The sequence below is a fragment of the Caballeronia humi genome (genome assembly GCF_001544475.1).
Lineage (GTDB): Bacteria > Pseudomonadota > Gammaproteobacteria > Burkholderiales > Burkholderiaceae > Caballeronia > Caballeronia humi.
Genome location: NZ_FCNW02000050.1, coordinates 1 through 43,712 on the forward strand (window position 1 = coordinate 1; position 43,712 = coordinate 43,712).

Here is a 43,712-nt window from a genome sequence, read left to right on the forward strand (position 1 = left end):
AGCGCAAGCACAAGATGGTTTTGGTGAACCCGACGTCGGAGCGAAGCGAGGACGGAGCCAGACGGAGTGCATACCACTCAGAGGAAGTGCGCGTTGTCACAGTGGGTCCGCGAGCCAAGCCCGGTTCTACCGTGAGGGCGACACTTACTCTCCAGCGCCAATCCCAATCAAATGCTAGTGGTGGATTGTTAGTTTTGGCGGTGGGAAGCTGCTTTCTTTGCTTACTTTCTTTGCAGCAGCAAAGAAAGTGAGTCCCGCCCCGGACAGGGGCAGAGCTAATAGACCGAAAAGAAAACAAGTTTCCTAGGAGCCTAAGCGCATCAAACGGTGTTGAACCACAAACCCGAGCGCCAGCGTAAAACCTTGTGCAAAGAAAGTGAGTCCCGCCCCGGACAGGGGCAGAGCAAATAGACCGATAAGAAAGCAAGTTCCATCGGAGCCTTAGCGCATCAAACGGTTGAAACAAACCCAACCCTAATCCCACCCAAACCCTAAACCTATCCAAGCGCCAGCCAAATCCATGTCCCACTTGACGATAAACCGCATCACCAAGCACTTCGGCACGGCAAAGGCGCTGGACCGAATCAACCTGACGATCCCAGCGGGAAAACTCGTCTCGTTCCTGGGCCCGTCGGGCTGCGGCAAGACTACGCTGCTGCGGATCATCGCCGGCCTCGATACGCCCGACAGCGGCACGCTCACCTTCGACGATACCGACATCACGCATATCCCGGCGAGCCGCCGAAATTTCGGCATGGTGTTCCAGTCGCTGGCACTCTTCCCCCACATGACAGTCGCGGCGAACATCGCCTACCCGCTGCGCCTGCGCAAAGTCGACCGCACGCGCCAGGCGAACCGCGTAAAAGAGCTGCTGGAACTGATCCAGCTCCCCCACATGGCCGAGCGTCCGGTCGCGCAACTCTCCGGCGGGCAGCGCCAACGCGTCGCCATCGCGCGGGCAATCGCTTCCGAACCGCGCCTGCTGCTCCTCGACGAACCGCTCTCCGCCCTCGACGCCAAACTCCGCGAAGCGATGCAGGTCGAAATCCGCCAATTGCAACAGCGGCTCGGTATCTCGATGATCATGGTCACGCACGACCAACGTGAAGCGATGACGATGGCCGACGAGATCGTCGTGATGGAGCGCGGACGCATCGCGCAGGTAGGACGTCCGCTCGACATCTATCGCGATCCGGCCAACGAATTCGTCGCGGATTTCATCGGGCTCGGCAACGTGCTGCCAGTCGAGCACGGCGAGGACGGCGCGGTCATGCTGGCCGGCGGTCAGCGCATTGTGGTCGATGGCGTGCGCGAGCGGGGCAAGCCCGTGCGTCTCCTGATCCGTCCCGAGGATGTGTGCATTCGCGATTTCGCAAGCACGTCCGGACCGAACCGTATCGAAGGGAAAGTGGCCTTCATTCGCGACGTCGGCGCGAGCCTGGAGGCGACGATCGACTGCGCGGGTGTCACGCTCACCGCCACCACGACCTCACGCGAAACGCCGGGGCTCGCGATCGGTCAGACGGTGTTCGCGGAGTTGCCGGTAGCGTCGTGCAAGCTCGTGGCGGCGCGCGAAGAAGCCCACCACGCCTGAATCAGGCGGCGACGCGAAACACCTTCACCGTATCGCGCAGACGCTCCGCCTGCTCATCGAGCGACGCCGCTGCAGCCGCCGCTTCTTCGACGAGCGCCGCGTTCTGCTGGGTGACGTCGTCCATTTCGGAGACCGCGCGATTCACCTGCTCGATGCCTGTACTCTGCTCGATCGATGCCGCCGCGATCTCGCCCATGATGTCGCTTACGCGCTTGATCGACTGCACGATCTCGCGCATCCGGTCGCCCGCTACGGCCACTTGCCCCGTGCCGTTGTCGACCTTCGTCACCGATGATCCGATCAGCTCCTTGATGTCCTTCGCCGCCGTCGCGCTGCGTTGCGCGAGCGTGCGCACTTCACCCGCGACGACCGCAAACCCACGGCCTTCGTCACCTGCGCGCGCGGCTTCGACCGCGGCGTTCAAAGCAAGCCCACCACGCCTGAATCAGGCGGCGACGCGAAACACCTTCACCGTATCGCGCAGACGCTCCGCCTGCTCATCGAGCGACGCCGCTGCAGCCGCCGCTTCTTCGACGAGCGCCGCGTTCTGCTGGGTGACGTCGTCCATTTCGGAGACCGCGCGATTCACCTGCTCGATGCCTGTACTCTGCTCGATCGATGCCGCCGCGATCTCGCCCATGATGTCGCTTACGCGCTTGATCGACTGCACGATCTCGCGCATCCGGTCGCCCGCTACGGCCACTTGCCCCGTGCCGTTGTCGACCTTCGTCACCGATGATCCGATCAGCTCCTTGATGTCCTTCGCCGCCGTCGCGCTGCGTTGCGCGAGCGTGCGCACTTCACCCGCGACGACCGCAAACCCACGGCCTTCGTCACCTGCGCGCGCGGCTTCGACCGCGGCGTTCAAAGCAAGAATATTGGTCTGGAACGCGATGCCTTCGATCACACTGATGATCTCTTCGATGCGGCGCGATTCGTCGGCGATGGTGCGCATCGTTCCGACTACCTGATCGACCGCTTCACCTCCGCGCTCGGTGGCCTGCGACGCGAGTTGCGCGAGCTGGCTCGCCTGCCGCGCGTTGTCGGCGTTCTGCTTGACGGTCGCGGTGAGCTGCTCCATGCTCGCGGCCGTTTCCTGCAACGCGGCCGCTTGTTCCTCGGTGCGCTGCGAGAGATCGGTGTTGCCCTGCGCGATCTGGCTGGATCCCGATGCAATCGATTCGCTCGACTGCTGAATATCGCCGACGAGCACGCGCAGCTTCGTCTTCATCTGGCTCAACGCGAAGAGCAGGCTCGAACGGTCCGACGGGGCAAGCTTCACTTCTGCGGCGAGATTGCCTTCCGCGATCTGCGCGGCGAACGCGGCGGCGTCCGCCGGTTCGCCGCCGAGCGCCTGACGCACGCTGCGCGCCATGAAGAATGCGAGCGCTCCGACCGCGCCGAGGATCGTGCATGAGATCGCGAGCAGTGTCGTCGCGAGCTTCCAGTAGGTGGCGTTGATGTCGTCGTAGAAGAAGCCCGTGCCGATCCACCAGCCCCATTCGGGAATCGCAACCACGCCCTGCAATTTCGCTTCGAGCGGCGCGTCCTGCGCGCGCTTGATGAGCACGTCGACGAGCGCGACGTGGCCGGCCGCGAGGCCGCGTTGATACGCCTCGGTGTCGGTCATGCCGCTCGACGTGCGGTTGCCGCTCGTCTTCGTGCCCACGAGCGCCGGATTCGGATGCACGAGGTTGATGCTGTCGGCGGTGGTCGCCCAGTAGTAGCTCTTCTTGTCGGCGTTGAGCTGGCTGAGCGCCTGCTTCGCCGCGCTTTGCGCTTCGTCGCGCGTCATCTTGCCGCTCGCTTCGAGGCCGCGGTAATACTGCACGAGGTGCTCGGCCTTGGTCAGCAGATTGACGATCTGCCCGCGACGTCCTTCGATGAGCGACGTGTCGAGCGAATAGAGCGCCGTCGCGACGACGCATGCGACGCCGATCAGCGCGGTCGCGACGAGGATGATCAGTTTGGTGGAAATCTTCATGGGGCCTGCAATTCCGATATGTGGTTTAACTGCTTGGTACAGATATCGGCAGATCAGGCGTCAACTTGAGGCGTTACAGAGGTGCAGCACGAACGTTCAGTTGCTGAACGCCAGTTCGCGGATACTGCCCTTTTTCAGGAACGTGCGGACCAGTTCATGCGCCTGATTCTTGTGCGCCGCTTGCCATGAAGGGGCGAGCATGTCGGTATCGAACATGCGCGAGAGCGTGTACGCATTCGACTTGTGAAAATATGCAAGGCTCACGAGCGTCACGTACAGATGCAGCGGATCGATGCCCTTTCTGAGCGTGCCCGCCGTCTCGCCGCGCCGGATGAGCGTGCGCAGCTTGTCGAGTACAGGCGAGGACATCGCCGGAATCACGCGCGACAATTTCAGGTAGCGCGCGCGGTTGAGGTTTTCCCACGAGAGCAGGCACAGCAACTCGGGATGCTTCGAGAAATGCCCTTCGGTGAAGTCGTAGAGTTGCAGGATGCCGGCTGCGGGATCGACTCTCTGCTCGTCGAGCGTCACGGCGAGTTCCGCTTCGCGCAACCGTGCAAGCACGTGTTCCAGCACTTCGACGTAGAGCTTTTCCTTGCCGCCGAAGTAGTGATAGATCATCCGGATGTTGACCTTCGAGCGGCTCGCGATCGTTTCGACGCGCGCGCCGCTGTAGCCCTTGTCCGCGAATTCGCGGATCGCGATCTTCAGCATGCGGTCGCGGGTTTTCGCCGCGAGTTGCTGGCGGCGCGTGGACGGAGCGGGCGTGGGTTCGGCTTTCGCGGTTGACGTCGTCTTGCGTGGCATGAAGGATCGAGAGGTTGGGCCGGCGCGCGAACGCGTCGTGCATCGTGCCTGCGATGGTACTGCAATCATCGGCGGAAGGGCTGCGTGAGCGCGGGCGGCGCCGTTTGCCGGCCGATGAGCCCCGCCACCGCGACCAGCGCGAGCAGATACGGCAGCATGATCAGGAGCGCGGTCGGCACCCGGATGCCGAGCATCGGCAACTGGAACTGCATCGCGGTTGCCGCGCCGAACAGCAGGCACGCAAGCGCGGTGCGCCCGATCTTCCAGTTGCCGAAGATGATCGCGGCAATCGCAAGATAGCCGGTGCCGTTCGTCATGCCTTCGGTGAACGTGTGGATATCGCCGATGGAGATGAAGCAGCCCGCCGCCGCCGACATCACGCCCGAAAACACCACAGCCCCATAACGCAGCCGCGCTACCGAGAGCCCCGACTGATCGACCGCGCGCGGCGCGACTCCCGCTGCATGCAGCGCGATGCCGAGCGACGTGCGACGCATCACGATCCACGTCGCGATCAGCACGGCGAGTCCCGCGTAGAGCAGCCACACCTGATGGAACACGGGCTCGCCGATCACGGGCAAGTCGCCGAGGCCGGGCGGCGACCAGCGCGAAAGGCCCGGAATCGCCGCGTTCGAGCGCGAGCCGAACACTTCGCGATACGCGAGCGTCGTGCCGCCGAGCGCGAGGATGTTGATGCCGATGCCAGTCACGATCTGGTTCGCGCGCAGCGTGATGCTGAGGAACGCCTGCAATAGCGCTAGCGGAATCACGCCGAGCATGCCGCACACAAGCCCGATCGACGGATTGCCCGTCAGCCACGAGAACGTTGCGCCAAGGAACGCGCCCGTCAGCATCATCCCTTCGACGCTCATGTTGAGCACGCCCGCCCGCTCGCTGATCAGCTCGCCGGTGGAGGCGAGCAGCATCGGCGCGGCGAGGCGGATGGACGCGCCCGCGAAAACGGCCAGAAGCTCGACGTTCATTGGCGGCCCCCTTTGCGTTCGAGCCACATCGCGCCGCCCGCGAGCGCGACCGTGACGATGCCCTGCACGATCAGCACCAGCGCCGACGGCACCGATGCCACCATCTCCATGTTGATGCCGCCCGAGCGCAGGAAGCCGAACAGCAGCGCGGCGGCGAACACTCCGGTGATCGAATCGCGCGCGAGCAGGCCGACGACGAGGCCGTCGAACCCGTAGCCCGACGAGAAACCCGCCTTAAGCGAATACTGATCGCCTTGCAGCATCAGTGCACCGGCGAGTCCGCTGAACGCACCGGCGAGTGCCAGCGCGCCGACGAGCGCCGACGTGATCGGCAAGCCCGCACGGCGCGCCGCAACCGGATTGAGGCCGGCGGCGCGCAGGCACAGGCCGAAGCGCGTGCGCCTGAGCATCACCGCCGATGCAACCGCGAGCACGAGCGTGAGCGGCAGTCCGATGTTGAGGTTCATGCCGCTCGCGGCGAGGATCGCGGGGAGCTTCGTCGCATCGGGGATTTCGAGTGATTCGGGCAGCGTCGCGCCGCTCGTCATCGGCTGGCGCAGGAGCGCTTCGCTTTGCACGCACCAATAGAGCAGCCACACCGCAATGAACGACAGCAACAGCGTGCTGATCACTTCGTTGGTGCCTGCCTTTGCCTTCAAAATGCCCGGCACGCCGCCCCAGATCGCGCCCGCGGCAGCCGCGGCCAGCATCGGCACGATGAACGCGAGGCCGAAGGGCAGATGCGCGCAGCCTCCGTAGAGGCTCATCGCAGTCGCTGCAATGCCGCCGATCGCGATTTGTCCCTCGCCGCCGACGTTCGTGAGCCGCGCGCGGTTCGCGATCACGAAGCCGGTGCCGACGAGCGCGAACGCGAGAGAGCGGTTGATCGATGCGCCGATCGCGTAGGGCGAGCCCCATGCGCCATCGGCGAAGGCGGCGATCGCATCGCGGATCGGCACGCCGACTGTCGCGATCAGCGCGAGCGCCGCAAGCATCGCCAGCGCGACCGATGCACCGATCACGAGTGCGACGCGCAGCTGCGGCGAACCGCCTACCGTGCCGTTTCCGTGGCGCAAGCGGGAAAGCGTGTCGCCAAAGTTGAGATCGAGGTTCATGCGTCGTCCTCCGCGCCCGCCATCCACGCACCAATGCGTCCGCGATTCGCCGCATCGGGGGTGCAACTGCCCATGATGCGGCCGCGATACAGCACCACGATGCGGTCGGCGACGCTTAGCAGCTCGTCGAGTTCGGATGAAATCAGCAGTACGCCCACGCCGCGATCGCGGGCCGCGCGGATATGCGCGTACACGGCCGCGACCGCGCCGACGTCGAGACCGCGCGTCGGCTGTGCGGCGAGCAGGAAGACGAGTGGATCGAGCGTGAGTTCGCGCGCGAGCACGGCCTTCTGCTGATTGCCGCCGGAGAGGCCGCTGAAGAGCGCATCGGGGCCGCTCGCGCGCACGTCGAAGCGGGTCATCAGGTCCAGCGCGGCGGCGCACATCGCGCGTCGCTTCAAGAAGCCCGCTTGCGTGTAGCGGTCGAGGTGATTGAGCAGCAGGTTGTCGGCGAGGCTCATGCCCGTCACGCAGCCCACGGCGTGCCGGTCCTCGGGCACGATGCCTACACCCGCTCGCGTAAGCTCGCGCGGGCTCGCCTGCGTCATCTCGCGGCCCGCCACGAAGAAGCGGCCAGCCGATGCCGGCATCATGCCCGCGAGCACCGCGCCGAGTTCGCTTTGCCCATTGCCTTCGACGCCCGCAATGCCGACGATCTCGCCGCGATTCACGACGAGCGTACAGTCGGACAGCCGCTGCGCGCCTTCGGCATCGCGTGCGCTCAGGCCGTCTATCTGCAGGACTTCATCGCCGAGCGGTCGCGAGTAGGGCGACGGTTCAGGCGTTTGCACGAGCGAGAGACGGCTGACGGCATCGTCGCCGGCATCGGGGGCATCGTCGGGGCGCGCGCGATGGATCATCGCGTGCACGAGGTGATCGATCTCGCTCGACGGCGACGCCGATCGCGCGACCACGCGTCCGGATTGCAGCACGGTGGCGCGCGTCGCGATGCGGCAGATCTCGCGCAGCTTGTGCGTGACGAGCACGACCGCGCAGCCACGCGCCGCGACGCGCGCGCACGTATCGAGCAACGCGTCGATCTCGGCGGGCAGCAGCACGGCGGTGGGTTCGTCGAGCAGCAAAAGGCGCGGCTCGCGCATCAGGCATTTGACGATCTCGACGCGCTGCCGCTCGCCCACCGACAGATCGGAGATACGCACGTCGAGCGCGAGATCGAGACCGACGCTCGTCAGCACGTCGCGCACTTGCTTCGCTTGTGCGCCGCGATAGAGCCAGCCGCGCGCCTGACCGAGCAGGAGGTTGTCGAGCACGGTTGCATCGTCGACGAGGCTGAAATGCTGATGCACCATCGCGATGCCGTGCGATAACGCCTCGCGCGGATTGCGCGGCCGATACGGCGCGCCGTCGACCTGCATCGTCCCCGCATCGGGTTGATGCACGCCGAAGATCACATTGCAGAGCGTCGACTTGCCCGCGCCGTTCTCGCCGAGCAGGCAATGCACATCGCCTGGCATCAGATCGAGCGAGACGTCGTCGAGCGCCTGGAACGCCCCGAAGCGTTTGCCGATGCCGGCGAGCGACAGGATGGCCGCCGTCTCCGGACGCGGCGCGAGCGGGAGAGCGGCGGCGTTCATCCTTCCGACACCTTGATCTTGCCGCTCAGAATGTCCTGCTCGATCTCCTTGATCTTCGCTTCCATCGCGGGTGTCGGCTTGCAGACGGCCATGCCCGACGCCTTCGGTCCCATCGCGAGGCCGAACGCTTTATAGCCCGGTTGCCACGTGCCTTTTTCGAGTTGCTCGATGGCGTACTGCGCCTGATAGCCGACGCCCGTGATGCTGTACGCGATGTAGAGCGGATCGCTGCCGCAGCGGTCCGTATAGCTGCCGATGACGTGCGTGTTCTTTTCCTTCGCCGCCTGTTCGAGCCCGCGCAGTCCGAGGTTCAGGATGTGATAGTGGACGTCGGCGCCTTGCGCGATTGCGGCGGCCGTCGCTTCGCGCGCCTTGGCGACGTTGTCGAAGTCGCCGGTATAGCTTTCGAAGTACTTGATCTTTGGATTCACGTAGCGCGCGCCGTTGCCGAATTCCTTGCCCGCGTTGACGATCGACGGAATCTCCATGCCTCCGACATAGCTCACCGCGTTGCTCTTCGAGAGCATCGCGGCGGCCGCGCCCGCGACGAACGCGATCTCGGCCTGCTTCACGTCATAGCCCGCGACGTTCGGCGGCATCGTCTCGCCCTTGCTGCCGCCGACGATCGCGAACTTCACGTTCGGAAAGCGCTTGGCGATCTTCAGCACAGCGGCCTGCGTCTGCCCGCCGACCCCGATCACCAACTGGTTCTTCGTCGCGAGATTGGTGAGCGCCTGCTCCATGTCCGCGTAGTTGATGTTCTCGATGATCTGCGTCTTCAGCTTCGGACCGAATTCCTTCTGCGCAGCCGTGACGCCTTCATAGCCCGATTCCATCCAGCCCTTGTCGGTCTTCGAACCGGGGATTAGCACGCCGACGCGCATCGCTTCATCCGCGGCGTGCGCGTCCGTCATGAAGAACGCGGGAGCGCTGAGCGCGCCGAGTGCGAGGACGGTGAGCGCGCGCTTGATGAGCCGGCGGTTGAGAGAGCGCGGCGAAAGTTGCTGCAATTCGATCATCACTGGCACTCCTTTTGCGTTTGGTTTGGGTAAGTAGGTTATTCATGAACGAATTCGACAATGCAACTTCGATGCCATGCTCGAGCGAATGCGTCTTCCTGGTGGTAGGCGAAGGTGCTTTGTGATGCGAATGACGACCGCTAAAGCTAAAGAAATCGGTGAGCGCGAGACGCTCGATTCCCACTAACGGCATGACATGGAGCACACCTTGGAAAAAGTCCAGAACCCAGACACAGAGGCGCTTTCCGGCGCGCTAGGCGCGTTCCGGCAGACGCGCTGGGGCGCGACGACAACCCTCGTCGACATGGCGCCCGAGACGCCGGCGCCCCGCATCGCGACACTCGATTCAGCGCCGCAGCAAGTGCGCTTCGATATTGAGAAAGCAGCGATCGTAGTGATCGATATGCAGAACGACTTCTGCACCAAAGGCGGATGGGTTGCCCATCTTGGGGGCGACTACGACGCCGACCGCGCGCCGATTGCACCATTGCAGCGCCTGCTGCCGATTGCGCGCCGGCATGGCGTGCCGATCATCTGGGTGAACTGGGGCAATCGTCCGGACCTCGCGAACATGCCACCTAATCAACTGCATCTCTACAAGCCGACGGGCACCGGCATCGGTCTCGGCGAGCCCTTGCCCGGGCATGGCGCGCATGTCCTCGAAAAGGATTCGTGGGCGGCGGCGGTCGTGGATGAACTCGCGCCCGAGCCGCAAGACATTTGCGTCGACAAGTACCGCATCAGCGGCTTCTGGGATACGCCGCTCGACAGCATCCTGCGCAACCTCGGCACGCGCACGGTGTTCTTCGCGGGCGTCAACACAGACCAATGCGTGTTGCATACGCTCACCGACGCGAATTTTCTGGGCTATGGCTGCGTGATGCTGTCGGATTGCTGCGCGACATCCTCGCCCGCGTTCTGCACAGAAGCGACGATGTGGAACGTGAAGAAATGCTTCGGCTTCGTCGCCACGTCGATGCAACTCGCCGATGCGTTGAACGACGGAGCATCACAATGAGCGCCTTCGTGCCGGGGCCCCGGCTTCAGGTTCCAGCCACCGCAAGCGGTCCGCTCGATGGCTTGCGTTTCGCGGTGAAGGACCTGATCGATGTCGAAGGCGTCGTGACGGGCGGCGGCAATCCCGACTGGTTCGCGACGCACGCGAAAGCCACGCGGCACGCGCCGAGCGTGGCTGCCTTGCTCGCTGCGGGCGCATCGGTCGACGGCAAGACGATCACCGACGAACTTGCCTATAGCCTCGAAGGCGTCAACGTTCACTATGGCACGCCGCTCAATCCGCGCTGGCCGCATGCGTTGCCCGGAGGATCGTCTAGCGGATCGGCGAGTGCGGTCGCAAGCGGTGACGTCGATTTCGCGCTGGGCACCGATACCGGCGGCTCGGTGCGCGTGCCCGCCGCGTTCTGCGGACTGTGGGGCATCCGGCCGACGCACGATGCTGTATCGCCAGAAGGCGTGCTGCCGTTCGCGCCGTGCTTCGATACCGTCGGCTGGTTCGCGCGCACGGGTGAGATGCTGGCGCGCGTCGCGGACGTGTTGCTCGTGGATACAGACGCAGCCGATGTTCCTGCACGTCTCACGCGATGCGCGGAAGCGTTCGCTGCGCGCGCGGCGAGCGAGGCGGAAGATTCCGCGCGACTATCAGCGGCCGCTATTGATGAGACGAGCGTCTTCGCAGGCGAGCAGGCGCTCTGGCTGCATTGCTATCAGCAACTTCAGGACGACGCGATCCGAGCATCGCTAGGTGGGTGGATTGCATCGACATCGCCGCGCTTCGGCCCGTCCATCGCGTCGCGGTTCGACAGGCTCCAGAGGCTCGACGACGCCGAAGTCGCGCGATGCCGCGAACTGCGCAAGACGCTCGCAGAACGCATTGACACGCTCGTGAACGCGAGCGTGATCGTGCAGCCGACCACGCCGCTCGCGCTCATCGAAAAGGACGCATCCGATGAACGCATCGGCGCGTTTTATCGCGATGCGCTGACGATGAACTCGATCGCGGCGCTCGCCGGTCTGCCACAAGTGACCGTCCCGCTCGCCGACGATCGCGACCGTCCGCTGGCGTTGTCGTTCATCGGGCCGCGCGGCAGCGACCGCGCGCTGATCGCGCTCGCGCGCAGCCTGTTCCCTTCCGTTCAATAGAGACCGCCATGTCCGTCGATCCAACGCAACAGCCCGAGCGCGCGACTATTTCCGCTTACGTCGATGCTTCGCTCGCGCTGCACTTTCCCTCTTTGTCCGAAGCGGCTTCCGCGCGCGTGCACGAGCAGTTTGCCCGCATCGCGATGCTCGCGGCGCCGGTGCTTGCGTTTCCGCTAAGCGCCGAAGATGAATCCGCAGCGGTGTACCGGCCATGACGAACGCACGTTTTCCTCTCGACGCGCTTGGCATCGCGCGCGGCTTTGCGCGTGGCGAATTCACGGCGCGCGATATGGTTGAAGACACGTTCAGCCGCATCGAAGCGGGCGACCGGCACGTCAACGCGTTCACGGCGCTCACGGTTCAACGCGCTTTTAACGATGCCGATCGTCTCGACGCGATGCGCGCGAAAGGCGAACCGTTGCCGCCGCTCGCCGCTGTGCCGTTCGCGGCGAAAAATCTGTTCGATATCGCGGGCGTCACGACGATCGCGGGCTCGCGCATACTCGCGGACAATGCGCCCGCCACCGCCGATGCAACGCTCGTGCGACGCATGCGCGATGCGGGCGCTATCGTCGTCGGCGCGCTCAACATGGATGAATTCGCCTACGGGTTCACGACGGAAAACCATCACGCCGGTCCGTGCCGCAATCCGCATGATTTGTCGCGCACGGCGGGCGGCTCGTCGGGCGGCAGCGCGGCAGCGGTCGCGGCGGGCTTCGTGCCGCTGACGCTCGGCACCGATACGAACGGCTCGGTGCGCGTGCCTTCTTCGCTGTGCGGCGTGTTCGGCGTCAAGCCGACGTATGGACGCCTCTCGCGGCACGGCACGTTTCCGTTCGTCGCGAGTATCGATCACATGGGCGCGTTTGCACGCAACATCGACGATCTCGCCGCCGCTTACGATGCGCTGCAATGGATCGACGAGCGCGACCCCGCGTGTTCTGCGCGCGCGATCGAACCGGTCAGCGGGATCGAGCGAAAGCGCGCGCTGCGAGTCGCGCGCCTCGGCGGCTACTTCGACGATAACGCCAGCGAGGAGGCACGCGCTGTCTCGATCGAAGCGGCGCGTGCGCTGGCCGCTGACGATACCGTCGATTTCCCCGATGCAGCCGCCGCGCGCGGCGCCGCGTTCCTGATCAGCGCGGCGGAGGGCGGCCAGTTGCATCTTCCGACCTTGCGTTCGCGCTATGACGAGCATGACCCGTTGTCGCGTGACCGGTTGATCGCGGGTGCGCTGGCGCCCGCTGCGTGGGTGCTGCATGCGCACCGCGTGCGGGCCATCGTGCGCAAGCGCGTGCTCGAATTGTTCGAGCGCTACGACATCCTGATCGCGCCCGCGACGCCGGTCGTCGCCCCGCATATCGGCGATGAATTCATGGACGTCAATGGTCAGCGGCTTGCCGTGCGTCCGAACCTCGGCGTGTTGACGCAGCCGGTGTCGTGCATCGGACTACCGGTCGTCGCGGTGCCGATGCGAACTGCCTCTGGCCTGCCCATCGCCGTGCAAGTGATCACGCCGCCCTGGCGCGAGGATCTGGCATTCGATGCGGCGCGACGGATTGAAGAAGCGCAGCTTGCGTGGTGTCCTCCGCCGCCGTCGTTCGCGTCCGCGGAGAGTGTGCAATGAACGAGATCAACAATCCGGACGTGCTGGCGGAAGTCAACGCTGCATTCGATGCCTACGAGCGCGCGCTCGTGACGAACGACGTCGCCCTGCTCGACGCACTGTTCTTCGATTCGCCGCAAACGCTGCGCTACGGCGCAACCGAAAACCTCTACGGATATGACGCGATCCGTGCATTTCGCGCTGCGCGGCCGGGCATGGGACTGGCGCGGACGATGACCGCGCGCGTCGTGACGACGTATGGCGATTCCTTCGCGGTGGCGAATATCGAATTCCGTCGCGAGGGCAATCCGCGCATCGGACGGCAAAGTCAGACGTGGATGAAAACAACAGACGGATGGCGCGTGGTGTGCGCGCATGTGAGCTGGATGGAGGCGCCGTCCCCGTAATTGATTACGGGGAAACCCATACCTATACTGCACGCGCAGACTGGCGGCCGTAGGGTATTTGCAAGGTCGCCGGTCTGCGCTACCGGAGACGTGCGATGAACAAGATCATTCGGCATCTCGGCGCCTGCGCACTGCTCGCTTTCGCTGCGTCACAGCCCGCGCTCGCACAGGGCGACGCAGCGAAATCCGTCGAAGCAGCCAACGCTGCCTGGGACAAGGCGTTCAACAGCGGCGATGCCCATGCGCTCGCCGCGCTCTACGATGAGAAGGCGGTGGTGTCGCCAGGCAACGGCAAGGCTGTCAAGGGCCGCGCCGACATCGAAAAGCTCTTCAAGGGCGCCTTCGGTGCGGGCTTTCGCGATCACAAGACCGAGGTGGTCGCCGCGCACCGCGACGGCAAGGTCATCTACGAGACGGCGAACTGGAGCGCGGTATCGGAGAAAGACGGCAAGAAGACGGAGTACAAAGGCGTCTTGCTCAAGGTGATGACGTTGGGTTCCGATGGGAAGTGGCGAGCGTCGGCGCACACCTGGAATGCCGCGCCTTGATCTTTGCGTAATGGTTGCATAGCGAACTGGTTTGCTCACGCGCCCGGCAATTGCCGGGCTGTCCAGGCTTTGCCCGTGCTTTTCGACTGGACAAAAATCTGGCAGACACATTGTTTGCAAAACTCTTTGCCTTCCCCTTGCGACGGCCCTAAGATACTGTACGCATATACAGTAAATGGCCGTAAGTATGGAGCTGTCTGAAAAACTCGAAATCCTCGCCGATGCAGCCAAGTACGACGCATCGTGCGCGAGCAGCGGTGCGCCGAAGCGCGAATCGCGCGGCATCGACGGACTCGGCGCCAGTACGGGCTCGGGCATTTGCCATAGCTTCACGCCCGATGGACGATGCGTCTCGCTGCTCAAGATTCTGCTGACCAACTTCTGCCTCTACGACTGCCAGTATTGCGTGAACCGCCGCTCGAGCAACGTACCGCGTGCGCGCTTTACGCCTGAGGAAGTGGTCGATCTCACGCTTGACTTTTATCGCCGCAATTACATCGACGGCCTGTTCCTCAGCTCGGGCGTGATCCAGTCGTCTAACTATACGATGGAGCAACTGGTGCGCGTCGCGAAGTCGTTGCGCGAGGAGCACCGGTTTCGCGGCTACATTCATCTCAAGACGATTCCCGACGCCGATCGGGACATCATCGCGCAGGCAGGACGGTACGCCGATCGTCTCAGCGTGAACATTGAACTGCCCACGGAAATCAGCCTCGAAAAGCTCGCCCCCGAAAAAAGCGGCCGCACGATCAAGCTCGCGATGGGATCGATCCGCGTCGCGCAGGAAGAAGCGGAAGCCGAACCGCGCGCGCCGCGTTTCGCGCCCGCCGGGCAGAGCACGCAGATGATCGTCGGCGCCGATGAAACCGACGACCGCACGATTCTCGCGACCGCCGAAACGCTGTACGGCTCATATCGATTGAAGCGCGTGTATTACTCGGCGTTCAGTCCGATTCCCGACAGTCCGTCCGCCGTTCCGTCGAAGGCGCCGCCGCTCCTGCGCGAGCACCGGCTGTATCAGGCGGATTTTTTGATGCGTGGCTATGGCTTCGCGGCATCCGAGTTGCTCGATCTGCCCGGCAACCTGCCGTTAGACATCGATCCGAAACTCGCGTGGGCGCTTGCGCATCGCGACCGTTTTCCTGTCGATCTGAACATGGCGCCCGTACGCGTGATCGCGCGAGTGCCGGGCATCGGTATGCGCAACGCGAAGCGGCTCGTCGAGTTGCGTCGTTCGCGGCGCATTCGCTATGCGGATCTCGCGCGGCTGCGCTGCGGCATGGACAAGGTGAAGCCGTTCGTCGTGACGCAGGATTATCGGCCGCCGTTGCGCGAAGTGTCGTCGGATCATTTGAGGCGCGCGCTGTCGGCGGCGCCGGTGCAGCTTTCGCTGCTGTGATGACGACGCTTGCTATCGAGGACGATTTTGCGTCATGGCGCGCGGCGGCTTTGAACGCGTTGGCGCAAGGGCTCGAACCGGAAGCGATCGAATGGCGCACGTCGCAGACGCATACATCGCTGTTCGACGCCGCGCCCGCGCCCATTGACACAAATGCACCGGCGATCCGCGTCTCGAAGGAACTCGCGTCGCTGCTCAAGGAAGCTGCTCGCTTTCGCGACGATCAACGCTGGAGCTTTCTCTATCGCGTGTTGTGGCGCTGGACGCACGGCGATCGCGCGGTGGCATCGGCGGCGGACGAAGACGGCGCGCGCTTGCATCGCATGGCGAAAGCGGTGCGCCGCGCGCAGCACGACATGATCGCGTACGTCCGCTTTCGCAAGCGCGATCCCTTGCTCGGGTCGCCGGAATACGTCGCGTGGTACGAGCCGGATCACGACGTGCTCGAATGGGGTGCGGAACACTTCGCGCAACGCATGGGTAGATCGACGTGGATGATCACGACGCCAACGGGCGCCGCGATGTTTAACGGCGAGACGTTGCGGCTCGAACGGGCTGCCGCGTTCGCCGCCGATCATGTGAGCGATACGCCCGACGCCGCCGAAGCGCTATGGCTTACGTATTACAAGAGCACGTTCAACCCGGCGCGCCTGAACGAAGACGCGCTCGAACTGCACATGCCCGTGCGCTTCTGGAAAGGGCTGCCCGAAGGCGCGCTCATTCCGCACATGATCAGCGATGCCAAGAGCGGCGCGCGTCGCGTGGCGCAGGCAAGGCACGTCGGTGCGCTCGGTGGCAAGGCGATTCCCGTCGATGCGAGCGAAGCCCAGCCGGAACGCGATGCGCCCACCTCGCTCGATGACTGCCGCCGTTGCGCTCTGTGGCGCAATGCAACGCAAGCGGTCGCGGGCAGCGGACGCGAGAGCGCGCGCATCATGCTGCTTGGTGAACAGCCGGGGGATCAGGAGGATTTGAAGGGCGAGCCGTTCGTAGGTCCAGCAGGGCAGTTGCTCGACGATGCATTGCGTCGCGCCGGACTGCCGCGCGGCGACGTCTATCTGACCAACGCGGTCAAGCATTTCAAGTGGGAGCCGCGAGGCAAGCGGCGTCTGCACAAGACGCCTGGTCAGCAGGAAATCGATGCATGTCGCTATTGGCTCGAGAAGGAGTTGCGCACGGTGGATGCGCGCGTGATCGTGACCTTGGGCGCTACTGCGCTCAATGCGCTGACGGGCAAGCGCGCGAGCCTGCAATCGCACATCGGCCGCGCGGTGCCGTTCGGGGACAAGTGGATCGTAGCGACGTATCACCCGTCGTATGCGCTGCGGCAAAACGACGACGCCGCGCGCGAGCGCACGGTCGCGACGATCGTCGCTGCGCTCGAAGAAGCGCGCCGGCTGGCGGCGCGCTGAAAAAGCTCAGTCGAGCGCCATGCAATTGGTCTCGACAAAAGCCGCGAGATCCAGCGAGTGCCGCCGGACGATCGCTTCGGCAAGCTCGCCGTCGCGTGCTTCGAGCGCATCGATGATCTCTTCGTGATCGGCGATGGAACGCGACGCGCGGTCGCTTTGCGAGATCGTGTGTCGGCGGATCGCGCGGACGTGGGCGAAGATCGTCGACAACGTCTGCAAAATCATCTCCGACTTCGACAACTCCACCACCGCCTGATGAAACTTGATGTTCGCATCGGAATAGTTATCGATATCGTCGGCGGGGGAGTGATGCTGGAAGCTGTCGAACATTGCACGCAATGACGCAAGCTCCTCATCCGTCGCGCGTTCGGCCGCGAGTCGCGCGGCCATGCTTTCGAGCGCGGCCCACAAGTGGATCATCTCGATGATCTCGCGGCGCGTCTTGCGCATGATGTACACGCCGCGCCGCGGCACCGTGCGCAGAAACCCTTCCTGCTCCAGCAGCGTGATCGCTTCGCGCACCGGCGTGCGGCTCACGCCGAGCGCCGTCGTTAGCTTGCGCTCGTCGAGCCGGATTTCATGCGACGAGCCGTAGATGTCGGCATCGGCGATTGCCTGGCGCAACTGCATGTAGGCCTGCTTGCGCAGCGGCGCGGTCGCGTCGATCGGTTCGAGCCGGCTCGCGATCTCTAGAAATGTGCGGTCTGTCTGTTCGTCGAAGGTCTCTGACATGTGGTCTGGTTCCTGCATGGATTCCGATCGGGAGACCCTGCGCGCCACGCACTTTGCGTGCAAGTGCGTGGCGCGTTGCTCAACGTCCCGATGACGATACCGGGCTCGCTTCCGTTGCTTCAAAGCGCGAGTTCTCGTAGAGCAGTGCGGTGTTCGTGATCCAGCGCTTTCTCATCGGCGCGAGGATGAACTTGGCCGACACCGCCGCCGCGATTGAAATGCACGCCGCGCAGATGAACACGGCGTTCCAGCCGCCGACCGCCGAGAGGAGCGACGCCACTGGCACCAGCATCGACGCCGTGCCTTTCGCGGTGTACAGCGTGCCCGCGTTGGCGGCGGCGTATTTGCTGCCGAAGGTATCCGCGCAGGTCGCCGGGAAGATCGAGAAGATCTCGCCCCAGCAGAGGAAGATCATCGCGGCAAAGAACATGAAGAGGTACGGATTGTGGCCGAACCACATCAGCCCGAGCAAGGCCGCGCCTTCGCCGAGGAAGATCACGAACATCGTGTTCTCGCGGCCGAAGCGGTCGGACAGGAAACCGCACAGCGGACGCGTGAAGCCGTTGCACAGGTTGTCGATCGAGAGCGTCATCGTGAGGAGCGGCAGCGTCACGCCGATGATGCTCACTGGCAGGTTCGCGAAGCCGAACTCCTTGGCGATCGGACCGAGTTGCGCCGTCGCGATGATGCCGCCCGCCGCGACGAACACGAACATCAGATAGATCACCCAGAAGAGCGGGGCGCGCACCATCTGGTTCGTCGTGTAATCGATCTTCGATGCCGCGAGCCGTTTCGGGATCACCACGTTCGCGGGCGGCGAGGGCCGCACGAGAAAGAGCGCGAGCGCGAAGATGCAGGCGCCCTGGAAGATGCCGAAGAACATGAACGTGTGCTCGTAGCCCGAGCTCTGGATCATGTTTGCGATCGGAATCACGGTGACGGCCGCGCCCGCGCCGAAGCCCGCCGCAGTCAGGCCCGCTGCGAGACCGCGCTTGTCCGGGAACCACTTGAGCGCATTGCCGACGCACGTGCCATACACGCAGCCCGCGCCGATACCCGCAACCACCGCGCCGACATAGAGATGCACGAGCGTCGTCGCGTGGGCATCGATCACCCAGCCGAGCGCCGCGCAGAGCGACCCGCCGATCACGACGGGCCGCGGCCCGAACTTGTCGACGAGCCAGCCTTCGATCGGCACGAGCCACGTTTCAGTCACGATGAAGATGGTGAACGCGGTCTGGATCGCGGCTTGCCCCCAGTGATTTTTCGCGTCCATCGGAACGACGAAGAGCGTCCATGCGTATTGCAGATTAGCGACGAGGCCCATGCAGATGATGCCGATCGCAAGCTGGGCCCATCGGTTGTGGCTTTTGGCCGCGCGTAGGGGGGTATAGGTGTTTGCCATGTCTGTGCGTCTCCAAGGTCGACCGGAGCTGTACTCCGGTCCCATGCAATTTGCATTGTTGCGCTCGATCGGCGCCTTTATGCGATGGATATGTGTGTGACGAGTCCTCTTGTTCCTGTGGTCGGAGATAACGCAGCGGTCGGGTAAGTCCTCAGCCCGCCGTCTTCGCTTCGAGCTCTGCAATACGCTTGCGAAGTTCGCGCTCTTCCTGAAAGCGCGTCGTTTCATCGCGAATCACCGCGACGATGCCGCTCACCTTGCCGTTCGCCGAATGCAGCAGCGCAACGGTGAACGCGATCGACATCGAACGACCTTCCTTGTCGACGGCGGGCACGCGCAGCACGTCGTGGCCGTAGCGCGTCTCGCCGGTGGCCATCGTTTTTTCGTAGCCGCTCCAGTGCCGCCCGCGCAGGCGTTCGGGGATGATGATGTCGAGGGATTGACCGAGTGCTTCTTCTTGCGTGAACCCGAACATGCGTTCGGCGGCGGGGTTCCAGAGGATGATCGCGCCGCTTGCATCCGAGATGACGATGGCGTCGCCGATAGCGTCCACGAGCTGGGCGGTGTCGATGGCGCTTTGTGAGGAGGTGCTGTTCATATTGGAGTCGCCTTTCTGGTGCTGCCGATGCTCTTACATCGCGCCCGGCCGGAACGTGCGTTCCGGCCGGAGTTCTTGCGTCAGACCGCCTGGGCCTCACGCAGGCGGGCGATGTCCTCGTTGCTGTAGCCGAGGCTTGCGAGCACTTCGTCGGTATGTTCACCGAGCAGCGGCGATGCGGTCACTTCCGGCTTCAGGTCCGAGAACTTGATCGGGCTGCCGACCGTGAGATACGTGCCGCGCTCCTTGTGCGGCACTTCGGTGATCGTGCCGCTCGCGCGCAGCGACGGATCGTTGGCGATTTCCTTCATGCTCAGCACCGGCGAGCAGGGGATGTCGAACTTGCGCAGGATATCGACTGCTTCGAACTTCGTCTTGTCGGCGAGCCATTGCTCGATCGTGTTGAAGATGTCGAAGATGTGCGGTTGACGGGCTTGCGGCGTCGCGTAGTGCGGATCTTCGATCCATTCCGGCTTGCCGAGTGCGCGGCAGATTGGCGCCCAGGCGTGGCCCTGGATCGTGAAGTAGATGTATGCGTTCGGATCGGTTTCCCAGCCCTTGCACTTGAGCACCCAGCCCGGTTGTCCACCGCCGCCGGCATTGCCACCGCGCGGCACGACGTCGCTGAACTCGCCGTGCGGATACTGCGGATACTCTTCGAGGTAGCCGAGGCGGTCGAGGCGCTGCTGGTCGCGCAGCTTCACGCGGCACAGGTTCAGCACGCTGTCCTGCATCGATACTGCAACGCGCTGACCCTTGCCCGTCTTCTGGCGGCCCATCAGCGCGGTCAGGATGCCGATCGCGAGGTGCATGCCGGTGTTGCTGTCGCCGAGCGCCGCTGCGCTGACGGTCGGCGGGCCGTCCCAGAAGCCCGTCGTCGATGCCGCGCCGCCCGCGCATTGCGCGACGTTTTCATACACCTTCAGGTCGTCGTAGTGGTGACCGTCGCTGAAGCCCTTGACCGACGCCACGATCATCTTAGGATTCAACTCGCGGATCGTGTCCCACGAGAAGCCCATGCGGTCGAGCGCGCCCGGACCGAAGTTCTCGACGAGCACGTCCGATTCCTTGATCAGCTTTGTCAGGACTTCCTTGCCTTCCGGCTTCTTGGTGTCGAGCGTGAGGGACTTCTTGTTGCTGTTGAGCATGGTGAAGTAGAGCGCGTCGACATCCGGAATGTCGCGCAACTGAGTGCGCGTCACGTCCCCGGAGCCGGGCCGCTCGACTTTTACGACGTCCGCGCCGAACCAGGCGAGCAACTGCGTGCAGGCCGGACCCGCTTGAACGTGCGTGAAATCGATGATCTTGATGCCTTCCAGCGGCTTCGTCATGGCTTCTGTCTCCTGACAGCTTTGGTTGAATGGGACTTCCTCAAACGTTTCGACTTCTCCGACGCGCTACCTGCATCACGCGACCTCCGGGTCGTCGCTGAGGTATCCGGTCGGAATCCGTTTGCCTTCGTGTGATATACAATATTCTATGTGTGATATTCAAATAATCAACGTTAACCCGACTAGGGTTTCCCGTACGAGTCGAAACTCGACAAATTGCGCTGCTGTGATAACTTGCAAATACTGTGTGTGTAATACTGTATATCACCACGAAACTACAACACCCGGCCGACAAGGAGACGTCATGGCAGATGTGCTTGAAATCACGCCGCAGGCAGCGGAAGCAGTAGAAACGCAGCAAACCACGGACGGGTTCCACCTCGTCATCGATGCGCTGAAGCTGAACGACATCGACACCATCTTTGGTCTGGTCGGCATTCCGATCACTGACCTCGCCCGCCTCGCGCAAGCGGAGGGCATGCGCTTCATCGGCTTCCGGCACGAGCAGCACGCCGGTAATGCAGCCGCCATCGCCGGCTACATGACGAAGAAGCCGGGCATCTGCCTGACCGTGTCTGCTCCGGGCTTCCTGAATGGCTTGACCGCGCTCGCGAACGCGACGACCAACTGCTTCCCGATGATCCTGATCAGCGGATCGAGCGAACGCGAAATCGTCGACCTGCAGCAAGGCGACTACGAAGAGATGGACCAGTTGAATGCCGCGAAGCCGTACGCGAAGGCCGCGTATCGCGTGCTGCATGCGGAAGACATCGGCATTGGCGTGGCGCGGGCGATTCGCGCGGCCGTGTCAGGGCGTCCCGGCGGCGTGTATCTGGACTTGCCGGCGAAGCTGCTCGCGCAGACGATCGATGCCGTGAAGGCGCAGCAGTCGCTCATCCGCGTGATCGATGCCGCGCCGGCACAGTTCCCCGGACCGGAATCGGTCAAGCGCGCGCTCGACGTGCTGAAGGGCGCCAAGCGCCCGCTGATCCTGCTCGGCAAGGGCGCGGCCTACGCGCAAGCCGATGCGGAAATCCGCGCGCTGGTTGAAAAGACCGGCATCCCGTATCTGCCGATGTCGATGGCGAAGGGTCTCTTGCCCGACACGCACGCGCAGTCGGCATCGGCGGCGCGCTCGTTCGTGCTGGCTGAGGCTGACGTCGTGCTGCTGATCGGTGCGCGCCTGAACTGGCTGTTGTCGCACGGCAAGGGCAAGACGTGGGGCGCACCGAAGAAGTTCATACAGGTCGACATCTCGCCGACCGAGATCGACAGCAACGTCGCGATCGCAGCGCCGGTGATCGGCGATATCGGTTCGTGCGTGACCGCGCTGCTCGGCGGCATCGACGCGAATTTCCCGAAGCCGCCCGCCGAATGGACGAACGCGATCACGGAGCGCAAGAACAAGAACCTTGCGAAGATGGCCGCGACGCTCGACAAGAATCCGTCGCCGATGAATTTCCACAGTGCCCTGCGCGCGATTCGCGACGTGCTGAAGGAGCGTCCGGACATCAATGTCGTCAATGAAGGCGCGAATACGCTCGACTACGCGCGCAGCATCATCGACATGTACCAGCCGCGCAAACGCTTCGACTCGGGTACGTGGGGCATCATGGGCATCGGCATGGGCTTCGCGATCGGCGCGGCGGTGACGAGCGGCACGCAGGTCGTCGCGATTGAAGGTGACAGCGCGTTCGGCTTCAGCGGCATGGAACTCGAAACGATCTGCCGCTATGACCTGCCGGTTTGCACAATCGTCTTCAACAACAACGGCGTGTATCGCGGCACCGATGTGAACCCGACGGGCGGCAAGGACGTCGCGCCGACGGTGTTCGTGAAGAACGCGCGTTACGACAAGATGATCGAAGCGTTCGGCGGCATCGGCTACCACGCGACGACGCCGGAGGAACTGACGAAGGCGCTGCAGGAAGCGATCGCATCGGGCAAACCGACGCTCATCAACGCGGTGATCGATGAAGCGGCCGGCACGGAGAGTGGTCGTTTGACGAACCTGAATCCGCAGAGCGCCGCGATGAAGAAGTAATCTTCAGGCGCCGTCGATTCTTAAGGATCGACGGCAATTGAATAAAACTAAAACGGCCTGCATTTCCGATTTCGCATCGGACATGCAGGCCGTTTCAATTTGCGACGTAAAGGAATTCAGCGTGTGCGATTAATAAGGCCGCGCGTCTCCTGAAACGCGATGCCCGCATACAACTCGGCCCATTTACCGAGCAGCGTTTGATCGTGAGTCAGGAAAAGCGGTGCTTTCGTCCAGCCGGTAACCTCGCGGCCCGATCGTGACATTTCGAAGACACGCAAGTCTTCATCGACGCTGACACCGACGCTCACTAGATCCTCGAACGAAGCGAGATCGTCGAAATCGACTTTATGCGGCGGCGTGTTGTAAAGAACGGCTAATGCGTTGCGGATTTTACGTGAGGCGTGATCGCGGTTCGGGGCCGACACGAACACGACACCATCCAGGGGACTATGCGCGATTGCCCGGTACAGGTTCCGTTTCCACGGTGTATCTGGCGTCATTTTCATTGAATTACCTCCGGCTTGATGGGCGGGAGACCCTCGGAATGGATCGCCGGCAATTGCGCCGACGCCGCTCCATCAAGCAATTTTCGGACACGCTTCGGTTTCTAATCGCTAAAAACCCTCTCTTGCCTGCAGGTCCATGCCGATTCGCCGCTCGCCATTGCTTGCAAGCGGCGAACGCATTATCTCGCGCTGCTCATTTACTTGCTGGTATCAGATACTTTGGCAGCGCTCCGAGTTCCCACTGAAAGCCATCTTTTACTACGACCGTCGATGTCGCTCCTTGCCAGTCTCGCTGCGTGTAGGTGCCGGGCGGGATCGGGACGGCGGTCGGGCTTGCGTTCGCATCGGTATCCGTCTTCCACCCGACGATGACCTTGTCGTCCGAGCCGTACTGATACACCTTGATGTCGCCACGATCGACGAGCGCGTGATCCCACTTTTTGGTGCCAACCGTTTTCATCAATACCGAAGCGGCGACGTAAGCGGGCTTCGGCGACAAGTCGAGGCGCACGAGACCGAAGTTGTGCTCCTTTTCGCTTGGCTTCAGGCCGTCGTCGACGAAGTCGTACCAGATTACCGCTTCCACTGCGTCGAAGCGGCGCGAAAGCAGGAACGTGCGCGCGACGTAAGCCGCCTGCCGCTGCTCGCTCAGGCCCGCCGACGACGGGCTGGAAGGCCAGCCGATCTCGGTGATCCACAGCTTCAGCTTGCCTTCGCCGGGCTTCGGATTTGCCTGGGTCATGCGCGCGAGATGCGGCCAGACGTTCGGGACGTTGACCCGTCCGAGCGGCGAACCCTTGGCGCTATAGCCGACGTCCGGGTCGGACGGCGACATGTACGGATGGATGCTGAAGCCGTCCTGGTAATCGAGCGCGCCCCGCTTGATGAGTTCCGCGATGCAGTCGCCGCCCGGCCCGCCGCCTGCACCGCCGCCGCCGCACGAGATGACGTTGGCGTCGGCGCTTTGCGACTTGATTGCCGTATAGACGGGTTTGAGCAACGCGACGTAATTGTCGTAGCCGATCTTCGCGAACGCGGGCTCGTTCCAGATTTCCCAGTGCTTGACCTGCTTGCCGTAGTACCCCACGACCTTTTGCGCATAGCGCGCAAAGAGGTCGCGTTCCTGCTGTGTCTGTGGAAAGCGCTGCGGTCCCTTGAAGAGGTTGGGGTAGGCGCCCGGGTTGCCGTAGTCGAGCACGATCAGCGGCTTGAGGTTCAGCTTCACCGCCTGCGCGACGTAGTCGCCGTAGTTGCCGTTATCCGGCGGGAAGGTGAATTTTCCCGCGGTCTTTTCGACCTCGCCCCAATACAGTTCGTCGCGAATCCACGTGAAGCCCGCGCGCTTGACGAGCGGCAGAACCGCCGCCGCCGAGCCCTTGCGCTGCCCGAAGTGCGTGACGACGCCGGCGTCGGGAAACGCGCCGTTGCCCGGCGCGAGCGCCGCGATGTTGATCTTCAGCGAATCGCTTTCGGCGCCGCTTGCCGAAACCAGTTTCGTGTCGAGCAGGAACAAGCCGTAGTTCGGCAGCGCGACGTTGAACGACACCTGTCCATTGCCCTTGTCGCCGGTGGCGGGCGCCTGGAACGTCGTCACCGCGGTGCTCAAAGGATCTGCGTTGTCGTCGTAGCGGTAGAGCGTCGCGACGACCTTCGCGCCGCCCGTGGCGCTTTGCGGCGGCACCTGGACCGTGATGCGCTTGTTAATCGCGCCATCGACGATGAGCGCGCCCGGCGGATTGAGCACGCGCATTCCGGAGTCGGCGGCGACGGCGAATTGCGTGGCGAACGTCAGCGCGGCGCAGGCGATCAAGCGCGGAACGCCGCGCGTGGTGGGGAGCGCAGGCATCGAGCCTCCTGGTTTTACGACACGGTATGGAAGAGAGGGCGGAGAGCCGCGACGTTCACTTGCTTTCGATGAACGCCGCGCTCGCCGCTCGTGGGCGGAAGCGCCGCACCGGCGTGCCCCGCGCGCGCTCCTGCCACGCGGCCTGCCTGCGTTCGGCGACATACGCCGTGAAGCGCGGCCAGTAGAGCAGAAGATAGCCGAGCGGGACGAACGATGTCACGGTGGTGATGCTCACCGTCGACGAGATCAGGAGGAACAGCAGCATCACGAAGCCATTGCCTGCCGTGAACGCGACCACGCCGAACAGCAGTACCGCGCTGAAGATGCCCATGTCCGCGATCGACGCGGGCAGGCCCGCGAACGGCACGCCCGCGACTTCCATGTCCGACTCGATCAATCGTATGTACGGTAAATACTTGTAGTGCTTGAGGATGTCAGGCGCGCTGATGCCGAACATCAGGTCTTCGAGACGCGCATCGACCATGAATGGATAGCCGCCGAAGCGGTGGCCGAACGTCTCCGAATTGAAGAAGACGTGACTCGCCATGAACATCGACAGCAGCGTGACGGCCACGGCGAACGATACGAACACGACGAGCGGATGCGTGGTGCGCAACTGATGACGGAACGGATAGAGCGCCGCGAACACGAAGAGCAGCATCGACGACTTCGAGAAACTGATCACGAGCCCGACCGCGTAGAGCGCGACGACCTTCTTGTTGATGCGCGGCTCCGTCATCAGATACACGACGAGCGATGCCACCAGCAGCGACGAGAAGAATCCCGCCTCTCGCGAGAAGCCCGACACGCGCGCGAAATAGAACACCTCGAAGAAGTTCGTGTATGCGGCGGTTCCGTACGAGCCCCAGATCGCCTGGGCGACCTGCCTCGGGCCGAGCGCCATCGCGAGACTCGTATTGACGTAGTAGAGCACGAACTGCAGCATCGCGAAGACAACGTTGATCCCCATCCACAGATGCAGATAGGCGATGCGCCGTTGCATCGAGTACATGAGATAGCCGATACAGATCGCGATCGATACCACGCGCACGGCCACCGACGGCGATCCCAGAAGACTCACGACGACGGCAACGGCGAGCGGCCCGCTCCAGCGGCGAACCGTGCTGGCGAGAAAGCGCGTGAAGTCGGGGTCGAAAAAGGGGATGAAGAGGTAGAAATAGATCGTGTAGCCCGACACCTGCGGATTGAAAATCACGCAGGTGAAGAACATGTAGAACAACATCGAGATCATGCGTGGATACATTGCTCTCTCCGGACACACTCGGCGGCTGTCCATTGGCATGTTTCGTTCATTGTCGCGTGCGGCGCTGCTGCACATGCGCTTGTGATGCTGCCGCCAGCGAGGGTACGCTCGCTGGCGCTCTTGTTACGCTGGCCGCTTCTGCCCATCGGCGACGGGCAGGGAGCAAGCTTTTCAAGCATCGAGCGGCGGCTGCGGGTTCGGCGCGTACGCGCTTGCATACGCATACGTGCGCTTCTCGCTGCGACGCTTCGGCACGGCGTTGAAGATCACGCCCGCGATACGCGCACCCGTCAGATCGAGACGTTTGATCGCCTGTTCGAGTTCGCTCTCGCTCTGCGCGCTCGGACGCACGACCACGACAGTCGAGCCCGCATTCGCCGCGATCATGTTGGCATCGCTGACCGCGAGGACCGCCGGTGTATCGATGATGACGAGATCGTATTGCGGGCAGAGGTATTCGAGCAGCAGCGGCAGACGCGTGGTCGACAGCAGCTTCGACGGATTGGGCGGGAAGCGTCCCGATGTGATGATCGAGAGGCCAGGCACGCCGCCCGAGCGGATCGCCTGATCGACTTCCATATGGCCCGCGAGCACTTCGGCGAGACCGCCCTTGCCGGACTGTCCGAAGATCGAGGCGACGCGGCCGCGGCGAAGGTCGCCGTCGATCAGCAGAACGCGCTTGCCGGATTGCGCATGCAGTACCGCCAGATTCGAGGCGACGAAGGTCTTGCCGGTTCCCGGCGTCGCGCCTGCGACGGCGAGCACGTTGTTACGAGCGCGCTCGATGTCGAGCAGGAGCGATGCACGCACCGCACGCAGCGCTTCGACCGCCATGTCGCCCGGACCGTCTGCGGACAGCAGGAAGTGCGCCGTATTCGCGAGCGCCTCGCTTTCCGAGTCGTCGCTCAGGACGCCGCGCGGAGCAGGGCGCCCCTTGCCGGCGAGCAACGCCGCCGGGGTGAGCGAGCGATCGAGACGCGCCTGCTCGCTGCTGAAGCTGACCGCGCCGAACACCGGCAGATGCAGATGGCGCTCGACCGTATGCGGGCTTTCCACGCTACGCGACAACTGATTGCGGAAGAACACGAACAGCACGCTCAGGACCACACCCGCTGCAGCACCGCCCGCGATGACGAGCGGACGCTTCGGCTTGGCCGGCTCGGTCGGGTAGATCGCGGAATCGATGAGATGCACGTTGCCGAGCGTGCCGGCACGCGTGACGGCGAGTTCGCTCGCTTTCTCGCGCATCGCGACGTAGATGTCTTCAGCGACCTTCGCGTTACGTGTCAGGTCGACGAGCTTGCGCTCCGATACCGGCAACTGGCCGAAGCGCTTGTCAAAGGCCTTCTTCTGCGCGTTGAGCGTGGCAAGCTGCTCGTCGATCGTCTGCACTTCGCGCGTGCCAGGTGCAAAGCGGCTCGCGACCTGCGTGCGCTGCATCTGCAGCGTCGCGATCTGGTTCTCGATGCCGATGCTGCCTTGCAAATACGACGAAGCTTCCGAGCCCGGCTGCATCGAATTCGACGACATGCGGTACTGGCTCAGTTCGGTTTCGGCGCGTTTGAGTTCGGCTTCGAGTCGCGGCAATTCACCGAGGATGAAGGTGCGCGTCAAGCTTGCTTCCTGACGATGCTGGTCGATGTGCGACGCGATGTACGTCTGCGCAATCGCATTGGTGATTTGCTGCGCGAGCTTCGGATCGTCGTTTTCGTAGAGGATCTGCACGACGCCCGAGTCCTTCGCCGACTCCATCACTTTCAGCTTCTTGAGGAAGCGCTCGACGGCCTTGTACTCGCTATAGCGAACGATCGAGAACTCGGTGCCCGGACGCGCGGCAAGCCGATCGATACGAATGGACGTGCCATCCGCACTCGCCATCAAGCCGACGGTGCCCTGCACGATCGTGTTACCTGCGGGGTCCGATAGCTGATAGGCACCGCCCGGCATCACACGCAGTGAAAGCTCCTTGTTTTGTAGACGCGCCGGGACCTCGAGCGAACCGATGCCCACTTCCTCGCCGCCCCATGCGAACGACTTCAGGCCGAGGATGGCCGGCAACGGTTCACCGGGCGTCGAAAACAGATTCGTGATGCGGCCGAAGAACGGCATCTGGTTCGGCGTGACGAGCACGTCCTGCTTGAATTGCTTGATCACCGGCAAGAGTACGGTACGGCTCTGGATGATCTGGATTTCGGCGTCGGTCGGCAGCGCCGACGGGATGATCTGCTGCTGCGCCTGGGTGTTCACGCCGAGTGCGTTCGGGTTCGGATAATCGACCTTGACCAGTGCGTCCGCCTGGAAGCTCGGCGTGGCGAGAAACGCGTAAAGGGTCGCAGCCCCCGTCACCAGGACGACGATCATGATCACGAGCCACACGTTATCGACGATCAGCTTCCACAAATCGCTTGCGGAAAATCCGTCGTCTCTGCTGCGCACAGGGACTGGATCGAAACCAAGAACTGGTGTGTTCATCTGACGCTTTCCTCATTTCGTTCGGAGAATCGGTACACGGGTATCCGCATGCCGCGCCGGAACGCCGAAAGCCCGACGCCACGCTGGTTGCGATGGCGAGGGCCTCTTGGACGTTGACGGCGATGCAAACCTGACGGCGCTGTAAAGCGGCACAGCTTGCTTGTTGTCTGCTTGCGCAGTGACGATCCACGGGACGAGGACGCGGCACTGGCAGTGCATGCCTACATTCACGTTTCGTTAAGTCATCGTACGTACGGTAGCGCACACGAGTAAAGATCCGGCTGAAGAGCTAGGACCGTATTCACACGCAAACATTAGGATTTGTAATTGGACTTGACTGATGTTTATCTGCGGGCATCAGTAAACGGGCAAAATCAATGCGAAATGCGTGTCCCGTCTCGGCGCGCTTCATGTCGCCGCAAGGGAAATTCTGTCTTGGGAGCGTGTAGAACAGCAGGGGAGATATGCCGCACGCTCGTGCTAAAGACGATTACAAACGCGCCTTTAATACGAGCATAGCGACTATTACAGCGGTTTCAAGGAAAGTTGCTGTAAGGCCGGGAAAGTACTACCGACCTTGATGAGCGTTTGTTTAAACCGGATTGGCGCGAACGAAGTTCTTGTAGGCGGTATAAGCGGGATTTTTCGTGCGGCCATCGGCCTCGATCAGCCCATAACTTGCATCGATCACGCAATAAAGCATGATGCACTGGATGTTGTACTTGTCCTTGATGGACTTGTACTGCTTCATTGCGCTCGTGACGTAGTCTGCGGCCGACTGAGCCGAGTCCTTCGAGCCGGACCAGCCGAATTCCGTCAGCCAGATCGGCACGCCGAACGAGTCCTTGAGGATCTGCAACACGTCGATCGAAGCCGTGCGACCCGCGCGCTGGATGTTGTACGAGCTCTTGTACCAGTGGTACGTGGTGAAGTCCCAACGGGTCTTCAGCGCGCCGCCGGAGCCGTTCGCTGAACCGTTCGGCGAGATGCCGTTCCACAGCATCTGCAAGGCGCGGTACGCCATCGGGATGCCGACGTTCACGCCACACTTGATCGACGAATCGACCGATTTGACGCCGGCGATCATGCCGCGGATCACGCCGCGAAACGCCGGCCAGTAGGCGGGATTCCAGTCGGCCGAGCTGCTGCCGTCGCCGCCGATCTTGAGGCCGACCGTATCGAGTTCGTTGCCGCACTCGATGTATTTCACGAGACCCTTGAGCGGCTGCGTGCACTTCACGGCCAACGCGTAGCCGAGCTTGTAGGCCGTGTCTTCCGAGCCTGCCTGATTCCAGCCAGCCGAACGCGGGTTGATCACCGGCATGATCGTCACGCCGCTGTTCTTGAAGGCACCCTTCAGCGCGTTAGCGACGGTCGTCGCCATGCCGGCATCGGCGACGTCTGCGCGATACACGGTCACGCCGAGGTCCTTCAGGGTCGCCAATTGCGATTCCGCGGACAGCGTCTTGTAGATGCCGCTGCCCCATGCCATATGACCGTTCATGCCGTAGAAGAGCTTTTGTGTCGTTGCGGCCTTGGCGGTCGATTCGAGTTCGACAGCGTCTTTAGCGGTGGCATCGGCCAGATCGCTCTCAGTACCTCCACCACCACATGCGGCAAGGGCAAGACTACCGGCACCAACGCTCATGGCAGCGAGAAATTTTCTACGTGGAAACATTTCTGCGGACTGCGATGCGGTTTCCGGCAAATCTTGCGTCTTGACGAGTAGGTTTGTGGTCGGAATAGGTAAGTTATTACTGGGTTAATCACGGCACGCAGTATATTCGGACCATCAGGCCATCTCCTGTAAGTGGATGTAACAGTCAGACGAATAGGGAAATTGTTCCTAACTAATATCGTATGAGCTAAGTTTCTTTCCGATCGTTGAATGAATGAGCATGCACATCCTTGGTGTTTCCCCTAGATAAGCCACCAAAAGGTGCATGAATTAGCCCATCATTTCGAAAGATAAAACGGGGTCATGGCGAATGTCGGGAGGAATGACGTACCGTCGCACGCTAAGGTGGCAAATAGCGCGGTGTGCTCAGTGGGTTTCAAACGAATGTGCTTAGAGCGCGTCGTTTGGAATTGCCGACGTGTCTGGGGAGGTAGGCATTTCTACTGCTAGCCCAAGGGAAGGGTGCTAAAGGAACCGCGCAAGCCTGGGCGGCGGCTTGCGCGTTATAGAATCGTCAATACACGTCGCCCGGGCCGCGTGCCACGACCGGTGATGCAATGAACGGGGCCTCGTTCGTCAGTTCGACTCGGACTTCTCCAATCGTAATGACCTGACCCTTCGGTGCTTTCGAACCATTAACGCGCACGAGTGACACCACATAGTCACGCGAACCGGTCGCGCCCATCTTCAAGAGCGCTTCGGTAGCGGGAAAGTCGAGCGTCGCCGAGCCATGGTGCGCGGCTCCCGCGATTTCGAACGGCCCGAGCGTGCCTATGAAATTGCGCGAGCGTACCGAATCGAGGTCGGCGTTATCCGGAAGGTTCAGATAGACGTTGTAGAAATAGCCGCCGCCGGCACCCAGCCCTGTCAGCGAGATATCGTCGAATACGATCTTTACCGACTTGTATTGGCCCGCTGATGCACTCGCAAGCGCCCGCTCCGCCGCGGACGAACCCTTCGCCGCCGCTGAATAATTTTCCGTGGTCGCGGAGAGCAGGTCCTGCACCGGCTTGGCCGAACTCGCCTCCGCCGTCACCCGCGCGCTGATCGACTCTTCCCTCAGCGCGACGCCCTTGACCCCGCCGATCGCGCGCCGGCCTGCAGCGATCGCTCGCGCAGGTGTCGCGCCGAACGACGCGATTGCAGGCCGCGAGCGAATCTGGCCCACCTGGGCCTGAACCCGGATGATGCGCGCGGCTTGCACCTGGGGCGGCAAGACGAGCGGCCGCGTGGTGTTCGCGTAGTCATACGCTAGTGTGCGACGATTGGAGTAGCAGTCCGCCTTGTTGATCGACAAGCCGGGCGCGTAATCGAACGTGCCCAGCCAGTACGGGGAACTCGGCACGGGCATGGTCCTGCCGTCGGGCAGAGACCAGGCGTGCCACAAGCGGTCGACGTTGGCGTGGTGCAGATAAAAGATCGGATCGCGCGGCGATTGCATCGACGACATCGCGTTGCCGAGGATGTTGTGCACCGGGTTATGCGGCGCCAGTTCGAACTTCTCTTCGAACGAATTCGGCGTACCTCGCTGGAAATTGACCGTGGTCGACGCGAAAGGAGACAGGTCCAGCGCGGCGTACACGTTCGTATTCAAACGCGGCACGTACAACGGATTGCCGGTGGCGGTATCGGTGAATTCGCTCGGGATGTTGGGGTTCGTGTACCAGTCCCAATACGGCAGCGCTAACGCCGAATCGCCGGAGACGATCCGCAATTGCTTCTCGAGGTGGTAAAGATAGCCCCGATGCCACGCGAGAAAGTATGGCATCCGATGCGGACAGTAGTTCACGTGCACGTTCGTCCAGTATTGCCATGAATTGGGGCTGCTGGCGTCCGTATTGGCAAGCATAGTGCGAACTGCATTGAGAAACGACGTGTATTGCGGCGTCAGCTTGAATTGCTGCCACTCGAGCCGGACATAGGGTCCCGTAGTGGCGGAAGCGAGACGAGGAAAGGCTGCTACGGAGAGTGCGGAGGCTGCTCCACCGAGAAACGTTCGTCGGTTGAGTTTCAAACTGGTCATGAATTTCTTCCCCGTTGCATAGATATACTAATAAATCGAACGCGATATGTAAGCGCCACGCATGGGTAGGCGCACCGCGCAGGCGTTATCGGCCAATGCGCGTCGCGGAACTTTACGCTCGATTTGAATCATTAGCCTTGGCGCTACAGCGTGGCGCTTGTATCTGGCACGGTGCGCAAAGCGAGATCGTGCGACCGCGCTTGTTGTACGACGAAAGTGCTTTGGGACGTATCTTCCATCGCGCGTTGTCGCACACGCGGGCGATGATATGTCAGGTGAATCGTTCGTTACGGAAGTAAATATAACATCGCGTCAGGTGGATTACGGCCACTTACGTGCCAACTCGCCACATTGGCGGACAGTAAGGAATCGGTCGGCACGAAACGGCCAAGCTGGCTGTGAAGCCCCGTTAAAAGACGGGGTGCGCGTGAGGACATCGTCGTTGCAATCGATTTCCTGAGCGGAATTGCCTTTTTTGCCAACTAATTGCGAATCATGTGCAATTGTCCATAAGAGGCGCACCGCACTGAGTCTATTTCGCAACACATTTAATTTGCATGAAGATATGGCAATTCGCGTCTATAGTCCTCCCGGCGAATTCGCAATGCATGCTTGCGAGGCTTGATTCGATGCGAGCGGCCTCATGCCTGTCAAGCCTTTCCGCGCTCGCGATACGTGAAAGTATTGTTTCCTCCACAATGAGGCGCGTGCGCATGGCTGCAATGACTTCTTACCCCGTTTTGCGTACGTCGCGCTGAGCATCGCGCGACGTCTTGCAATGTCAATGCCCCAGTTCAATCGAGGACAATTCGTATATGGCGTCATTCAAGAAGAACTTTGCGGTCTTGATGATGCTGCAGGTATCGACCTACGCGGTTCCCTTGATCACGCTCCCCCTGCTGACGCGGGTGTTGTCGCCCGAGGGCTACGGCCGCCTCGCGTTTTCGATGGCCTTCATCAATTACTTCATCGTTCTGACGAACTACGGCTTTGGTCTGACTGCCACGCCGCAGATTTCCATCAACCGAGCTAACCGCGCGGAACGTTCCCGGGTCTTCTGGGAGACGTTCATGGCGCAGACGGCCATTACCGTCGCCGGCTTCGTGCTGCTCATGGTCCTGACTTTCATCTTCCCGAGGCTTGGTGAGGATCGTGATCTTCTCATGCTCGGTTTTGGCATGGCAGTAGGGGCAATGCTGATTCCTACCTGGTATTTTCAGGGAGTGGAAGATCTGCGAGTCATCAGCTCGATCGTGTTCACCGGGCGCGTCCTGAGCGTGCCCGCGATGTATCTCCTCGTGCGTGATCGCAGCGACATCTATTGGGCGATGGGCGTGAATTCGCTCGTGCCGCTGCTCTCGGGCATCGCTATCGTTACGTACCTGTACTTCAGACGTGAACTCGATTTCGTACACACGTCCGTACGATCGATCGTGAAGGCGCTGAAGGACGGCTCGAGCGTCTTCATGGCGACCGCCATCACCGATTTCTATGCGTCGAGCAATATCGTTCTGCTCGCGCTGATTTCGGGCAACGTCGCGGCGGGCTATTTCGCGGCGGGCGACAAGCTGATCCGGGCTGCGTTAGGCATGATGAGCCCGCTCAAGACCGCGGCGTATCCGCGCATTAGTTATCTCATGCACCATTCGCGCGAAGACGCATTCGCGTTCCTGCGCAAGATGCTTGCGTTTCAGGGAACGGTCGTCGCGATCATCTCGCTAACGATCTTTCTGGGCGCACCGCTTGCCGTCAAGATTCTCTACGGACCGCAGTTCCTGCCGACGGTCGAAGTCCTGCGCTGGATGGCGTTCGTGCCGTTCATGTCGGGCATTGCGGATGTGTTCGGCGTTCAGACGATGCTGCCGCTCGGCATGAAGGCTCATTTCAGCCGCGTGCTGCTCGGGTCGGCTACGCTGAACTTCGTGCTGCTCGCCGTGCTGTCGAAGCTCTTCGCCGAGCAGGGCGCTGCGGCGACGGTGCTCGCGGTGCAGACGTGCGTCGCCATTGCGATGGCGACGACGCTCTACATGCAAGGGGTTCCGTTTCTCAAGCGGCGCGTCGCGGAGTAAGGCGGCATTTGCCGCCTAGCACCGCGCGCCGGCCGTCCTTAGACGGCCTTTTTCAAGGCGCTGTGATAGACGTCGATGTATGCGTCGACCATCGATGCGGGACTGAAACTCTTGGCGTGATTGAGCAAGCGGTCGTGCACCGTGGCGCTCTTGAGCAACTCGATGGCGTCACGAATCTTTTCGATGATCGTGTGCGGCTTTTCGATATCGAAGATGAGATGGGAATCCGGCTCGATGACTTCGGGAATGCCGCCGGTATTCGCACCGACGACCGGTACGCCATGTGAATACGCTTCGACGGTCACGCGCCCGAACGGCTCGTTCCAGATCGAAGGCACCACCAGAATGTCGATGCTGCTTAGGAAGTCGCCCGCTTTCACATGCCCGAGAAACTCCACTCGCGGATCACGATACTTGGTCTGCAGGCTCTCCATGTAACCCGCGTCGCCTTTGCCACCGATTGCTAGAGTCCAGTCGAGCGTATCGTCGGCGAGTAGCTGGTCAAGCAGAATCTCCAGTCCCTTCTCAGGCGATACGCGTCCAAGCAGCCCAAGACGCACGGCGCCCCCGCCATAACGGCGGCTGCGTTCCGTAGGCGCGGCTGAGTCCTTGAACGGCACATAGCAATTGCTGATCACCGCGGTGCGCGTGGCTTGCGGGAAATAGCCGCTATCGAGATGCTTTTGCAAGACGAAGCGGCTCACGCCTATCGCCACATCGACACGCGCCGATGCCGCCTTCTTCGGCCCCGCGTAGAGCGCGCACATCCCGCATTGACGCGTGCATGTCTTGGCATGCGAGAACATCGTGGACGTGGGGCACATCAGGTAATAGTCGCGAGCGGTATGCACGATCGGCACGCCGGCCTTGCGTGCAATACGCCAGATGTCGATCGAAAGACACGACAGGTTGCTCGTATTGATGATGTCCGGCTTCTCGCGCGCGATGATGTTTCGCAGCTTGCGCGCCATCATGACGTTATGCACGTCGATGGCATGCCACATGAGTTTGGCGACGCGCGAATGTTTCTTGGGCTGATGCGGCCAGTACAGATTGACGGAGCGCAGATGGTAGATCTTCACGCCATTCAATTCGCTGAGGCGATCGACACCCGTGCCGGTTGCGCACACGACGCAGACTTCATTGCCGGCGGCGCTTAGCCCCTCGGCCAGAATGCGCGTCGATACTTCGGCGCCTCCGACTGAATCGGGGTGGTACAGGGTGTTTGCAATTAGTATTTTCACGGCGTTCAAACTGGTTCGTGGTCTTCGATACAGGCGCCCTCGAAATGCAATTGCGATAAAGGCGTGCCGAGGGCGATGAGTGCACCGGTGCAGTCACAGCGAGAAGGCCAATCGAACGGGCCGCGATTGCGACGTTCGTGATCCTTGTTAAGCAGAGTGTAAGCCAATCCTCTGGCGTTCGGAAGACGCGAGGGGCAATGATACATGTCGTGCGCTAAGTTTCCTCTTAGGGTTGGCTATACCGCGCTCATTCAGCGGACGATCGTGCTTCGTAGTAGCGCGTAGTCTCGGGGTTGCTGCCATAGAGGATCTGCGCGAGCCTGCTGGCCGCGCGCTCCCACTTGAACTGGCTCGCATGCTTCAGGCCCATCTGGCGATGCCGTTCGCGCAGTTCGGGCTGTGTGACCATGCGTTCGATCTTGGCCGCGATGTCGTCGACAGAATTAGCGTCGCAGTACATGGCCGCGTCGCCGCATACTTCAGGAAGCGATGCCTCAGTTGACGTGATGACCGGGCAGCCGCAATACATTGCCTCGAGCGGAGGCAGGCCGAAGCCTTCGTAAAGCGAGGGGAACACGAGGCACGCAGCGTTGCCGTAGAGCGCTTTGAGTTCGCCATCGGAGACGAAGCCTGCCCATGTCACGCGCTCCGAGTCGGCCTTTTGCGCGGCGCTATCCGAGGCGAATATTCGCGGATTGGCGCCCCCCGCGACCACGAAATGGATGTTCGGAATGTGACCGAGCTTGTTGATCGCCTGTAGCACGCGCTGCAGATTCTTGCGTGGATCGAGACTGCCCACGATCACACAGTAAGAATCCTTGACGAGCGTGAGACGTGTGAGAATCGACGGATCGGCGGTGATTCGGTCCAGATGATCGGCGCCTGGCCGGATCACCTCGACCTGTGATTCATCGATGCGAAGATGATGACAGATGCGCTCCTTCGAAAAGCTGGAGACGGTAAGAATGAGCCGCGTCTGCCGGCGCAATATCGAAAATTTCATTCGATACCAAAGCAGGAATTTCTTCGAGAACGCGTGTGGCACATCGTAGACGGCCATGTCGTGAATCATCACGAGCTGACGGCGCTTGAGCAGCGGGCCGGTGTTGCAGAGGCTGATGAGCGTGTCGCGACGCGCTGCGATCGGCAGTGCGATCTGCTCCCAGAGATTGCCTTTGAGCGATCCGCCGAGACGCGCAGTCCGTGACGCGAATCCGAGGTCGGTGGCATTGCGCGGCACGATGACCTCCAGTTCGCTTGCCGACGACGCGCGCGCCTGCATGGCGCGGGTCAATTCGTAAGCGACGCGCTGAACGCCGGTGATGCGTTGTGCTGCGAACTTGCCGTTGATTGCAAACCCCATGACTTCCCCGTGTGATGCCGCTTGCTGATGATGCAGCCGGGCCGCGGCGCGGGCCGGCCGGTTGCACTTTATTCTTCGCGTGCCAGAGCTTCGCGCGGCATGCGCGAGTCGGCGTTCCATTCTTCGAGATCGAACCGGTCGACCATGTCCATCAGCACATGCAGGTCCGCGACGAGCACCGCGGACGACTTCATGTTCAATGCGTCAGCGGTGTTAATCGACTTTCGTATGCGCTCTAGTGCAAGCTGCTGTGCTTTCATGCGGTGTTCTCCAAAATCAACGAACCGCGCATGTCGCTCATGTCGACATGGCACGGTGGTGTGAGAGGGAAGAGGCGTAACGAAGAGCGGCGCCTCGGTATAAACGTCAGTTGCGCGGTTCTGCGTTACGACTTTCAATAGCGTCGGGCCCGGAGTTCTGAGCCTCGCTCCTACGTTATTTCGCGCGCGAAGTTTGTCTCTGTGCGGAAACTCACATATCGATAAGCCGCTCCAAAGTGCAAGGAGCGCAGCATGCGTGTTGGTACGGCGCATGCTTTTGCTATTTTTCTTGGCTAGGCTACAACTCCAGCTGTTCGTGCACGCCCGCTCCGCCGTCCGCGCGATATGCCGTCGGCGACATGCCATAGCGCCTGCGAAAGAGCCTTCCCAGACGGTCCCCATTGCCCATGCCGCAACGTCGCGCGATCTTGTCCACCGGCAGGTCGCTCTCGATCAGCAAGCGGCAGATTAATTCGAACCGAACGTTCATCAAATATTGCTGAGGCGTAACGCCGAACTCCGCCTTGAAGCGTCGCAGGTAGTTTCGGTTGCTCATCGCAGCGACTTCGGCGGCATCCGAGATGGAGATCGATTTGCTGAAATTCTCCTTGATCCAGCCGGCGGACGCGTGAATCTTGTCGGTGGTGGTTGTGACTGACATATCGCCCGCGGGCGCATTCGAATGCTCGAGCGGCTGCGGCTGCAACTCGCTGACGACACGCCTCGCCACATTGGGCCCGAAGTCCGCCTCGATCTTTGCAAGGGCCAGATGAACGGGCGCTTCGCAGCCGGACCACGCGGCCATCGGGATGTCCTTGAACCAATAGATGGGCACGGTCGGCGCGCGGCCCTTCGTGCCATCGGACGCACTGCGGTGCGTGTGGTCGTTGCCATCCGATATCGCGCGCTCGGACCCGAATAGCCAGGCGAGCAAATGCGGATCGTGGTCGGCCATCGCCTCGCTCTTGCTGCAGGCAACGAACAGCGCGTCGAAGTCGCCAACCGAATATTCGTGCAGGTGATGGGTCCATATCGATATCGAAGAAGATGTCGATATGTTGCCGCCGCTGCGCGATATAAGCGAAAGATGATAGGCGGGACCGGCGGCCGAGCCAGCCTGAAGTTCGTTCGCGAGACGAAACGCTTCGCTGATGACGCCGGCGTTATAGATGCAGCATTGCTCGAACAGGAGCAGTCCGATATGTCGAGCGGCTCTCGTGCAAGATTCAAGTCGCTTGCTTTGCGATGGTGCAGAGACAGTCGACATGTTCATTGGTTTCCTTCCAATTCATGCGATCCAAAGGTTGTGCGATGCATCGTAGGAAGATTCCGGCCTAGGCGAAAATCGCCGGGCGGATTCCGACAGTATTTTGGCCGATTTGGCGGCTGTTCAGTTTGCTCAAGAGTTTTGTAATATTATTAGAAATACATATACGGGCGTTATCAAATCGTAATACATTTATAAAACCTTTTCTTCGCCTATTATCTATTCTTATAACGTGCAAGATATTGGCGCATTTCGCACCAAGTTGAATAAACAAAATTGTTACTTCAGCGAAAGCCTTGTCGGGAAAGGGTTTCCTTCATATTGAAGGCGAATCCATGTAACGAATCGCGGCAATAATGACACGCTGTTTTTCATCGTGAACATATTGCCTGCCGCTGAAACAAAATGAAGGGTTTTGTTACACTCTCATTTCGCATCGCGCAATTCGGCGCCGACGCCTCACCTATTTCGGACAAGACCACGACGTTTTTGGCCGTCGGTGATTTTTGGCGAATTGGTGCGTCTATGCTTCACCGCAGCAACATTTCTTGTTGGCATAACCGTACATATCGGCCAGTTCCCCGGCGCCATAGCGCCGAGCGAACTGTTGCTGTCTCTCGCTGACCGAACCGCGGCCGGCGAGGAAGATCGTTTGTATTGCCCGCATCGCTGATCGAGCGACCGCTACGCAACGATATAGACCGGAGTGTGCAGAATGAGCTTTCAAGACGAAGCCAGCGAGGGGGCAATACTCGAGGTTTCGAATCGCGACGCAGACCCGACGAGCGGCCTTGCCATCCTTCCGCTGTGCCCGGTGATCCTGGCTGGTGGGTCGGGAACAAGGCTTTGGCCGATCTCGCGCAAGCAATTTCCGCAGCAGCTCGCAGACGTGATGGGTCCGGGCTCGCTTCTGCAAATGACGATCCAGCGTGTCGCGGGATTGTCGCGCCATCGCGCGGCGGAAGTCGCGCCCATCGTCGTGTGCGGGGACGAACACCGCTTCATGACGGCACAGCAACTCGAAGAGATCGGTGTCGGCGCGCGGCTCATCATCGAGCCGGAGAGCCGCAATACGGCACCGGCGCTTTCGCTCGCTGCGATGCTTGCTCAAAGCGGCGAAGCGGACTGCGTACTCGTTGTCATGCCGGCCGATCACCTGATTCGCGACAGCGCAGCGTTCCAGCGTGCAGTGCTGCGCGCGGCACGCTTCGCTGAGCGTGGCGCACTCGTCTCGCTTGGTGTGCTGCCGACGCGCGCGGACACGGGCTTCGGCTACGTCAAGCTGGGCGAAGCCATCGAGGACGGCGCCTACGGGATCGAGCGCTTCATCGAAAAACCAGAGATCGACGCCGCGACCGAATACTTCGCCTCCGGCGCGTACTGGTGGAACAGCGGCATCTTCGTGGTGCGCGCGAGCGTATGGCTCGACACGTTGCAGCGCCTTCAGCCTGCGATCTATGAATCGTGCAAGGCGGCCTTCGATGGCGGATGCGCGGACGGCGCGTGTTTCCTGCCCGAGCGCCAGGCCTTTGCGACCGTGCCCGACGATTCGATCGACTACGCCGTGATGGAGCATCTCTGGCGGGACGCAGGCGCGACGGGCGTCGTCGTGCCGCTAGAGACGCCGTGGTCCGACCTCGGTTCATGGAACGCAATCTGGGACGCCCACGACAAGGACGAGGACGGAAACGTCGCCAAAGGCCGCGTAGTCTTCGAAGGCGCGATGTCCTGCTACGCGCAATCGGAAGGGCGCCTCGTTGCCTGCGTTGGCGTGACGAACATCGCGGTGATCGAGACTGCGGACGCCGTGCTGGTCGCGGACCGTTCGCGCGTTCAGGAGGTGAAGAGCGTGGTTGGCCGCATCGCCGAGCAGCACAGCCCCGAAGCGGAATCGCATCGTAAGGTGTATCGGCCGTGGGGCAGCTATGACTCGATCGACAAGGGCAGCCGCTTCCAGGTCAAGCGGATCATCGTGCGCCCGGGTGCGCGGCTGTCGCTGCAGTTGCATCATCATCGCGCGGAGCATTGGACCGTCGTCAGCGGTACAGCCATAGTGACGCGCGGCGAAGAGAGTTTCATGCTTGGCGAGAATGAATCGACATACATCCCCTTGGGCGTCAAGCACCGCCTGGAGAACCCGGGCAAGGTGCCGCTCGAGATCATCGAAGTGCAGTCGGGTTCGTATCTTGGCGAAGACGACATCGTGCGTTTCGACGACACATACGGCCGCGTGAGCTGAAGCCACGCGGATCAAGCACCACGCGACAAGAGACGACGTCTCTCATCACGCGGTGGCCGAAGAAGATTGAACCAGACGGGGCAGAGTCGCCGCGTGCGTCCCATGGCAAGCGTCAGGGACGATACGGCGGCTTTCACCGTTGCCTTCGTCGGGAGGATCGTTCGAAACGTGTCAAAGATGCCACTTGGGAGCCGTTGTATTCGCACATATTCATCACGGTGACCAATAGCTGCCGGATGATCGTTCGCAAGTAGCGGCAATCCCTGTCCCATCATGCGAGATGGCTTGAGGGCAGGGGCTTTGGATCAAGAAGGTTGCGTCCGGAAAGGCGCATTTCATGTGCGCCATTTCTGTTTCGAAGACGGTAACCAATGTAAGAAAGTCAAACGATAAGCCCGCGTGGCCAGTAAAGCGCGGTTCAATGCGCATATTCACGAGAGCACACCTATGTTGAACCTACAGTCTGACCTACACGGAAATCACCTGCTACGCGCGCTGCCAGCGGACGAATGGCAAGCGCTTGCGCCCGATCTCGAACTCGTCCAACTGCGCGGGGCTCAGTTGCTGTGCCACGCGAGCCACCGCTTCAGGCACGTCTACTTCCCGACTACCGCCATCATTTCCCTGCTGCACACGATGGAAGACGGACGATCCGTCGAGATTGCCGCGGTCGGCCGCGAAGGCATGACCGGCGTGCCGGTGTTGACCGACGGCGAAACGATGCCGACGACCGTCGAAGTGCAATGTGGCGGCTCGGCGTATCGCATGGATGCGCAACTGCTGCGCGAGCACTTGCGCCGCTCGGATTTCCTGCGCCGGCTGATGATGCTTTACATGCAGGCGCTCTTTACGCAGGTTGCGCAAACCGCGGCATGCAATCGACATCACTCTTTGAGCAAGCAGCTCTGCCGCTGGCTGCTCATCGAACTCGATCGCGCTTCGTCGAACCAGTTGCAAGTCACGCAGCAGCACATTGCCGACCTGCTCGGCGTCCGCCGCGAAGGCATCACCGAAGCCGCAGGCCAGTTGCATGCGAACGGTGTCATCTATCAGACGCGCGGATGCATCAAGGTGCTTGACCGCGAAGCGCTCGAAGCACGCGCGTGCGAATGCTACGGTCTCGTCAAGGGAGAGTTCAGCCGCTTGCTGCCGACCATGCGCGCGACTGAAACGGCCTGAGGTGGTCTCAAAGGCTTTGCGCTTGATGCCCGCCTTAAACGATGATGCCCGATCACGATGTTCATCGTGATCGGGCATTCGGAGAACAGCACAAGCGATTGAGGCCTACACGCCCATCAACTGGCCCCACTGATAGTCGACAATGTCAGGCCGCATCGGAAAAACGCCAGCGCCCGGCGTGAACGTCAATTCGCCGAAATAGATCTTGTTTTCGGGTGCGTAGAGATCGACGCGTACGTATTCGAAATCTGCCGCGAGCGTCGTTGCAACCGACAGAAGCTCCTCGTAGTTCGCCGGCCGAGGCTCAGGCTTCTCGCTGCGCGGATAGTGGCCGATGGCGATGTCGAGCCGGTTCCACTCTCCGTCGTACATGTCGCCGCGCGGATGCTCGCCGAAGCGATCGGAGATCAGGGCGGTGTAGATAGTCGGCTTGATGGCGCCTCGCGAGAGGAAGCAGTGGATCTTGATGTCGGCGGGAACGATGCCGCTCGGTTCGATGAGCAGTTCCTCGAAGAAGATGCGCGGCTTGATTGTGCGGTAATGGCGTTCACGCGCGACACGATAGAAGTCGGTTACGAGCCATTGTTGCGCGAGGGTGTCCAGTTCCTCGAAGGACGTCTCCGACTTGTCGCGCACGATCTTGACGAAGCCGCTGCCGTGATTCGCCTTCATGACGAACTTTGTCGGCAGGGCGTCGAACACTTCTTGCGTGAACGCGTCGGGGTCGGCGATGAGCGGGATCAAATACTGCTCACCGACTTTGCGCCGCACGTAATCGCGCACCGTCAGCTTGTCGGTGAGATCGACGAAGCGCGGGTCCGGATACAGGCAGCGATGCAGAATTTTTTCGTTGAACGTTGTCGGAGTTCTAACGTTGGGGAAGCGACCTACCTTGTGGCGATGGGCAATGCTCAGGTACACGCTGTCGGGCAGCAGGTCCTTGGCGCCGTCGAACAGCCTCTTAGAAAACGACATCGTTGTTCTCCTTTTTTAAGGACGCATGTTTGCGTTTTGAAGGTTGTGCACGACTTTTCAGGGCATCCCCGACGGTTACAAGTCTCGCGAGGCTTGCGCGGCTGCGGATGTACCCCGATAAGACGCCATGTTCGGTGACGAGCTTTGCACGGCCTGGCCAGCTCGGCGACGTGGGACTCGGTCGAGTCGCAACTTCCTCGGCTTGCTTTCAATCGTATAACCCATTATGGGCAAGTTGTATTCCTCTGGTGGTGCGCTAACCAACAGACACGAACATAAGCTAGTCAGTCGACGAAAGAAACTCCAAAACTGCGGTACGCACAGGTGTAGTTTGCAACGGCCTTGCCAAAAAGCACGAATGAACAGTGTCAGCGGAGAGACAGAAAAAGAGGGGACGAAAAAAGGTGGAGCGCCAATGCTGGCGGCTCGATCAAGGGCATTGGCGGTTGCGGCCGGACCTTTGAACGTAACGGTGCTCAATTGCGGGTATCAACCCTTGCGATTCCATTGCGGATATCGATATGTACGCCACACCACCAAACTTAGAGGTTTTCCCTAGGAGTATAAGTTCGTACCGTTGGATTTTTT

At 61.7% G+C, this 43,712-nt stretch carries 34 protein-coding genes and 1 pseudogene; 13 read left to right on the top strand and 22 right to left on the bottom strand.

Translation table 11 applies throughout. The annotated features are described in order from the left end of the window. Positions 1 to 520: 520 nt before the first annotated feature. A complete protein-coding gene (locus AWB65_RS28285) occupies positions 521 to 1,594 on the top strand; it encodes an ABC transporter ATP-binding protein (protein WP_087670304.1) in 1,074 nt (357 codons plus the stop codon). A gap of 1 nt (position 1,595) precedes the next feature. Here AWB65_RS28285 and AWB65_RS28290 read toward each other — a convergent pair. The 7 genes and pseudogenes from AWB65_RS28290 to AWB65_RS28320 form a co-directional block, all read right to left on the bottom strand. Further along, positions 1,596 to 2,039, bottom strand: a pseudogene (locus AWB65_RS28290) (methyl-accepting chemotaxis protein); the annotation flags it as partial. Continuing rightward, positions 2,040 to 3,578, bottom strand: coding sequence for a methyl-accepting chemotaxis protein (locus AWB65_RS28295; protein WP_087670306.1), 1,539 nt, complete (start codon positions 3,576 to 3,578; stop codon positions 2,040 to 2,042). It lies immediately after the preceding pseudogene. A 96-nt stretch (positions 3,579 to 3,674) separates the two neighbouring features. After that, entirely contained in the window at positions 3,675 to 4,385 is a 711-nt protein-coding gene (locus AWB65_RS28300) for a TetR family transcriptional regulator (RefSeq protein ID WP_087670307.1), read from the bottom strand. Between the two features lie 65 nt (positions 4,386 to 4,450). After that, the gene (locus AWB65_RS28305) at positions 4,451 to 5,368 is read right to left on the bottom strand and encodes an ABC transporter permease (protein ID WP_087670308.1); all 918 of its coding nucleotides are present in this window, start codon (positions 5,366 to 5,368) and stop codon (positions 4,451 to 4,453) included. Beyond that, complete coding sequence (locus AWB65_RS28310; protein ID WP_087670309.1) at positions 5,365 to 6,483, bottom strand: ABC transporter permease; 1,119 nt, start codon at positions 6,481 to 6,483, stop codon at positions 5,365 to 5,367. Before AWB65_RS28310 ends, AWB65_RS28305 begins: the two co-directional genes overlap by 4 nt. After that, on the bottom strand, positions 6,480 to 8,078 hold the full coding sequence (locus AWB65_RS28315; protein ID WP_087670310.1) for an ABC transporter ATP-binding protein: 1,599 nt from the start codon (positions 8,076 to 8,078) through the stop codon (positions 6,480 to 6,482). Before AWB65_RS28315 ends, AWB65_RS28310 begins: the two co-directional genes overlap by 4 nt. Beyond that, a complete protein-coding gene (locus AWB65_RS28320; protein ID WP_087670311.1) occupies positions 8,075 to 9,100 on the bottom strand; it encodes a BMP family protein in 1,026 nt (341 codons plus the stop codon). The genes AWB65_RS28315 and AWB65_RS28320 overlap by 4 nt, the downstream gene beginning before the upstream one ends. A 205-nt stretch (positions 9,101 to 9,305) precedes the next feature. Here AWB65_RS28320 and AWB65_RS28325 point away from each other — a divergent pair, with 205 nt between their 5' ends. From AWB65_RS28325 to AWB65_RS28360, 8 genes are all read left to right on the top strand, one after another. Next, on the top strand, positions 9,306 to 10,115 hold the full coding sequence (locus AWB65_RS28325) for a cysteine hydrolase family protein (RefSeq protein ID WP_235007803.1): 810 nt from the start codon (positions 9,306 to 9,308) through the stop codon (positions 10,113 to 10,115). Next, complete coding sequence (locus AWB65_RS28330; protein WP_087670313.1) at positions 10,112 to 11,257, top strand: amidase; 1,146 nt, start codon at positions 10,112 to 10,114, stop codon at positions 11,255 to 11,257. Before AWB65_RS28325 ends, AWB65_RS28330 begins: the two co-directional genes overlap by 4 nt. 8 nt (positions 11,258 to 11,265) lie before the next feature. Further along, positions 11,266 to 11,472 carry an AtzG-like protein gene (locus tag AWB65_RS28335; RefSeq protein ID WP_087670314.1) on the top strand — a complete coding sequence of 69 codons (207 nt, stop codon included), beginning with the start codon at positions 11,266 to 11,268 and terminating at the stop codon, positions 11,470 to 11,472. Further along, complete coding sequence (locus AWB65_RS28340; RefSeq protein ID WP_087670315.1) at positions 11,469 to 12,884, top strand: AtzE family amidohydrolase; 1,416 nt, start codon at positions 11,469 to 11,471, stop codon at positions 12,882 to 12,884. The genes AWB65_RS28335 and AWB65_RS28340 overlap by 4 nt, the downstream gene beginning before the upstream one ends. Beyond that, positions 12,881 to 13,270: an oxalurate catabolism protein HpxZ gene (gene hpxZ / locus AWB65_RS28345; protein WP_087670316.1), complete on the top strand. Its 390-nt coding sequence runs from the start codon at positions 12,881 to 12,883 to the stop codon at positions 13,268 to 13,270. Before AWB65_RS28340 ends, hpxZ begins: the two co-directional genes overlap by 4 nt. A gap of 95 nt (positions 13,271 to 13,365) precedes the next feature. Then, positions 13,366 to 13,818, top strand: coding sequence for a YybH family protein (locus AWB65_RS28350; RefSeq protein WP_087670317.1), 453 nt, complete (start codon positions 13,366 to 13,368; stop codon positions 13,816 to 13,818). Between the two features lie 187 nt (positions 13,819 to 14,005). After that, positions 14,006 to 15,217: a putative DNA modification/repair radical SAM protein gene (locus tag AWB65_RS28355; protein WP_087670318.1), complete on the top strand. Its 1,212-nt coding sequence runs from the start codon at positions 14,006 to 14,008 to the stop codon at positions 15,215 to 15,217. Then, a complete protein-coding gene (locus AWB65_RS28360; protein ID WP_087670319.1) occupies positions 15,217 to 16,629 on the top strand; it encodes a UdgX family uracil-DNA binding protein in 1,413 nt (470 codons plus the stop codon). Before AWB65_RS28355 ends, AWB65_RS28360 begins: the two co-directional genes overlap by 1 nt. A 6-nt stretch (positions 16,630 to 16,635) precedes the next feature. Here the strand turns inward: AWB65_RS28360 and AWB65_RS28365 are convergent, their stop codons facing one another. The 4 genes from AWB65_RS28365 to frc all read right to left on the bottom strand — a co-directional run bounded on the left by AWB65_RS28365 (position 16,636) and on the right by frc (position 20,695). Further along, positions 16,636 to 17,361 (bottom strand): GntR family transcriptional regulator, encoded by a 726-nt coding sequence (locus AWB65_RS28365; protein ID WP_087670320.1) that lies wholly within the window; start codon positions 17,359 to 17,361, stop codon positions 16,636 to 16,638. Between the two features lie 79 nt (positions 17,362 to 17,440). Then, positions 17,441 to 18,766: an oxalate/formate MFS antiporter gene (gene oxlT / locus AWB65_RS28370; protein WP_087670321.1), complete on the bottom strand. Its 1,326-nt coding sequence runs from the start codon at positions 18,764 to 18,766 to the stop codon at positions 17,441 to 17,443. Between the two features lie 151 nt (positions 18,767 to 18,917). Next, entirely contained in the window at positions 18,918 to 19,364 is a 447-nt protein-coding gene (locus AWB65_RS28375) for a PAS domain S-box protein (RefSeq protein WP_087670322.1), read from the bottom strand. Positions 19,365 to 19,444: 80 nt separating this feature from the next. Continuing rightward, complete coding sequence (gene frc, locus AWB65_RS28380; RefSeq protein WP_087670323.1) at positions 19,445 to 20,695, bottom strand: formyl-CoA transferase; 1,251 nt, start codon at positions 20,693 to 20,695, stop codon at positions 19,445 to 19,447. A gap of 304 nt (positions 20,696 to 20,999) precedes the next feature. On the opposite strand from frc, the gene oxc reads away from it, so the two are divergent. After that, a complete protein-coding gene (oxc, locus tag AWB65_RS28385; protein WP_087670324.1) occupies positions 21,000 to 22,739 on the top strand; it encodes an oxalyl-CoA decarboxylase in 1,740 nt (579 codons plus the stop codon). Positions 22,740 to 22,855: 116 nt separating this feature from the next. Here the strand turns inward: oxc and AWB65_RS28390 are convergent, their stop codons facing one another. From AWB65_RS28390 to AWB65_RS28415, 6 genes are all read right to left on the bottom strand, one after another. Then, positions 22,856 to 23,245, bottom strand: coding sequence for a hypothetical protein (locus tag AWB65_RS28390; RefSeq protein ID WP_125474225.1), 390 nt, complete (start codon positions 23,243 to 23,245; stop codon positions 22,856 to 22,858). 193 nt (positions 23,246 to 23,438) lie between these two features. Continuing rightward, positions 23,439 to 25,091: a cellulase family glycosylhydrolase gene (locus AWB65_RS28395; protein ID WP_087670326.1), complete on the bottom strand. Its 1,653-nt coding sequence runs from the start codon at positions 25,089 to 25,091 to the stop codon at positions 23,439 to 23,441. 55 nt (positions 25,092 to 25,146) lie between these two features. After that, complete coding sequence (locus tag AWB65_RS28400) at positions 25,147 to 26,355, bottom strand: hypothetical protein (RefSeq protein ID WP_235007804.1); 1,209 nt, start codon at positions 26,353 to 26,355, stop codon at positions 25,147 to 25,149. A gap of 171 nt (positions 26,356 to 26,526) precedes the next feature. Further along, positions 26,527 to 28,827 (bottom strand): polysaccharide biosynthesis tyrosine autokinase, encoded by a 2,301-nt coding sequence (locus AWB65_RS28405; protein WP_087670327.1) that lies wholly within the window; start codon positions 28,825 to 28,827, stop codon positions 26,527 to 26,529. A 592-nt stretch (positions 28,828 to 29,419) separates the two neighbouring features. Continuing rightward, complete coding sequence (locus AWB65_RS28410) at positions 29,420 to 30,475, bottom strand: glycosyl hydrolase (protein WP_235007805.1); 1,056 nt, start codon at positions 30,473 to 30,475, stop codon at positions 29,420 to 29,422. A 544-nt stretch (positions 30,476 to 31,019) separates the two neighbouring features. Continuing rightward, a complete protein-coding gene (locus AWB65_RS28415) occupies positions 31,020 to 32,528 on the bottom strand; it encodes a tyrosinase family protein (protein WP_087670329.1) in 1,509 nt (502 codons plus the stop codon). Positions 32,529 to 33,343: 815 nt separating this feature from the next. Between AWB65_RS28415 and AWB65_RS28420 the strand changes: the two genes are divergently transcribed. Continuing rightward, complete coding sequence (locus tag AWB65_RS28420) at positions 33,344 to 34,597, top strand: oligosaccharide flippase family protein (protein WP_087670330.1); 1,254 nt, start codon at positions 33,344 to 33,346, stop codon at positions 34,595 to 34,597. A gap of 38 nt (positions 34,598 to 34,635) precedes the next feature. Here AWB65_RS28420 and AWB65_RS28425 read toward each other — a convergent pair whose 3' ends face one another. The 4 genes from AWB65_RS28425 to AWB65_RS28435 form a co-directional block, all read right to left on the bottom strand. Further along, the gene (locus AWB65_RS28425) at positions 34,636 to 35,841 is read right to left on the bottom strand and encodes a glycosyltransferase family 4 protein (protein WP_087656972.1); all 1,206 of its coding nucleotides are present in this window, start codon (positions 35,839 to 35,841) and stop codon (positions 34,636 to 34,638) included. Between the two features lie 247 nt (positions 35,842 to 36,088). Further along, on the bottom strand, positions 36,089 to 37,204 hold the full coding sequence (locus AWB65_RS28430) for a glycosyltransferase family 4 protein (RefSeq protein WP_087670331.1): 1,116 nt from the start codon (positions 37,202 to 37,204) through the stop codon (positions 36,089 to 36,091). 68 nt (positions 37,205 to 37,272) lie between these two features. Continuing rightward, a complete protein-coding gene (locus AWB65_RS37120; RefSeq protein WP_235007806.1) occupies positions 37,273 to 37,464 on the bottom strand; it encodes a hypothetical protein in 192 nt (63 codons plus the stop codon). 298 nt (positions 37,465 to 37,762) lie between these two features. Next, positions 37,763 to 38,731, bottom strand: coding sequence for a helix-turn-helix domain-containing protein (locus AWB65_RS28435; RefSeq protein ID WP_159907832.1), 969 nt, complete (start codon positions 38,729 to 38,731; stop codon positions 37,763 to 37,765). 715 nt (positions 38,732 to 39,446) lie between these two features. Here AWB65_RS28435 and AWB65_RS28440 point away from each other — a divergent pair. Then, entirely contained in the window at positions 39,447 to 40,970 is a 1,524-nt protein-coding gene (locus tag AWB65_RS28440) for a mannose-1-phosphate guanylyltransferase/mannose-6-phosphate isomerase (RefSeq protein WP_087670333.1), read from the top strand. A 447-nt stretch (positions 40,971 to 41,417) separates the two neighbouring features. After that, a complete protein-coding gene (locus AWB65_RS28445) occupies positions 41,418 to 42,149 on the top strand; it encodes a Crp/Fnr family transcriptional regulator (protein WP_087656884.1) in 732 nt (243 codons plus the stop codon). Between the two features lie 105 nt (positions 42,150 to 42,254). On the opposite strand, the gene AWB65_RS28450 is transcribed toward AWB65_RS28445, so the two are convergent. Then, complete coding sequence (locus AWB65_RS28450) at positions 42,255 to 43,124, bottom strand: ATP-grasp fold amidoligase family protein (RefSeq protein ID WP_087670334.1); 870 nt, start codon at positions 43,122 to 43,124, stop codon at positions 42,255 to 42,257. Positions 43,125 to 43,712: the final 588 nt, after the last annotated feature.

What these genes read in the sequence shown, in the direction of transcription:
- AWB65_RS28285 (WP_087670304.1), top strand. Translation starts at nt 521, where the DNA reads ATGTCCCACTTGACGATAAACCGCATCACCAAGCACTTCGGCACGGCA.
- oxc (WP_087670324.1), top strand. Translation starts at nt 21,000, where the DNA reads ATGGCAGATGTGCTTGAAATCACGCCGCAGGCAGCGGAAGCAGTAGAA.
- AWB65_RS28295 (WP_087670306.1), bottom strand. Translation starts at nt 3,578, where the DNA reads ATGAAGATTTCCACCAAACTGATCATCCTCGTCGCGACCGCGCTGATC.
- frc (WP_087670323.1), bottom strand. Translation starts at nt 20,695, where the DNA reads ATGACGAAGCCGCTGGAAGGCATCAAGATCATCGATTTCACGCACGTT.
- AWB65_RS28445 (WP_087656884.1), top strand. Translation starts at nt 41,418, where the DNA reads ATGTTGAACCTACAGTCTGACCTACACGGAAATCACCTGCTACGCGCG.
- AWB65_RS28420 (WP_087670330.1), top strand. Translation starts at nt 33,344, where the DNA reads ATGGCGTCATTCAAGAAGAACTTTGCGGTCTTGATGATGCTGCAGGTA.
- AWB65_RS28360 (WP_087670319.1), top strand. Translation starts at nt 15,217, where the DNA reads ATGACGACGCTTGCTATCGAGGACGATTTTGCGTCATGGCGCGCGGCG.
- AWB65_RS28315 (WP_087670310.1), bottom strand. Translation starts at nt 8,078, where the DNA reads ATGAACGCCGCCGCTCTCCCGCTCGCGCCGCGTCCGGAGACGGCGGCC.
- AWB65_RS28450 (WP_087670334.1), bottom strand. Translation starts at nt 43,124, where the DNA reads ATGTCGTTTTCTAAGAGGCTGTTCGACGGCGCCAAGGACCTGCTGCCC.
- AWB65_RS28415 (WP_087670329.1), bottom strand. Translation starts at nt 32,528, where the DNA reads ATGACCAGTTTGAAACTCAACCGACGAACGTTTCTCGGTGGAGCAGCC.
- AWB65_RS28390 (WP_125474225.1), bottom strand. Translation starts at nt 23,245, where the DNA reads ATGAAAATGACGCCAGATACACCGTGGAAACGGAACCTGTACCGGGCA.
- AWB65_RS28335 (WP_087670314.1), top strand. Translation starts at nt 11,266, where the DNA reads ATGTCCGTCGATCCAACGCAACAGCCCGAGCGCGCGACTATTTCCGCT.
- AWB65_RS28400 (WP_235007804.1), bottom strand. Translation starts at nt 26,355, where the DNA reads ATGTATCCACGCATGATCTCGATGTTGTTCTACATGTTCTTCACCTGC.
- AWB65_RS28365 (WP_087670320.1), bottom strand. Translation starts at nt 17,361, where the DNA reads ATGTCAGAGACCTTCGACGAACAGACAGACCGCACATTTCTAGAGATC.
- AWB65_RS28435 (WP_159907832.1), bottom strand. Translation starts at nt 38,731, where the DNA reads ATGTCGACTGTCTCTGCACCATCGCAAAGCAAGCGACTTGAATCTTGC.
- AWB65_RS28310 (WP_087670309.1), bottom strand. Translation starts at nt 6,483, where the DNA reads ATGAACCTCGATCTCAACTTTGGCGACACGCTTTCCCGCTTGCGCCAC.
- AWB65_RS28355 (WP_087670318.1), top strand. Translation starts at nt 14,006, where the DNA reads ATGGAGCTGTCTGAAAAACTCGAAATCCTCGCCGATGCAGCCAAGTAC.
- AWB65_RS28375 (WP_087670322.1), bottom strand. Translation starts at nt 19,364, where the DNA reads ATGAACAGCACCTCCTCACAAAGCGCCATCGACACCGCCCAGCTCGTG.
- AWB65_RS28405 (WP_087670327.1), bottom strand. Translation starts at nt 28,827, where the DNA reads ATGAACACACCAGTTCTTGGTTTCGATCCAGTCCCTGTGCGCAGCAGA.
- AWB65_RS28305 (WP_087670308.1), bottom strand. Translation starts at nt 5,368, where the DNA reads ATGAACGTCGAGCTTCTGGCCGTTTTCGCGGGCGCGTCCATCCGCCTC.
- AWB65_RS28330 (WP_087670313.1), top strand. Translation starts at nt 10,112, where the DNA reads ATGAGCGCCTTCGTGCCGGGGCCCCGGCTTCAGGTTCCAGCCACCGCA.
- hpxZ (WP_087670316.1), top strand. Translation starts at nt 12,881, where the DNA reads ATGAACGAGATCAACAATCCGGACGTGCTGGCGGAAGTCAACGCTGCA.
- oxlT (WP_087670321.1), bottom strand. Translation starts at nt 18,766, where the DNA reads ATGGCAAACACCTATACCCCCCTACGCGCGGCCAAAAGCCACAACCGA.
- AWB65_RS28430 (WP_087670331.1), bottom strand. Translation starts at nt 37,204, where the DNA reads ATGGGGTTTGCAATCAACGGCAAGTTCGCAGCACAACGCATCACCGGC.
- AWB65_RS28410 (WP_235007805.1), bottom strand. Translation starts at nt 30,475, where the DNA reads ATGAGCGTTGGTGCCGGTAGTCTTGCCCTTGCCGCATGTGGTGGTGGA.
- AWB65_RS28350 (WP_087670317.1), top strand. Translation starts at nt 13,366, where the DNA reads ATGAACAAGATCATTCGGCATCTCGGCGCCTGCGCACTGCTCGCTTTC.
- AWB65_RS28340 (WP_087670315.1), top strand. Translation starts at nt 11,469, where the DNA reads ATGACGAACGCACGTTTTCCTCTCGACGCGCTTGGCATCGCGCGCGGC.
- AWB65_RS28440 (WP_087670333.1), top strand. Translation starts at nt 39,447, where the DNA reads ATGAGCTTTCAAGACGAAGCCAGCGAGGGGGCAATACTCGAGGTTTCG.
- AWB65_RS37120 (WP_235007806.1), bottom strand. Translation starts at nt 37,464, where the DNA reads ATGAAAGCACAGCAGCTTGCACTAGAGCGCATACGAAAGTCGATTAAC.
- AWB65_RS28300 (WP_087670307.1), bottom strand. Translation starts at nt 4,385, where the DNA reads ATGCCACGCAAGACGACGTCAACCGCGAAAGCCGAACCCACGCCCGCT.
- AWB65_RS28395 (WP_087670326.1), bottom strand. Translation starts at nt 25,091, where the DNA reads ATGCCTGCGCTCCCCACCACGCGCGGCGTTCCGCGCTTGATCGCCTGC.